Consider the following 57,671-nt stretch of genomic DNA (forward strand, 5'->3'; position numbering starts at 1 on the left):
CTTCCTGATGTGGCAGCAACCGCATCCGATTTTTCTCGCGGAGCTGATTTATCGCGACCGCCCGAGCCCGGTTACGCTGGCGCAGTATCGCGATCTGGTGTTCGAGACTGCCGATCTGCTGGCTGCCTTCGCTCACTATGACCGGAAGACCGACCGATACGTGCTAGGCCCGCCGCTGATCCCGGCGCAGGAAGTCTTTCCGCCGCTGACCACATTCAATCCCACGTTCGAGCTGGAATATTTCCGCTTCGGCCTGGCAACTGCCCAGAGCTGGCGCGAACGACTGAAGCTGCCGCGCAAGCCTGAATGGGATCGGGTGCTGCAGAAACTATCGCCGCTGCCGCAACGGGACGATTTGTACCTGGCCGTCGAGTCGTTTCCCCAGCAATGGGAGCAGGCGCGTAGCCCAAAGTGCGCCAATGGCAACACGGCCGACGAATGTTGGAATCGCGACCATCCTTCGTTGCTGGGTGCGCTGGGCCTGTTGCCGGGGCTGAGTGTCGATCGGGAAACCATGCGTCGCACCTTGCGCGCCGTGGAATCTCATTGGGACTTGCGGCAAACGTGGGGATGGGACTTTCCGCTGCTGGCGATGACTGCAGCCCGCTTGCATGAGCCCGACAAGGCCGTCGACTTCCTGCTTTCGCGCTCCAGGAATTTCCAATTTGGCGTCAGCGGCATGACGCCACGCGTACATTTGAATGAGCATGCGGCGGATCTGATCCCCACAGCCACCAACGGCGCGAACAGCGATGCCGGTTATCGCCGGCTCGCCGAGACCTACTTTCCATCCAACGGCGGGTTGTTACTAGCGGTCGGGCTGATGGCTGCGGGCTGGGACGGCGATCTCACTTACCTGCCGGGCTTCCCAAAGGAAGGCTGGCGGGTGCGCGCGGAAGGTTTGCGACCGCTGCCTTGATATATGATGCCAGCATGCCCAGTCGACGAAAGCCGCAAGCGGACTTGCGACCCGTTCTCGCCTCCTCCGAGGCCGACACCAGTGCCGAGGGCCGCCGTCTGAGCGAGATAGCGTATCGAGCCATTCTCGAAGGGCTGTTCAATCGCAAAGTGCCCACCGGTGCGTTCCTGTCGCAGAGTGACCTGGTGCGCATGCTCGGGGTACCGGTGCAGCCGTTGCGCGATGCCTTGCGCATTCTCGAAGCCGAAGGCGTGTTGACTATTCATCCGCGGGCGGGCATCGAGTTCCTCAAGCCGGATCTGGAGCTGGCGCGCAGCACCTACCAGTTCCGCTCGATCATCGAGCGCTCGGCAGCACGAGCCTATGCGGAGAACGGCGACGCCGTTGATATCGCAAAGCTTGCCGAGGACCATCGGGCATTGATCGACCAGATCAGCGCGAAGGGGTTGCTGCCGGAGCACCTGGCGCCGCTACAATCACTCGAAGATCGCCTGCATGGCGAAATGGTCGCGAGCCTGCGCAATCCGCTGATCGAAACGGCGTCGCGGCGGCTGAAGAATTATCTGGTTCTGATCCAGCTGGATCGGCGCATCACCGCGCCGCTGGCGCTGCGCGCGCTTCGCGAGCACATGGAAATTCTCGAAGCGTGTCACAAGCGCGATGCCGATCAGGCGGAAGCCGCGCTGAGCCGTCATTTCCAGGCGGCGTTACAGCGGATTCTCGGCATGGTTTGAATGCCGGCCGAGCACGGTGCGCTCGGGCGACAGGCGAATCACCAGATCGGCGCGCCCCGGCATCTCGATCAATATGTGACGCGTGAGCCGCTCATAGTGCTGGATGAAGCGCACCAGCGCCGCATCATCCATCACGCCCGACTTGTTCCCCGATTGCGCGCGCAGCTCGTTCTCCTGCTGAGTGCGCCACTTCAAGACGACATCGAACGACGGCGCCGCGAGCAGCACCAGCAGGTCGATCTTCCCGAACAGGCGCTGATATTCGCCGCCGAGCGCATCGTTCACATAGCGGCGCCAGCGGCCATCGACATCTTCATTCGCTTCGAGCTGGTTCACCGGCTGATCCAGCGGGCCGAGCGTTTGCGGCCGCGCGCCCACGCACCAGCCTTCGAAGAACACGAGTTGCGCCGGTCCTTCGATCGAATCCCACTGCGCCTTGGGCCGACGATCGTCGATCGACTTGTCGAAACGAGGCAACGGGACCTGTCCGCCATGCGCGAGAGCATTCAACGTGTGTACGCCCAACTTCGTGTCATGCGTACCCGGTACGCCGCGCGTACGAAGCAGCGGATGGACGTGCCTCGCCAGCGTCACCCGCTCCGCGAGTGGCAAGTACAAATCATCGAGGGAGAGATTCGCGACTTTGAGACCCGCTTCGGTGAAGCGGGCCGTCAGCGTCTTGCAGACGGTGCTCTTGCCGCTGCCCTGACTGCCACATACGCCGACCACGAGCGGGTGCCGCGATCGTGGCGGCAGCCTCGCCTGGATTGCGTGTTGGATGATGTCAGCGGCGGATTGCGATTCAGGCGACACGGTTGGGTGGCGTTCGGCCGGCGAAAAAGCTGTCCAGATTGTCGGCCATTTGCATGCCCATGGCAGTACGCGCTTCCAGCGTCGCGCTGCCGAGATGTGGCAATAGTACTGCGTTATCCAGCTCCCGCAGCGCCGGCGATACCGCCGGCTCGCGCTCATACACATCCAGACCGGCCGCCGCGATCTGCCGTTGCGCGAGGGCATTGGCCAATGCTTCCTCATCGACCACACTGCCACGCGCCGTGTTGATCAGGATCGCAGTCGATTTCATTCGAGCCAACGTGTTCGCATTGATCAAGTGATGCGTGGCCGCGCCGCCCGGACAATGCAACGACACCACATCGGACGCCGCGAGCAGACCTTCCAGCGTCTCATGATGCTCGGCGCCGAGCGCCCTTTCCTCTTCGGCACTGGCCCGGCTGCGCGAGTGATAGGCGATGCGCATGCCCAGTGCCGCGCGAGCACGACGCGCAGCTTCCTTAGCGATGCGGCCGAAGCCGATCAGGCCCAAAGTCTTGCCTTTCACATTCATGCCGAGCAGTTGGGTCGGCGCCCAACCGGTCCACCTGCCGGCACGCACCAGGCGCTCGCCCTCGCCCGCTCGACGACTGGTCATCAGGATCAGAAGAATGGTCAGCTCGGCGGTCGCATCGGTCAGCGCATCGGGCGTGTTGGTGACAATCAGGTTCGCTTGTCTGGCCGCTTCCAGATCGATGTGCTCGAAGCCCGCGCCGAAGTTGGCGATGATCCGCGTCTTCAGCCCGGAGTTGAGCAACAGCGCGGCATCCAACTTGTCGGTGATGGTCGGGGACAGCGCGTCGAAGCTGCGCAGCGCCATCAACAAGGCTTCCCGCCCGAGCGCACGATCGTCGGGATTGACGGTCACTTCATAACTGGCGCGCAGGCGTTCCAGCACCGACGCGGGCAAGCGGCGCGTAATCAACAAACTCGGACGTGACATGCGGACCTTCCTTGCTAAACCAGAATCGAGCGATCGATTTCGCCGACATTGCACACGCTGGTCAGCGCCATCGCCACTCGCATTTCCTTGGCGAAAATGTCCAGCAACTGACTGACACCGGCCCCGCCGTTCGCCGCGAGCGCGAATACCCAGGCTCGGCCCAACATTACACCTTCGGCGCCCAACGCCATCAGGCGCACCACATCGAGGCCGGACCTCACACCGGAATCCGCGAGAATCGTCACTTTGCCTTTCACTGCGTCGGCAATCGCCGGCAACGCGCGCGCGGATGAGAGCACACCGTCGAGCTGACGGCCGCCATGATTCGAAACGACAATGCCGTCGGCGCCGATCTGCGCCGCAGAGATCGCGTCTTCAGGATCGAGAATGCCTTTGAGGATGAGCGGTCCGTCCCAGGCCTGGCGCAACCAATCCAGATCGGCCCAACGAATCGTCGGGTCGAAGTTGGCGCCGAGCCAGCCCATGTAATCGCCCAGGCCGCTCTTCGCCCCCAGCACGGATTTGAGATTGCCCAGCGAATGCGGCCGGCCATGCAGACCCACGTCCCAGGACCAGCTCGGCTTGCCCATGGCCTGCAACACCCGCCGCAGCGGCGCGTTGCGCCCGGACATGCCCGAGTGAGCATCGCGATAACGAGCACCAGGCACCGCCATGTCGACAGTGAACACCAGCGCCTGCGCACCAACCGCCTTCGCACGGGACAACATCTCGCGCATGAAACCGCGGTCCTTGATTACATACAGCTGATACCAGATCGGCGCCGGACAATGCTTCGCGACTTCTTCGATCGAACAGATGGAGACCGTGGAAAGAGTGAATGGCACACCCGCATTGCACGCGGCCAGCGCCGCTTGCGTTTCACCCCGCCGGGCAGTCATCCCTGAGATGCCGATCGGACCGAGCACCACGGGCATGGACAGCTTGCGGCCGAACAGCGTCGTGCTCAGATCGACATTGGAAACGTCGCGCAACACGCGTTGCCGTAGTGCGATCTCGGTCAGATCGCTGACGTTCTTGTGCATGGTGCGCTCGTCATAAGCGCCACCATCGATGTAATCGAACAGAAACCGAGGCAGACGCCGCTTTGCGGCCCGGTGAAAATCTTTGAAGGACGCAAGCGTCATGCGGTCACCGGCTGATAGTCGTACATCAAAGGGCCCGTCCTCCCGCTCCGTTGCGCCCTTCACGGGCAAGAATTCCGGAATTGTACGGGCCTTCGACCACGACACGAATCCCTTCGCGCGCCTGGCTCAAACCGGCATCGGGCCCTGACGGCCCGATGCTCACTTCGTATATCAGGCCTTGAGCATAATATATCAGGCGCTCAGGATCCGGCTGGGACTTAGCGGGGATACTCGAGGCTGGGATACCAGTCGGGCCTGCGGCCTTCCGGGGTCATATCGAGCACGGTCCACAGCGGCATGAGATCGGGTGCGCCGCGCGGATCCTGACCGGGATCGGCCGTGTCGAAGCCCATCTCGCCCGCCCAGAAGTGACGAATGACACCATCGCGCCTGGTGAACACATTGACCGCAGCGGTATCGGCGAACTCTGGCGTATTGGCGCCATAGTCGGCGCTGTACTCGCGACTCGTATCTGAATACAGCTTGAGATTGCGCCAGCCGCGCTCATTCTTGAATGCGACCAGGCGCTCGATCGGCGACTGACCGATGATTGCGAGTGCGACATTCTGCTCGATGTCCTGCGCCTCGCCATCCCATGCGCTGAGCAATGACGTGCACATCGGGCACGGCCGGGCGCGCTCCGGTCCATACATATAACTGTAAACCACCACCGTCTGCTTATCGCCGAACAGGTCGGCGAAGGTCACCGGACCGCGCTCGCTCTGAAACTGATATTTCTTCTTTACCTCGCCGCCCGGCGGCAGTGCGCGACGCATCTCCGCCACTCGTTCGATGTGCCGGCGCAGCTCGATCTCCTCGGCAAGCAGGGCATTGCGCGCCCGACGGTATTCGGCGCTCTCGTTCGGAATGTCGATCTTGTTCCTTGCCGCCAGCTCCGCCGCCGGGATCAAGGGCTGAGTCGAAGTCTTCGTCTGGGCCATAGGGATCTCCTTGGAACGCCACCATGATGCTCCAAGGACGGACCGCAGTCCGCAGCGCCGACAGCGCCGGTCAATAAATATTCCGCACGGTCAGTCGTGCGTCTGACCCCACAGCGGCGTCGCGAGCATGGAGCGGCGCTGGCAGAACTGCTCGAACCAGCGTGTCAGGCGCGCCCGGGGCCTGAATGTCGGCAGTTCGCGAAATTCGAGCCAGCTCAAGGCCGTGGCCAGCGCGACCTGACCGATGTCGAGGGCCCCTTCGGGATCGAACTCGCGCTCCAGCCAGTCATAGCTGGCCAGCAATTTCTCCACATAACCATCGCGCAACGCGGGATAACGCAGCTCCTTCGGCCGGCGCTGGGTTTCCCAACGGATCGCGATACCGGCATCGGCCAACCCCTGCGCCACTGCCTGGACTTGCAGCGCACGCCAGCGTGCCTCGCCTTCGGTCGGAATCAGCTTGCGGCCGCTATGGAGCGTGTCGAGGTAGGCGCAAATCACGTCCGAATCAAACAATGCAGGCAGCCCCGGCCGCAGCAGCACGGGCACTTTTCCGAGGGGATTGGCCGTGAACACTGCTTCATTCCGTCGCAGCGGGCTGGTTTCGTGATGAATGACTTCGATCTGCTCAGCCAGCCCGGCCTCGTGCGCGAACACCAGCGCCTTGCGGGCATAAGGAGAATGGGTCTGATACAGCAACTTCATGAGCGGGTTCACCCCAGTTGTGACGTGGGCTACGATGGTAGAAGCGCAGCCGCGCGCAGCGGCCGCGATTCCAACAGGCTCATTGCAGTTTTTCCGCACCGACATGGATCTGGATCGTTTCGACCGCCAGCTGCTCAGCCTGGTCCAGGCGGACTCCGCACAAACTGCCGAGCAATTGGCGGAGCACGTCGGACTGTCGCCTTCTGCCATTCAGCGACGGCTGAAACGGATGCGCGAGCAAGGCGTCATCGCTCGCGACGTTGCGATCGTCGATCCGCGCGCCGTCGGGCGGCCGACCTTCTTTGTCGTGTCTTTGGAGATCGAACGCGAGCGCCCGGAACTATTGGCGCAGCTGCGTGAATGGCTGGCGCAGCGCGCCGAAGTTCAGCAAGCCTTTTATGTCACGGGCGAGACCGACTTCGTCATCATCGTCACGGCGCGCGACACCGAAGCCTTCGACGCCATGATGTCGCAGCTGGTCCAGGAGAATCCGAACGTGCGGCGCTTCACCACTAATGTCGTGCTCAACCTCCTCAAGCAAGGGCTGACGATTCCCGTGCCGCTGGACGACGAATAGCGGTTCTACCGCACGCACACCGGCGCAATTGCGGCCGATCGCCGCGCAACGCGCTCATACTCACCGCATGCAAGATCTGAAAAAACTCTGGGCACTGCTCTGGCCAGACGCCCAGCCCACGCCGTTGCTCGAATTGCCGCCGCTCACACAGCTGGCTGGCATTGGCCGGGTGTTCGTCAAAGTAGAGAGCGAGCGGCCGCTGGGCAGCTTCAAAGCACTCGGCGGAATGATTGCCGGCATCCGTGCGTTGGCGGCGGCCAGCGGAATCGCCGACCCAAGCGATTTGTTCACTGGCAAGACTGCACGAAAACTGCCTCGACTGATCTGCGCCAGCGAAGGCAACCACGGCCTGGCCGTCGCAGCCGCTGCAGACAAAGCAGGCACCCAAGCTATCGTCTTCCTGCCCAGAGAAGTCAGCCCCAGTCGGGCCAGTCGCATCGAAGCGTTCGATGCCGAGATCGTCCGAATCAACGGCACCTATGATGATGCCGTCGCGGCCGCTGCAACCGCCGCCGCACGCGGCGACGGATTGCTGATTGCCGATACCGCCAGCGATCCGGACTCGCCGGTGGTCAATGACGTCATGGCGGGTTACGGCATGTTGGCGGACGAGCTGATCGATCAATTTCGTGAGCGGCCGCTCGAACGACCGACACATCTGTTCGTGCAAGCCGGCGTCGGCGGTCTCGCCGCTGCGATGGTACAGGGCCTGCAATCACTGCTGCGCCCGCCGCAGCAGTATCTAATCGTCGAGCCGGATGCCGCGCCTTGCGTCGCGCGAGCACTTCAGGTCGGCGAACCTACGCTCATCGAAGGCGATCTGCACACGTCTGCCTCGATGCTCGCCTGCGGCATGGTGTCCGCTCCGGCGCTGAGAATTCTGCAGCGGCACTCGGTTGCTTCGGTGCTGGTTTCAGATGTTCAGCTGCACGTCGCCGCGGCGGAGTTACGAAGCGCCGGTGGACCCGCAACCACCGAATCCGGTGCGACCGGCCTCGCAGGGTTGCTACAAGTGGCCGCGCGGCACGACCTGCGATCGTTACATCAACTCGACAACGACAGCATCGTCCTCCTGATCGCCACCGAGCGCGCCTGAAATACCGGCTTGACATGCAACCTTAGGGTTGCATAATGATCCCATGGATCTGGACGCTGCGTTTCGCGCATTGGCGGACAGCAGCCGGCGCGCGCTGCTCGATCGTCTGCACGAGCAGAACGGCCAGACATTGGCGCAGCTGTGCGAAGGCCTGGATATGAGCCGCCAAGCCGTGACCAAGCATCTGGTGATTCTGGAACAGGCCAATCTCGTCGTCGTGCAATGGCAGGGACGCGAGAAGCTGCACTACCTCAATCCCGTGCCCATTCACGAGATCGCCGAGCGCTGGATCCGCAAGTACGAGCGCGGCCGCCTGCGCGCGCTCGCCGATCTGAAGAAACGCCTGGAAGGAGACGACGATGAGTAGCAAGTTCGTCTATGTCACCTATATCCGCACCACGGCCGAGCAATTGTGGGATGCGCTCACGCAGCCGCAGTTCACTCGTCAGTACTGGGCCGAGACCTGGCAGGACTGCGACTGGACCGAAGGTGCGTCGTGGCAGCTGATGATTCCCGACGGACGCGTCGGCGACAGCGGCAAAGTGCTCGAGATCGACCGCCCGCGCAAGCTCGTGCTCCATTGGCACAATCAATTCGTGCCGGAGATGAAAGCCGAAGGGCCGACGCGCTTGACCTATGAGCTGGAACAGAACGGCGACGAAGTAAAACTCACCGTCATTCACGAAAGCGACGTATCGGACTCCAAGACCATCGACGCCGTCTCGAATGGCTGGCCCGGCCTGCTCGCCAGTGTGAAAAGTCTGCTCGAAACCGGCCGCCCGCTCGACAGCACGACCCGCTGGCCCGAGGGCCACTGAGCCCGAGGAACTTTGGGTTCCACTGCTCTCTTGTTCGGACTCATCGCCGCCGTTTCGAGAGAGCATCATGAGCCCCCCGAAAGAATTTCCCAAGCCGCCGTTTCCCAAACAACAACAGTCCCTGCCCGGCTCGAGCAAAGCCATGCAGCCCGAGCCGGATTATGGCGAGGACAGCTACCGGGGTGCGAATCGTCTGACGGACAAGAAGGCGCTGATTACCGGCGCCGATTCCGGCATTGGCCGTGCCGTCGCGCTCGCATTTGCGCGCGAAGGCGCCGACGTGGTCGTGAGTTATCTCAGCGAACACGAAGATGCGAAAGAGACGCAGCGATTGATCGAGTCCGCGGGTCGCAAGTGCGTGCTGGTACCAGGCGACATCGCGCAAGCCGAACATTGCCGCGCACTGGTGAAGAAGGCCGTCGAAGCGTTCGGACGCATCGATATTCTGGTCAACAACGCCGCGCATCAGATGACTTTCGACTCGTTGGAAAAGATTCCCGACGAGGAATGGGACAAGACCATCGCGACCAACCTCTCGGCGATGTTCTACATCACCAAGGCCGCCATGCCGCACATGCAGGCGGGCGCCAGCATCATCAACACGGCCTCGATCAATGCCGATGTTCCGAATCCGACCCTGCTCGCGTATGCGACCACCAAAGGCGCGATTCAGAACTTCAGCGCAGGACTCGCGCAGCTGCTCGCCGAGAAAGGCATTCGAGCGAACAGTGTCGCGCCCGGCCCGGTCTGGACGCCATTGATCCCGGCGTCGATGGCCGCGGACAAAGTGCAGAACTTTGGATCCCAAGTGCCGATGAAACGACCCGCGCAACCGTGCGAGCTGGCGCCGGTCTATGTGATGCTCGCCAGTGACGAGAGCAGCTACGTATCGGGCGCGACCGTTGCAGTCACGGGTGGCAAGCCACTTCTCTAAATGAGAAATGCGCTGCCTTCGCGCCGGTCGCGGCGGAGTTCATGCTCCGACCGCGGCCAGCACCGCAAGCCTCGTCACGAAGCCATGTTCACGACGACTTTGATGCAGTCGTCTTCCTTGTTGCGGAACATCTCGAACGCGTCCGGCACCTCATCGATGCTGACGCGGTGACTGATGATCATGGTCGGGTCGACCTCACCGTTCTCGATGCGAGCCAGTAGCGGCTTCATATAGCGCTGCACATGAGTCTGGCCGGACTTGATGGTCAGTGCCCTGTTTACGATCGCGCCGAGCGGAATCTTGTCGGCCAGGCCTCCGTACACGCCAGGCACCGAGATCGTGCCACCGTTGCGACAGGCCTGAATACACTCTCGCAGCACGCCAGGCCGCTCGGTTTCCATACGCAGCGCCTGCTTCACTTTGTCATAAGTCCCCTGTACGCCATGCATGTGCGCTTCCATGCCGACTGCATCGATGCATGCGTCGGGCCCGCGGCCGCCGGTCCATTCCTTCAACGTATCCAGCGTATCCATCTCCTCGTAATTGATGGTCTCCGCGCCGGCGCGATGCGCGAGATTCAGGCGCTCGGGAAAGCGATCGATCGCGATCACTCGAGACGCGCCCAACAGCTTGGCGCTCATGATCGCGAACAGGCCGACTGGACCGCAGCCCCACACGGCCACCGTATCGCCTTGCTTGATGTCGCAATTCTCCGCGGCCATGTAGCCGGTGGGCAGGATGTCGCCGAGAAACAGGACTTGCTCGTCGCTGATGGTGTTCGGGATTTTGAGCGGGCCCACGTCCGCGAATGGGACGCGCACATATTCGGCCTGCCCACCTGCATAGCCGCCCAGCAAATGCGAGTAACCGAAGATGCCGCACGGTGAATGGCCCCAGAACTTCTCCGCCAACCGCGCATTCGGATTGGAGTTCTCGCACAGCGAATACATTTCCTGCTCGCAAAAGAAACAATTGCCGCAGGAAATCGGAAACGGCACCACGACCCGATCGCCGGGCGCCAGATTGGTCACCCCGGGGCCGGTCTCCACCACTTCGCCCATGAACTCGTGGCCGAGAATGTCGCCTCTCATCATGCCGGGCACGTAACCATCGTACAGATGAAGGTCCGAGCCGCAGATCGCCGCTTTGCGCACTTTGATCACGGCGTCGCGAGGATTGATCAGGCGAGCGTCAGGCACTTCCTCGATGCCGACCTTGTGCACTCCTTGCCAACACACGGCTCTCATGACTCCACCTTGCCGAATGCACGGCCGATCATGCTGCGTCTGCCGGCGGGCTGGCCTCGGGTCGTCGCGATCTCGCCGGTCTCGATCAATTGTTTCAGACGTCGCAGGTCCGCGCTCATCATGGCTTCCGGCGCCATCGAGACCAGCTCCGCAGCCTTCACTGCCGCGCTACCGCCGGGCATGCCGTAATAAACCTCGACGCGGATCTGTGTCTGTGTCCCGTCGCCATCGGGCGCGGGCTCGAAGCGCACGCTGCCGACATGGTTTACTTCCGAGTCGGCGACGGTGCGCCAGGACAGCAGGCGACCGGGCTGATCCTCGACGATCTCCGATTGCCAGCGCAGCTGCATGCCGCCGGGCATGCGCGCCGACCATTCCGATCTGTGCTGATCGAGCTCCGTGACCGATTCCAGATAGGACATGAAGCGCGGCAGGTTCTCCAGCTTGCGCCAGAATTGATACACCTCTTGCGGGGGACTGTTGATCATCAGGCTGACGTGAACGGGCACGTCCTGCCCGGCCTCAGCCATCGACGATTGCAGATCCACTTTGCTCGCATACAGATCCAGCGCAGTAACGCCGGCTACCGCCGTCGCTGTCGCGGCCACTCGCGTAGGATTTGCATCCGGTGAACGCAGCGATGCGCCCAGCAATGCCAGATCCATCACATCGCCGACAACGCGCGACATCGCAAACGTTGCGGGAGCGCGGCCCGACAGCAATCCCACGCCGCTGACCACTTCACGCACGCCACACATTCGTAACACGGTGCTTTGCTCGCCGACGCCGATCACGCGTCCGAGGGTTTTGGGCGCAAGAATTTCCGCCATTCCCAGCCCGACACTGAACCAGCCTAGAGGGCGATCGAGCGGGGGTTGTTGAGTCAAGGACACAGCCATGGTCTTACCTCACTAACCCTGAATTGGACGTTGCGAACCGCCGTCGGAGCTCGAAGCTCCCTTGCCGTTGGAGCGACGCTCCAACGAAGAGGCGACGGCCTCACGCAGGTTCTCGTATTCGCGCTGGCCCACTTCTTTGGCGCGCGCCACCGTGCGATCGTGCACGGGCCCGACCCACTTGTTCTCGTACTCCGTCATGGGAAGCGCAGCACCGATGATTGCACCGACGGCGAGCGCCAGAGCACCGAGCGCGAGCGGCTGCTCCTGAACCAGACCTGCGAAGTTCGAACCCGCACGGCGAGCGCGCCCCCGCACGTCCTGCAGCGGCTCCGATAACGTATCGGCCACCCTGTTCGTGACGCGACGCGCCCTGCGCCGAGCCTTGTGAGCCGCATTGCTTACACGGCCATGCGCCGACGTGTCCCATGCATCCTCATCGCGGGACCAGTCTGGCTCGCGATTCATGTAACCGTATTCCGACCGCGACCTCGTCACCGACGTCGCCAGCCAGATCAGGCCGGCTGCGGTGAGAATCGTTGGCACGGGATTCCGCCGCACCGTATCCGTCGCCTCGCGCAAGAACTCCGAGCCGGTGTCCCGAATGAATTCCATGGAGCGATCGAGCAACTCTCCGGAAGAAAACTTGCGCTGGATCTGGTCGAGCGTGTCATCCAGATTGGCGCGAATCCGCTCGCCCTGTCGTTCGAGATCCGCCGCGCTGCGCCTGTCAGTTCTAGCGTTCATCATGTCCTCCGCGCGACCACGGTCGCATCTTTATGCAGGGATTCTTGAGTGCGATCGAACTGCTCGCGCAGATGCGACCACTTACGCGTGCCTGCTTTCAGCAGGATGAAGCCGGCGATCAACAGCACGATGCTGACGATCAACGCCGCGAGCCATGGGCGCATGACCTCGGAGAGCGCCAGCACGATCGTTGCGACCAGAGTCAGTGCCCCCGCAAGCGACACGCCAAAGGCAATCGCGAAGGGGACGATGCTCAGTTTTACATCGCGCAACGCCGTGCGAGCTTCGGCTTTGGCCAGCGCAATCTCATTTCTCGCCAGCGCCAGAGCATCATCCATCAATCGGCTCAGCAGCCCTGCTACCGAGGCATCCGTGGGACCGCCGCCGGATATGGGAGAAGAAGCCATGACTCATGACCCTCGCTACGGAGCCCCATAGGTATCCGATGAGGCCGACCCACGATAGAACGAGGGATTTTGTTGCCGGTCAGCCTCGCTCCACGCCTGCGCTTCGAATTCCACCCGCTCGTCGTACTCTTCATAGGGCACGTCCAGGTCCTCGCCGGAGGCCTTCATGAAGCGCGCAATCACGACGCCGACCGCGGCGCTGCCGAGTAGAAACATTCCGGGGTGCCGGACCGCCATCTGACGCACCTGGCGATACAGGTCGCCGATGCTGTCCTCGCGCAAATGAGTCGCGAGTCCTCCGACCCTGTCAGCGAGGCTCGCTGCAAAGTTTGCGAGCGTCGGCTGCGATTCATCGAGGTGCGCACCGGCCTTGTCGATGGCGTCCGCAATATCCGCGATCTGGTCCGCGGCGGCGCGTTTGCCGCTTTCCATTCTTTGCTTGCCGTCCTCTCGCAAGCGCTGTTTCAAGTTGGCAGCACGCTCACGCGCTCCTGAAGTGCTTGTGCTGTCGGTGGATTCGGTCATGGCGGCACTCTCCGGTTGAAATCTCATCAACGGTGCCGAATTTCAATCGCGCGGCCACAAGAAGGTTCCGCCGCGCTCACCGGCACCGAAGCAAACAACAGTGCACGCCATCCGCTGACAGCGTAAATCGCGGCATCTGTCGAGCGGATTGCCCGCCGTACGCATGCGCCAATGGCACGCTATGCACCATTCGCACTGACGGTCACAGGCCTCAGACGGGCGCGCGCGACCATCCGTCGCTCCGCACTACCTCGTAGCCGATTTGTGATTTCCGAGGTTCGCGCGCGCCGGCGGGACGCATTGCGACCGGAATGAAGCCGCTGAACGAGCGCAAGCGACGCATGAAACACCCGCCAAACATCTGTTTTGGCGCACGCCGCGACATTCCTTTTGCATTTTTACCGGCTCAACGCTCAATTCCAGTCGATATGAACCGGTTTAGATGCTTGCCCTACAGGGAATATTTCGGTAAGCAGGCGCACCCACGGATACGTTTGTCGGCAAATATACAAATGCGTGGTGTTTATTTGGTACGATAGCGGCCATCGACGTTCCAAACATGGCCATATCGAACATTTCCATCACATCCCATGACGAAAGTGCTGTGAGCCAGCGCCCGCTAGCTCATACTCCAAGCCCCTCGTCCAGCTGTGACTTTGTATTTTTTTTCTGAAGTTTCATAAGCGGCCGCCGATGTCAAGCCGATGCTGAATGCATCGACTCGATCAATCAGACGAGTTCACGACCGCGGAACTCGTCGCGGCGGCTGCGGATTCAAGCGGCGTTACCCAGAGGACTAACCATGGCAACTAAAGCAAAACGATCCAAGACTCCTGCTAAGAAGAAGAGCTCCAAGGCAGCAACTTCCCGCGTTCGTTGGACGAGTCAGAATGACCGCGAAATGAAGGCCCTGATCAAGGAACAGACCCCGGCCCGCGCCATCGCGACCAAGCTGAAGCGCACCGAGGCGGCCGTCCGCCAGCGCATCCACAAGCTCGGCCTGTCGCTGCGCTCGTCGAAGAAGAAGGCTAAGGCCAAGGCCCGCCGCTAATCCGGATCCGGGTTGAAACATTCGGGGTGTGGCTGCGGGCAGGATGCCCGGCCGCACCTGCCGATGTTTCCTCAGGCTGCCAGCGCAGGCTTGCCTCGCTGGCCGCCTAATGATTACAAGCTCTTAATATTTCTCCGCGCACATTCACCGCCCGCCGCGACCAGCGCCGCCGGTTTGACCGCCCCCGCCTGGCCCGCCTATAGTCGCGGCCCATGATCCGAATCAGCAAACGCAACCAGCAACAAGCGCGCTTCATTGCGGCGGTTGCGCATGCGTGCGTTCGGACATCTGCGGGTCGCCACTAGACCCAAAGCCCCCACCCCACCATCCGCAACCCCGCCATCGGCGGGGCTTCGTCGAGCTTCGCCGGCCACCTAAGCAGGAGCCTGACCATGAAGCATTTCATCAGTGACGAAGCTATCGAGCGCATTGCACTCGGTGTGCTCGACCGGACTTTGCCCAAATCGGAATGGACGCACGCCGCCCACTTCGCCGCAGCGCTCTGGGTGTTGCGACGGCCCGGCATGAACGCCGAGCGCGACATGCCCAGGTTGATTCGCGCTTACAACCTGGCGACGGGCGTGGCGAATACCGATTCGAGTGGATATCACGAGACCATCACGCTGGCCTCGCTGCGGGCCGCACGCGACTGGCTGGCAAAGAGCCCGGAAAAGGCGCTGCACGAAGCGCTCGACGAGTTGCTCGCGAGCCGCTATGGGCGCTCCGACTGGCTGCTGGAATACTGGTCGAAACCCATGCTGTTCTCAGTGATGGCGCGGCGCGCGTGGATCGATCCGGATCGCAAGGCGCTGCCGTTCTAAGCGTTGCGGGTTTCCAGCTCGAGCACGCGGACGAACATTGGCCTCAGCACCAGAATGCTGAGCGAGCCCGCGAGCGCGACCAGCACATGGAGCATCCAGAACATCACGGGGCCAAGCGGCTCGTAGAAGCGCGCCAACCAGCCGCTCGCGATGCCACCGACGAACAGACCCAAATAATAAGAGCCGACCATCATGGCGTTCACGGCAGGCGGCGCCGCACGCGACACCAGCGCGAGTGCAATCGGCGCCACATAGAGATAGGAGGCGGCACAGATGAAATGGAACAGAATGGGCCAGCCCACCGGCACCTGCTCGCGGCCCGCCAGCCATTGTCCAGCGCTCAACAACAGACAGGCGATGGCGAAGAATCCACAGCCGAGCGCGATCTTCGCCAGATCGCCGGGCTCGGCGCCCCGCTGCGCCTGGCGACGCCACACGAACATGACCAGCGGCGCGAACAACAGCACAGTCAAGGAATCCAAGGCCTGGAACCAGGTCACCGGCAACGTCCAGCCAAACGCCAGCGAGCGATCGACCTGGTCGCGCAGCCACACCGGATAGGTGTTCCACACCTGCGTCTGCACCGTCCAGAACAGTGCAGTAATCGCCAGCAACACCAATATCACAATGACTTTGCGCAAGTCGCCGGACTGCATGCGCGGGCGCTCGCGAAGCTTCGCGTCACGCGGTCCCTCGGCGGGCAGATATTTCGCACCGGAAAGATAGATGACGATGCCAATCAACATGCCGATGCCGGCGGCGCCAAATCCATAGTGCCAGCCATAGAACTCACCCAATGTGCCGCATACCAACGGTGCGATGAATGCGCCCACGTTGATAGCAGTGCAGTAGGCGGTATAGGCGCTGTCGCGGCGACGATCGTCCTTGGCATATAGCGCGCCGACCTGCGCGGCAAGATTTCCTTTGAGCAAACCGGAGCCGACGATCAATGCGGCCAGCGCCGGCACGAACGCCGCTTCGAACGCCATCAAGAAGTGTCCGACCGCCATGGCCGCGGCACCGAGCAACACCGCCCGTCGCCTGCCCATGACGTGGTCGCCGAGCAGGCCCCCAAAAATGGGCACGAAATAAACCAGACCGATATACAGCCCGAAGATCTGCGCCGCGAGCGCTTGCGTGGACAACGTGCCGAACACCGCCTCGATGGCGGCGCGCGCAGCGGCGAAGCCGGCCACCTGCTCGACCACTCCGGGATGCAGCAGATAACCCGACATGTACAGCACCAGCAGTGCCTGCATGCCGTAAAAGGAAAATCGCTCCCAGGCCTCGGTAAAGGCGATGTACGCCAGGCCGCGCGGATGACCGAAGAATTCGGCGGTGGCGGCCGGGGTTGCGACGGGCGCTGAGGCCTCGGCGATGGTATTCAACGGCACCCCTTCGCGGTGAAACGGATCCGGAGCGTGCGTCCAGAATTTAACGATGTTGTCAGCGTCGCCCGCCCGGTTAGCAGTGCCAAAGCCAGCCCGCTTGGTGCCGTTTTCGCACCGCTCATGACACAATCAAAATGGTTCAGTACACAATGCCTCATTTTATGAATGCCTGCTGTCGCCGGAGAGCAGGCGGGACCTAAAAACTTCCCCTGCCGTGGGGAAGCCAAGAGCAGTGAAATAGATGAGCGAGGACAAGATCGCGCACCAGCCGGCGGCCACCCTGCCGTCACGCAAGGCGCTGCCCCCTTTCGAAGCACTGCGCGCATTCGATGCCGTCGCGCGCCTCGGCGGTGTCCGCAAAGCCGCTCAATATTTGTGCCGCGACCATGCGGTGGTGAGCCGGCACCTGCGCGCCATCGAAGACTGGACCGGCACCAAGTTGATTCAACGCACGCCCGGCGGCGCGGTGCTGACCGAGGACGGCATTCGATATCACAAGCAGATTGCCACAGCCATCGACTTGATCGCCGGCGCCACCGTCGATCTGATGAAGCGCGGCGACGATCATCGTTTACATATTCGCTGCATGCCCGGCTTCGCGCTGCTGTGGCTGTCGAGCCGACTCGGCGAATTCGAGAAGGCCAATCCCGGCATCGATATCGAAGTGCGGCCGCTCGATCGCCTGCCCGACGTGCTGGCTCATCACACCGATGTCGAGATCCGTCTGGTGGCCCCTTATGCGGACCGCATCGAGCTGGCGGCCGAACTGCGCAGCGCCGAGATCGTGCATACGCCGGTGCTGGCAGTCGCCAGTCGTGAGTATCTCGCCCGCTCGGCGCCGATCAACGAGCCGCGCGATCTGTTGACTCACCAGCTGTTGCACGAGGAAAACTTCAACCGCTGGCGCAACTGGCTCAGCTTCCATGGCATCCACGAGGATGTGGAGCTCAGCGGCACGCGCCTGTGGCAGGGCCATCTCACACTGGATGCGGCGAGGCATGGCCGCGGTATCTCGCTGACCAACTACGTGATCGTGGCGGACGATCTGGCGAGCGGCCGGCTGGTCGATGTCGGCGAGGGCAAGCCGGCGTTCCAGCCGCAGGCAGTGGGTATTTATTACTTCATCGCGCGCGAGAAGCGCTGGGATTCGCCGGTGATTCGCAAGTTCCGGCAGTGGATGATCGCGACCATCAAGAAACAGCACCCGCATCTGCAGGCGGGCACGCCTTAACGGAAAAGCCGGGCGCGGCTGAAACCCCTCCCGCCGCGCCCATAAACAGCGTTACCCGACGCCGAATTTTTTCGCAGTCTCATCCAGCGCCTTGCGCGCCTTCTCAGTCAATTCATCCACCTGCGTCTTGGTGAGGATCAGCGGCGGGCTCAACACCATCGACTGATACACCGCTCGCATGATCAAGCCATTGTTCGCGGCCACATCGCGGCAGAAGTTCGCCGCATCGTCCTGCGCCGTGAAGATTTCGCAAGTCTGCTTGTTCTTCACCAGCTGAATGGCGGCAATCAGGCCGACGCCGCGAATCTCGCCGACGATGGGATGCGACGCCGCCAGCTCCTGCAGGCACTTGCGGAAGTACGGCGCGATCTCCTCGCGTACGCGCTCGACCAGGCCTTCCGAACGCATCAACTGAATGTTAGCGATCGCCACGGCGCACGACGCCGGATGGCCGGAATACGTGTAGCCGTGCGCCAGCGCGCCGCCTTCGTTGATTTCCTTCCAGATGCGATCGTGGATCGCGACACCCGCGATCGGCAAATAGCCCGACGACAAGCCCTTCGCCATCGGCATCAGATCCGGATCGATGCCGTACGTCTGCGAGCCAAACCACTGCCCCGTGCGGCCGAAGCCGCAGATGACTTCATCGGCCACGACCAGCACATCGTACTTGCGACAGATCCGCTGAATCTCCGCCCAGTAACCCGGCGGCGGCTCGTACACGCCGCCCGCGCCCTGCACCGGCTCGCCGACGAAGGCCGCGACATTGTCAGCGCCCAGCTCGAGAATTTTCTCTTCGAGCAGACGCGCCGCCTTGAGCCCGTACTCCTCCACAGTCAGCCCGCCACCCTGCGTGTAGTAGTGCGGATGAGCGATGTGCGCGAACTCGGGCAGCAACTGTCCATCGAGTGCATGCATGTGCGACATGCCACCAAGGCTCACGGCCGCCAGCGTGCTGCCGTGATAGCCCAAGGTGCGAGCGATGAACGTGCGCTTGGTCGGCTTACCCTTGACGCGCCAATAGTGACGCGCGAGGCGAATGACCGTGTCGTTCGCTTCCGAGCCCGAGTTCGTATAGAAGAAGTGCTGCAAACCGGGCGGAGTCACCTCCGCCAGTACCCGGCCCAGTTCGATCTGCGACGGCGTCGACGTTTGGAAGAAACTGTTGTAGTACGGCAGCGTCTGCAGCTGCTGAGTCGCCGCATCCACCAGCTCTTTGCGGCCGTAGCCGACATTGACGCACCACAGGCCCGCCATGCCATCGAGGATCTTGTTGCCGTCGCTGTCCCACACGTACGCGCCTTCGGCACGAGTGATGATCCGCACGCCCTTGCCGGCCAGCGCCTTCTGATCGGTGAAGGGATGGACATGGTGAGCCACGTCCAACGCCCGATAATCCTGAGTGCTTCTGAATGTCTGCGCCATCGCTTTCTCTTTAGAACTGGTAGCCCACTTTCACGCCGATCTCACGCGGCCGCGTGCGGTTGGCATTGGTCCACTCGTGATAGGGATCGATCCACTTGTTCGTGTTCGTGAGGTTGTTCCCGAACAGCTCGAGGCTCGCCTTGCCCAACGTCACGCCCAGGCGCGCGGACAGCAATGAGATGTCATCCGAGTAGAACGGCAAATACTGACCGTAAAACACGCTGCGATCGATATAACTCACCTTGTCGCGATAGCTGTAGTCGACACGGAAGAATGCCGGCATGGTGGCGGTCAGATCGAAGTCGTAGTTCGCCCCCAGCGTGTAGCTGAGCTCCGGCACGTAGTCGACCGGATCGCCGGCCAGATTGGTGGCATCGGTCGCCTTCACCGCCACGACCTCGCTATCCATGTACGCCGCCGTCATGTTCAGCGTCAGCTGTGCGAACGGATGCCACGTCAGACCGAGCTCCGCGCCCTTTACTTCCACCTTGCCGATGTTGGTGGTGTTCTGATCGGTGGTGCCGTCCGGGTTCAGAATCAAGCCACGGCGCAGCATGTCTTTGTAGTCGCTGTAGAACACAGCCACTTCATACGCCACCACGCCGCCGCCGAGCACGCCTTTGCTGCCGAGCTCGTAGCTCCACAGTTGCTCGGGCTGGTAGTTCGGCAAGGCGCCCTGGTTGAAGCCGCCGCTGCGGAAGCCGCTGCCGGCGCTGGCGTAGACGTTGATGTCGTCGGTGACCTTGAACGACGTGTAGAAGCGCGGATCCGTCGAATTGAACGAGTCCGTCTCGGTGAACACGCCATTGAACGTTTCCTGATCGTCCTCGAAGTAGCGCACGCCGGCCCCCACTTCCCAACGATCCGTGAGGCGATAGGAAACATCGCCGAACAACGCATACGACTCGTACCGATCCTTGTCCAGGTACGGCAGGTCGCTGTAATACTCGTCGGGGAAAGCCGGGTTGTTGTAATCGATCAGCGTGTCGTACACGGCCTCGTAGCGGCTGCCGAGGGTGCGATAGAACGCGCCGACCGTGTAGTTGAGCGGGCCGTCGCCGGAGGAAGACAGGCGTAGCTCCTGCGAGAACTGGTGCATGGCCTGCCGCCGTTCGTCAGTGCCCTCGATGATCGCGCCGCCGGGCGCGAACGCCCCATAGTTGGTCTTGTCGGTAGCGATGTACGAGAACGGGAAGTGATGCGAGTAGTCGATGTAAGTGCTGGAGCTGAGCAGCTCGCCGATGCCGACGTCGAGCTTCACGTCAAGGTTGTACAGGTCGTAATCGAACTGCTTGGCCACCAGGCGGCGCGAACGATCCACGGCGACGGTCACCGTGCGATCCGGATTCTCGTACCCCAGGCCGAGCTCGCTCTCATTGCGATGGACCACGACCGTGCCCTGTACCGACAACGCATCGCTGGGCTTCCACAGCGCCTTCATGCGCACGTTGCGCAAATCCTGATTGTTGCCGTTCTTGATACCGGCCTGCGGCTGATCCTGCCAACCACCGCCCTGTTGCGCCGTGGCGGCGATGCGAATACCGAATTTGTCGGTGACGATGGGCGCGTTGAAGACGCCGGTGAGGACTTCGCGCGAATCGCCGCCGCTGATGAACGACTCCTGCGCCCCGATGGAACCCCCGAACGCAGTCAGATCGGGCGATTTGGTGATGTAACGGATCGCGCCCGCGACCGAACCCTGGCCGTACAGCGTGCCCTGCGGTCCCTTCAGCACTTCGACTCGCTCCAGATCGAGCGGACGCGCGTCGAGCTGATCGAAGCCAGTGAGCGTGAGCGGCGCTTCGTCCAGGTAGACGCCGACCAGCGCATCGGTGCCGTACTGGTTGCTCAAACCACGCATGAAGATCTGATAGCTGCCCGGACCGTCTTCGCGCAACGCCATGCCAGGCACCGCGAACGAGATGTCTTGAATGTCTCTCAGGCCCTTCTGCTCGATCTCGCCGCCGCTGATGGCGGTGATCGCCGCTGGCACGTCGACCAGGCGCTGCTCGCGCTTCTGCGCGGTCACGATCACCTCCTCGACCGTCAGCTCCTGCGCCATGGTGCTGACCGACGTGGTTGCACCCACCACCGCCAGTGCCGTTATGTAGTTCAGTCGCGTTGCCATGTTGCCTCCCAAAATCTTGATCCCCAGGGTAAAGCCGTTATGTTTTTTGTGTGTCCGGTCGCTACATCAGCGCTGCCACTGCGCTGTTGAAGAAGTCGTTGTCGGGAATCGCCTCGGCGCCTTTCGGTTTGGAGCGGGCACTCAGAACCGCCACGAGGACCTGCTCGCGCGGATTGATGTAGATGTATTGACCGAAGATGCCGCGAGCGCTGAAAGCGCCATCGGTGAATGAGCCATTGGATCGTGCCACGGGCCACCACATGTAGCCGTAGTCCACGCGCGCACTGCCCACCTGGCGCGGCTGCGTCGCTTCGGCGATCCAGCCTTCCGGCAGCACACGCTCGTTGCCGATGACGCCATCGTTGGCCATGAACAAGCCGAAGCGCGCGTAGTCACGCAGCGTCGCATTGATGCCGCTGCCGGCCACTTCCAGTCCGCCTGGCGCTTCGAGCCACCAGGTGGCGTCGTACTCCATGCCGACCTTGGACCAGATTTTTTGTGACAGGTAGTCCGCGCACCACAGGCCAGTGGCTGCGCGAACCAATGCGCCGACGACATGCGTCTCGCCGGTGCTGTAATTCCAAACGGCGCCCGGCACGGACACCCGCTTCTGGCTGGCCAGAAACTTCATGATCGCGCCCGGCTGCTGAGCGATCTGCAACTCGAGCATGCGACGACGCTCGGAATTCGGATCGGTGTGCGTGTCATCCCAATGCACGCCCGACGTCATCTGCAGCAGATGACGGATCGACACGCCGTCGTAACTCGTGCCACGCAGCTCGGGCAGATAGCGAGTGAGCTGGTCGTCGACACCGCCAATGAGCTTGTCTCGAATCGCGGCACCGATGAGCGTGGTGCTCACCGACTTCGCCATCGACATGGAGATCCAGCGAGTGGTGGCGTCGATGCCCAGATCGTAGTGCTCGAACGCGATGCGCCCGCGCTTCATCAACAGCAGACCAGCGATGCGATTGCGAGAAAGGTAGTCCGCCAGGTCGTACTCCACGCCTCGGGAGTGCACGACCAGATCCTGCAACTGAATGTCGGCACGCGGCAGCTCTTGAACAGGACCGCCTCGGGCGATCGTGCGCGTCGCGAACTCCCACTGCGTGTCACGGAACAAGCGCAGCTGGGCGTCGGGGAGCAGCTTGCCCGCGTATGCATCGCGGGCTTGGCTGGCGGCGACCTGAGGTTCATCCGCACGTCGGCTGCGGACTTCGGCGTCGCGATGCAAGGTGAAAATTCCTAAATAACAGCGGTGCCGCTGTTATATCGCCAGCCCACCGAGCGCACAGTTGCCAATGCTGACGGCGTCGGTGAGCTGCGATCACCAGGGAGCGCGCTCCGTGGTGCGCCTGGATCACTGCGCGAATTTCGCTCCAATCTGCTGCCAGTGACCCGGATTCAGAATCAACTTGCCGTCCACAAAGCGCACGTTGAGCGGATATCGCCCGGGCACCGTAAAGTCCCCCGGCGCGACCGGCAGCAACTCCACCGCCGACTGCTTCTTGATGGCGAACGCGTCGCGAGCACCTATGGCTCGAGCAACGAGCTTGCCGCCTTCATTGGCGACCCGCACGCTGACGATGTCGCTGAACTTGTACTCGCCCGCGTACTTCTCCAGATCGGCAGCGGCAACCTTGACGCGCTTGTTCGGCTGGAAAGCCCTGGGCTGCTCGGGCACCGATGCAAGGATCGCGTCCCACATCACTTCGCCCGCAATGACGCCGAGATCCACGGACGTGAGCACACCCGGCGTCTGCTCATCCACTTCGCCAGTGGAGATGGCGTAGAGCACGTCGCCGTCATACTCGGTCGCGAACGGTTGCAGCCCACGCGCCATCGACGTGTGAACCTGAACTGCAATCCGTTGCAGCAACGCCGGCTCCAGCGTCTGATTCACGATGACGAGACTGACCGTCGTGTTGCGTGCGGCCTCCTTCGGTGGCTGCCAACCCGGCTTGCGGCTGTCGGGCATGCCTGCGAGCAAATCGGTAGGACGCAACGGCTGCGGCCAGTTCGCGCCCGGATTGCACGCGACCACTTTGCCATCGCGATCCGTCACCACGCCAAACGCATTCACGACTGTGAACGCGGCGATCTTCACCGGCCCGACCTGGCGATAGGCACCGCCTTGACCCGAATGCACATTACAACCGAAGAACTGACCGCTGCGCGCCGAGCGTCCGGCACCTTGCGCACCCAGCGGAAACACACCCGGCTGCGCACCACGCAACGCTGCCTGCGCCAGCCGCTTGTCCGGATAGATCTCGTTCAGGCGACGATCGCCGAAGTCATAAATGATCGCGCCTACCGACAACGCAATGTTGTCCCAATTGCCGCTGCGCTCGCCCTCGTCCTTGAGCGCCGTGGCCACCGCGGTCGTTGATTCGAGGCCATACCACGAGCCGCCCGAGAACACGACCGTGTCGACTTCGGGTGCGTTATAGCCGAGACGCAGATAGTCCGTGTTGACCGTGCCAGGACCGCCACCACGAACATCGACCGCACCCAACACGCGACGCCCGAAGCGAAACACGGTGACGCCGGTCGGGCCCTCGGCATATTCGCCGGTGCCGATCTTGACCATGGGCCAATCGAATTCGAGCTTCCTGTCGCCCGCATTGATGACGGGCTGCAACGAGTCCTGCTGGGCCGCATGGCCCGCCCCAGAAGTGACGGAAAGAGCGGCCAACAGCAGGGCCGTCATGGATTGACGCAACGTTCGCATCGGGATGCAGCTCCGGGCACTCAACACTGCCGGCCATTGAAGCACAGGCGCAAAAGCCCGGGGCGTGCCATCCAGGACGCCGTTGGTGCTCTGGGATCACCCCCTCGCCGATCAGGTCGTTGGCTGCAGGTCGCCCAGCACGGTGGGAATCAGCTCGGACACGGTTGGATGAATGGGCATCGCCCACTGCAACTTGGGATACGGCACGTCCGCATTCATCACGTCGATGATGCCGTGAATGGCTTCATCGCCGCCGACGCCGAGGATCGATGCGCCGAGGATGCGCTTGGATTCGGCATCGGCAACGATCTTCATGAAGCCCTGCGTCTCGGCTTTCTCGATGGCTCGGCCCACTTTGGTCATGGGGCGCGTGCCGATCAGCAACTTTTTGCCGCTGGCACGAGCTTGCGCTTCGCTCATGCCGACGCGACCCAATGGCGGATCGATGTAGAGCGCATAGCCGAGAATGCGCTGACTGAGGCGTCGATCTGCACCGTCGAGCATATTCGCCGCGACAATCTCGAAATCGTTATACGACGTGTGCGTGAATGCGCCGCGACCATTGCAATCGCCCAGCGCGAACACGCCGGGAATGTTGGTCTGCAGATGATCGTCCACCTTGATGTATCCGCGCGCATCGACTGCAATTCCAGCGCGGTCGAGGCCGAGATCGTGCGTATTCGGCACGCGACCGACCGCCAGCAACACGTGACTGCCGACGACCGTCGGCGCGCCTTGCTGGCAGCTCACGTGCACTTCAACCCCCTCGGCATGCGGCGCGAGACTGATGCATTCTGCATGCGTGCGCAGGGCGATGCCTTCGTTCTCCATGATGCCAGCAATGGCGAGCGATATATCTTCGTCTTCACGGCCGATCAGCCGCTCGCCTTGTTCGACGATGGTCACTTGCGATCCGAAGCGCCGGAACATCTGTGCGTATTCGAGCCCGATATAACTCCCGCCCACCACGACCAGGTGCTTTGGCGCGACATCGAGCTGCAGCATGGTGGTGTTGGTGAGATACGGGACGGTGTGGACACCCGGCATATTCGGCACGTTCGCACGGCCGCCGACATTGATGAAGATATTCGGCGCGGTGAGCAGCTGTTCGCCGACGCGGATCGTGTTCGCCGATTCGAATGCCGCTTGCCCTTCGATCACCGTGCAGCCAGCCATGGACTTCAGCCAGCTTTCGAGACCGGTACGTGCGTCGAGCGTCACTTTCGCCGCCCGCGCCTGCACGCGTTTCATGTCGATGCCGATCGGCGCGTTCATCACAACGCCGTATTCGGCCGCTCGCCGTGCAAGATGAGCGGCGTACGCGCTGGCGACCAAGGTCTTGGTCGGCATGCAGCCGGTGTTCACACACGTGCCACCGAACAACTTGCGCTCGATCAGTGCAACCTTCCTTCCCGCCTGCGTCAACCGCCCCGCCAGCGACGGCCCTGCCTGGCCCGCGCCGATGATGATGGCGTCGAAGTTCTGTGTCATGACAAGGCCATCGCTAGGAGAATTGCCCCCACAATCGCAACCGCATCCTCGATCAATGCCGCCGGCCGATCCTTGCCGAACGCCGCGGCCATCTTCGCTCTGGCGGCGCTGCCACCGAGTGTTCCAATGATCGCGCCGATGATGCCGACGATTGCCCCAATCCAGAGCGATCCGGCCGCCACGCCGATGGCACCGCCGGTGATGGCGCCCATCAGAATACGCGTGCCGAACTGCACTGGAACTTTGCGACTGGGTGTCGTGGGGAGCTGGTCGGTGACCAATTCACCTATTGCCAGCACGAGAAAAATCCAGGGTGTCCAGCGGTAGCCCAGGAAGGCCAGCCAGGTGCCACTCAGATTCAGCAGCCCGGCGTGAGCTGCAAAGGCGATTGCCGCCGGCGCCGTCATGGCCCGCAGGCCCGCGATGATCCCAATCAGCAGAGCAAGGAAGTACAACATGTCATTCCCTCGTCACGCTTTGTTGTGATTGACGCTATCGTAATCCAACGCTCGCGAAAACGGCGCCTGCTTTCGAGATCGCTACGAGCCCGGCTTGCTCGTGCGCCGTCCGCCGGCACTGCGCATCTTGCCCTTGCTCACCAACTGCTCGTCCCGCCGCTCCATCGCGGTGCGGACCAGGTCCGTGGTTCGTTGCAGATGGAGTTCCGTCAAGCGGCAGGCGCGCAAGGTCTTGCGACCGAGCACGGCTTCGACGATGGCCTGATGCTCGTCATGCATGTCGCGATCGATGCTGACCTCGGAGAGCGCAATCATTCGATAGCGCTCCGAGTGATAGTGCAGCATGCCGCGCAGACGGATCAGCCACGTGGAGTCACACGCCGAGACCAGCGCTTCATGGAAGCGGCGGTCAGCACTTTCCCAGCGCGGCACCGCTGCGACATCGCCTTCCCGCGAAGGGTCCTCGAGCGAGGACAGCTCTTCATAAGCCTGGTGGACCGCGCGCTCCCATTCAGGGCCGCCCTTTTCAATGGCCAGCGACAGCGCCTGTGTTTCGATCAGCAGGCGCGTGTTCATCGTGTCCTGCAACTCGTCCAGCGAGATCTGCGAGACCCAGAAACCGCGCTGGCCCTCGGCGACCGCCAGAGCGTCGCCGGTCAGCTTCACGAGCGCCTCGCGTAGCGGGCTCAGGCCCACGTTGTAGCGTTGGGTCAGCATTTCCATCGCGAGCTTGGTGCCAGGCGGCAGCGCGCCGGAAATGATATCCCGGCGAATATGCTGGTAGGTCTGGTCGGCGATGGTCTTGGCGACCGTGGTGTTGTCGTTGTCCGATTCGCTCTTCATTCGATCCCCGCTGTGACGGACCGTGGCGTCAGACGGTCCGGCTACAAATGATAGCGCTAGCAGCATCATAAGGTGTCGGACCGCATCCGTCACGACTCACGACTGAGGGGCGTTTTCTTCTTGGCGCTATCGCTGCGCCCGAAACTCGATACCCGTCCGCGTATCTTGCGGCCCACGCTGAGCTTGCAACGACAAGTCTCGAGACAACTTGTAGCGCAGCGTTATCACTTCGCCCGGCTCGAACAAGCCAACGCCATAACTCAAATACACGCGCGGGGACAAATACTGCCCGATCGTCAACGCCGCGCCCCCGAGCATGTCACTGTCCGTGATCGCCACCTCATCCGCGCCCAAGCGGCGGCCCAGATTCTTCGCGAGCAATCCACCCGCCGCCGCGCCCAGCGAGCGAGTTGCCGCTTGCACGGCATCGCCCTCGCCCGAACCGGATCCAATGTCCTCGAGCGGCTTGCCCGCGACGATGTATGAAAGTGCATTCGCCTGTCCCATCGGCGGATCGGAGAACACCGTGAGCTCCGGACTCTGCGCGCTGCCTCGAATTCTCAAGCCCGCGACAACTTCATTCACCGTGCGTGTCGCTTCGATGCTCAGGCGCGGATTGTCGAGCGGCGTCGACGCGTACAGCAGCCGACCTTGCTGGATGGTCAGATCCTGGCCATACGCTTTGTAGGTACCGCTGACGTTCACATCACCCGAAGCCACCGTGTCCGTCCCTGGCCGCTCGCGCACATCGAGTTGCCCAGTCACCTGCGCCACCAGGCCGAACCCTGTGAGATTCACCGCTTCCTCTTTGAGTTGTGTCCGCTGCTGCGCCGGGCCGAGCACGACCGTGATGTTCGCGTACAACGGGATCGCCTGCTCCGCCGCTCTATCCAACGCCTCATCATCGACCACGACCACGTCGGGCGACGCCGCCTGCGCCTTGTGGCCGCCTCGCGGCAGCTTCTGCAAATTCACATCTGCCGATGGAATTCGGACCTTGCCCGACAACGTGGTGCGCTCCTCGTTACGCACGACGTCGATATCGGGCGAGATCAGCACCTTCGCGCCGGGGATGTCCGCCGCCAGGAACCGCTCGCCGTTGACTTGCATATTGAGCGCACCGCTCGGCGTCGCCGTGCCCGCGAATTTCACCGAGCCGCCGCCCGAATCGATGCCTCCGGAGATCTGGAATTCGCTCGCCGACTTCGGCCGCACATCCACATGACCGTTCTTCAAATGCAATCCAATCGCCGGAATATCAGCGGCCAGCTCCGCCGCGGTGGCTTGCCCTGTAATCACGGGTTCCTGCACAGTTCCCGTGACGGTGCCTTGTGCATCCAAGCGGCCTTTCACATTCGCCAGCTGGGGCGCGAACACTGCGAACGGCGCAAGATCAGGCAGACTGGCGCTGATGTTCGCATTGATCCGCGCGTTGCCCTGATCGAGCCCGAGCACTTCACCCTGGCCTTGCAGCGTTCCGTTCTCCTGCAGACCGGTGCTGATTGAAGCGCGCGCATCCGATCCCGACAGCGTCGCCTCGATCCGGAAATCTCGATAGGTCAATAGCGTTTCTTCTTCCGCCGGCTCCGACTCATCATCCACCGCCAGCGTGCGCGACATGCTGCCGGACGCCGACTGAATCGTCGCGTTACCGAACAGATTGCCGTCGGCATCGCGGCGAATGTCGCCCTGACCTTCGATCGTGCCTTTGAAGCGCAGCGGCAGGTCGTCGCTGGACAGCGAGTTCGCGAGCGCCAGTGGCACATTGGCCAGGGAGTAGTTGCCGTGCGCGGAGCCATCAGGCTGCATGCCGCCTTGCATGCACAGCTCGATATCACGATCGACGAAGCACGCTTGCGACACATCGACCGCCATCTTCTGATCCTGCGTTTTCATGACGACGTTCGCCGGATCACGCAAGCTCAGCCGCGCCGCATCTTTCACATCGAGCACCAAGCGCTGCACGGCGCCCGACCAGCCATCCTCCGTACGCCCGCCCTGCACGGCGATCGAAAACGCCAGCGGCTGGCCGGTCGTGCTCACTTCAGCATGATGTGCCGCGGAGTTGCCGGAGGCGTTCGCCTGCAAGGTTGCAAATTCGAAACCCGCTGCCGACAACCCTGACATCTGGATCTTCGCCTCGCCTTCCGGATCGAGCGGCTTGTTCACATCGGCATCGAGCGCGATTCCCTGCAGCCGCATCTCGTTCAGGTGCAAATCGTTACCGCGCGCATTGCCGTTGATGGCCACATCGGGCCATTTACCCAGCACGCGAAAGTTCGCGGTCAGCTGGCCGCCGGAATCTGGCACCCAGTCGTTCAACGAAGCCACGCTCGCCGCGATCGTTGCGTCGATCTGTTCGCCCTTGGCTGCCTGCACTCGCACCGTGCTCTGTCCCGAGCTCAACGCGAGCGTGCCTGCGGGCAAATAAGGTGCAGTGAGCGTCAGGTCCGCATCACCGGAGATCGGGCGACCACGCAGCTGACCACGCAACTGCGTCAGCTTCAGCGTTGCATCCGGTCCCTGCTCCGTCATTTTCCCTTGCGTGGCCAGCTGAAAGCGCAGGCTGCCAGGCCATTCGACTGCGAACGCGCCAGGATTGAAGTTCTGTCCCTGCGCATCGATTGTCCACGCCAGCTGCGGTTGCAGAGTGATCTTGCCGGTCGCGGCCAACCGCCCTTTCTGCTGCACGATATCGAACTGCTGCAACTCGACCAGCTCCGGCGTGCCCCGCACCTGCAGGGCAATGTCTGCCTGTTGTTTCTGCGCACCCAACGTGAGTCGTCCGTGCGCGCTGTACAGCTGCGGATTGCCATCGAAGTTCAGCTCGCCATGCGTGAACAGCTCCTGCCCGACCCACGCCGATGGCACGACGACATCTCGCCAACGCGCGTTCGCTTTACTGGTCCACGACTCTTCCGAGAACTGAATATCGGCGTTGGCCATCACTTCGCCAGCCGTCGCGCCGATCTTCAGCACAGTCTCCAGCTGCAACCGTTCCTCGCTGCGAGTGAAGCGCACGGTTTCCAATTCGAGCGGCTCATCGTTGAGCGTTAGACGACCGGCAATAACGCCCTGATCCAACGTGCCCTCGCCATGCAACGACGCCGCGATACTGTGGAAGCTGGACCCCGGCATCAGCTCTTTGCGAGGATCGAAGCGCGGCACCTCCAGCTGCATCTGCCACCTGTGATCGCTTGCCTGCACGACCTTGGCATTCAATTGAGCATCGAGCGGCGAGGTCAGACTGGTGCTCAGGACCGCGTCCGCTTCATTCGCCGACACGACCAGGGTGCCGGCAAATTTCTGCTCGCCCGCCGTCCATTCAAATCGGCCTCGGCCGTCACCGACGAATGCGTTGCCCTGCGCGACGCGGCCATTGAACGACACAAAGCCCTGCGGCGATTGCACGTCCAATGTTTGTACAGCCAGCGCCTCCTGGGTCCAGCGTCCGGCGAATGCGGCACGCGTGACCTCGACAATCGTGGCCTCCGGATTGCGCACCTTCACGTCCCGCGCCAGAAACGAATCGACCGCGATATCGATCGGCGGTTGCAAAGTGAACGGCTTGGAGGGCTCTTGCGGCGGCGGTTCGGTCGGCTCCGTCATCAGCACGTCGATGCCACGCACGTCCAGCCGACCGACATGCACCAGCCTGTGCCACAGATCGCTCAACACCAGATCCAGCTCGAGTTGCGCGATCGATGCATCGATGCCGGCGGCTGGATCTCGATAGTGCAAATTGGTGATGCGCAGCGGCCCCGCGATCGAGCCGTCGATGGCGCCAATGGCGAGCTTGTCGCCCATCAATGCCGTCGCACGGGCAGCGGCGAAGCGCGTGCCGGACTGCGTGCTGATCGCCCAACCGATCGCGCCGACCACGAATAGGACCAGCAGCAGAATGACAGCGCCCGTCCAGGCCAGAGTTTTTTTCAACACGCTGCTCACAGGTCGGGCCCAATGATCAGATGCAGCCGCCAGGAGTCGCCCAGATCGGAGACGACCGGCCGTGCCACGTCGACCCGCACCATCCCGATGGGGGACTTCCAACGCAGGCCCACGCCCGCACCCACATTGAGGTTGAAGCTGGTTTTGAACGCGTCACCGGCATCGACGAACACTGCCGCGCCCCAGTTCGGGAAAAAGTAATGTTCGTATTCGGTGCTGCCGACGACGAGGTATTCACCGCCGATGACGCCGCCGCTGGCATCAGTGTCGCCGATCTCCTGGTAGTCGAAGCCGCGGATGGAACGGTCGCCGCCCGCGAAGAAGCGCAGCTCCGGCGGCAACGCATCGAAGTTATCCACGATCATGGCACCGAGCGAGGAACGCAGAATCACACGACCGTCGCTGCCCACTTTGCGCAACCATTTTGCTTCCGCGCGCACCTGCGAGAAGCTCGTATCCGATAACAGCTGTTCGAAGCCGAAGCGCAAGCCATATAACAAGGAATAGCCGGCGGTCGGAAAGTAGATGTCGTTGCCCTGCTTGCGGGTCAGCAGCCCGTCGAAATACAGCAGGCTGGTGTGCCCGAGTTGATCGGCGATCTCGAAATCGCCATTCAGGTACTGCAAGCCCAGGGTGCGCGTATAACCTCTCCAACGCTCGGCGACCTGATTGGCCGCGAGCCGAGCCATGCGCGAACGGCTGGTATCGGTTGTTTCGTCACGATAGCCGGCGCCGAAGGTGTACTGGCGCGGACGCGGCCCGGGTTGGGGAATCTGATACGCCGTGCTGGCTTCCTTCAGGCGCGACGAATACTCGAGCTGGCCGCCGGCCTTGTGGCCGCGATCGTTGAGCCAGCGGCGTTGCACGCTTAGCTTGGTGCCGGGGCCGGAGTCGGTGCTGAAATAAATGTTCGCCGTGTACAACGTACGCTTGGCGGGAACCAGCATCACATCGATGGGCACTTCGCCGTTCGCGGCGTGCTCCAGATCGGGCGCGACCGCCACCGATGTGAAATAGTCCGCGTCGACCAGCGACTGCTGCAAGGCCAGCAGCTTGTCCGCCGAGTAGTATTCGCCATCCTCCCACAGCTTGAACTTTTGCAGGAACGAATCCGGGAACTGCGCCTGCGAGAAGCGCAGCTCGCCGAGGCGATAGCGGGGACCCACATCCCACGCCAGATCGATATCCGCCGTGTTCGCGCTGCGAACGACTGACACCTTATGGCGCACCAGTTGCGCGCTGAGAAAGCCGTCGTTGGCGAGCGCCTTCGAGATCTGATCCTTGCTGCGCTCGTACACGGCGTGATCCAGTCGCTGGCCGTGCTTGGGCTCGAATCTTTCCACCGCCTGTTTGACCGGAGCCAGCTCGGTGGCCTCAGGCGCGACTTCGATGCTCGAGTGCTGAATGATCACCGGCTCGCCGCGAGTCACATCGAAGATTGCGTGAAATTTACCGGGCTCGGGGCGCTCCAGGCGGCCTTCGACGGTGGGGTTGTAGTAGCCGAAAGGCTCCAGCGACCGTGTGATCTGCTCCTTGCCTCGATCGAACAGCCGGCGCGCCTGGGCTGCCGACACGTCGCGGTCCACATATTGTTGGAGTTCGAGATCGGCGCGTGCCGATTCGAGCATCTGGTCCTCAATTCCTCGGATGGTGACGGTGACCCGGTCAGCCAGCGCAGCACCGGCCCAAAACACGCACAGCGTCGACCAGCCAGCGTCGAGTAAAATCCGCAGATTGGTCATGCGCCGGGCAGCCGGCCGGGGGGTTCTAAGTTCATTCACTAGGGACGTTTCAGTGTCCTGGTTGTTCCACAGGTGGGTGTCGGGAAGTCGCGGGCCGCAGCGCTTGAAAGCCGGCCGCCACCGCCGGACAATCCTTCGCCTCTATCGCCCATCAGCAGGTAATCCGATGACAATCTCAAGAATTCTCGCATCCACCATTCTGCTCGGCGCGCTCAGCGTCTTCGCGCCGCTCAGCTACGCCGCCAAGACCTGTGAACTGGCCATCGAAGGCAACGACGCCATGCAGTACAACAAGAAGTCGCTGGAAGTGCCCGCTGACTGCACCGAAGTGAAGCTGACGCTCACGCACACAGGCAAGCTACCCGCCGCCGCGATGGGCCACAACTGGGTGCTGACGGAAACGTCGGTGTTCCAGGCGGTCGACACCGCCGGCATGTCGGCTGGTCTGCAGAACAATTATGTGCCGAAGGACGATGCTCGTGTGATCGCACACACCAAGGTGGTCGGTGGCGGCGAGAGCACGAGCGTTACGTTCCCAACCTCGAAGCTGAAGAAGGGCGGCGATTATACCTTCTTCTGCTCGTTCCCCGGCCACGCGTCGGTGATGAAGGGCAAGCTGACCTTCGGCTGAACCCTGAGCACGGCGATGCCAGCCAGAAACAGGCTGGCACCGCCGATGACCAGGGCATACACGGGCTCGCCGCCCAGGAACGTCCGCAGCAGAAAGCCGAGCACGCTGGCCGCGAGCAGCTGCGGAATCACAATGAAAAAGTTGAAGATGCCCATGTACACGCCCATCTTCTCGGCGGGCAAGTTATCGGACAGCAGCGCATAGGGCAGCGACAGGATCGACGCCCACGCGAAGCCAATCCCAATCGTTGCGACTAGCAGCCACTGCGGGTCGCGAATCACCACGAACGACACCAGCCCCGCGCCGCCCAGCCACACATTGATCAGGTGGCTCACGCGCAAACCCCAGCGCCGCACCATGAACGGAATCACGATAGCCGCCAGCGCGGCAAATCCGTTGTAGGCCGCGAACAGCACACCGACCCAATTCGCACCTTCGTTGTATGCGGCGGACTGCACGTCGCTGGTGCCGAAATGCATTTGTGTGACAGCGGCGGTCGTGTAGATCCACATCGCAAACAACGCGAACCAGGAAAAGAACTGCACCACCGCGAGCCGGCGCATCGCGTCGGGCATGTCGTGCACGTCCGTCATGATGGAGGTGAACATGTTGCTCGATCGCGAGCTGCTGAGCACGAGCAACGCCGCGCCGTAAACCGTGAGGCCGCCCGCCAGCAGGTACAGCTGCCGATCCCAATGCAACAAATAAATAGCGAGCAGTCCGACTACTCCGGCACCGAGCCAGACCGCGCCGTCGCGTCGTGATCTTGCGACATCGAGTGGCCGCTTGCGCACGACACCAGCGTCATCGAAGTTCTTGAGTTGCTCCGGCGGATACTCACGCGTACTGAACACCGTCCAGCTGACCGCGCCCAGCAGCATCATGCCGCCGAAATAGAAGGAATATTTCACGGTCTCCGGAATTTCGCCCGGCGCGGCGGTGTTCGCGAAACCGAGCTTGGTCAGCATCCAGGGCAGCAAGCTCGCGATGACGGAGCTGACGCCGATGAAAAAGCTCTGCATCGCATAACCGGCAGGCCGCTGCGGCGGCGGCAGCTGGTCGCCCACATACGCGCGAAACGGCTCCATGGAGACATTGATGGAGGCATCGAGGATCCACAGCAAACCGGCAGCGATCCACAGCGTTGGAGAATTGGGCATGAACAGCAGCGCCAGCGACGCAGCGACCGCGCCGAAGAAAAAGTACGGCCGCCGCCGACCGAAGCGCGTCCAGGTGCGATCGGAGTAATAGCCGATGATGGGCTGCACGATCAGCCCGGTCAGCGGCGCGGCCACCCACAGCATGGGAATCTCATCGAGCTGCGCGCCCAGCGTCTGGAAAATGCGGCTCACATTGGCGTTCTGGAGCGCGAAGCCGAACTGGATGCCCAGAAACCCGAAACACATGTTCCAGATCTGCCAGAAAGACAACGCGGGCTTTTGCATGCGGGTCATGTCTCATCCTGCGCCGCGCAGACCATGTAGCTCAAGGGCTCCAGCGTCACACGATAGCTGCCAGGCGCTGTCGGCCGCGGAGCACACGAGCCTTTCAGACTCCTGAATGCGCGCGTGCGGGCATCGACCTCCACATTGACTTCCAGCCGCTGCGTCGAAGTGTTGAACGCAACCAGGATCTCGCGCTCGCTCTGCGGATCGATGCGTGACACGGCAAATAGCCCCGGCTGCTCTGAGTAGTTACGGACGATCTGCTTGCCTCGGCGCAGCGCGGCGTGCTCCTTACGCAGCGCCGACAGTTCGGCGATTGCCACGTACAGCGGATGACTGCGATCGAAATTGCTGACTGCCGTCGTCGCTTTGGTCCCCAGCAAGACGTTGTCGTTGTAGCTGGCGACGCGGCTGGGAAACATGTCCTCGCGCGCGTCCTGATCGGAGCCATCGCCGGCGAAGCCCTGCTCGTCGCCCGCATAGACCACTGGCACGCCGCGTAGTGTGAACATCATTGCGTGTGCCAGCAACGATCGCTGCAAGATGACAGCATCGCTCTCGCCCGGCCGGTTGGCACGAGCGTAGTGACCGAAGCGACCGATGTCATGATTGCTGACGAACGTCGGCAGTTGAAGCGCCGCATCCTCGCCACCTTCGTAAAGCGCATCGCCTTTGAAAAGCGCCGCGAACCGGTCCGTTCCCACACCCTTGGTGAGAGTGTCGAGCACGGTGGCCCGGAACGCGAAGTCCAGCGCACCGGGCAAGCCATCGACACGGGTGCTCAGAGCCAGCGGCGTCACGTCACCGGTCTCGCCAAACACTTCGCCAAAGATGTGAAAATTGGAGATTCCTCGTGCGTGCGCCGTCTTCAACATGGCGGGAACGAACGCCTGCCAGAACTCTGGATTCACATGACGCGCCGTGTCGATGCGAAAGCCGTCGACGCCAAACTCCTCGATCCAATGCCGATAGATCTCGATGAAGCCCTGCAGGACGCGCGGGTTCTCGGTCATGAGATCGTCGAGACCGACGAAGTCGCCCATCATGCTGTTCTCGCCGCGGAAGGTGGTATTGCCGCGGTTGTGATACCAGATGGGATCGTTCAGCCATTCGGGCACTTTCACCTGCACCTCTTCGGGACGAACGAAGGGTGCATAGGCGTAGTCGGAGCGCGTCAGCTTCGCGAAATTCGACTCGGTCTGCACACTGTCGCCCAGGAAGCCTTCGTTGATGGCCGAGCCATCGGTGCCACCGGCCCTGCTGTAGGGATAGTCGGCGCGCGAGCGGTAGACACAATCGCTATCCGGGCATTGCCGATACGAAATCACATCGGCGGTGTGGTTGGTGATGATATCCAGATAGACCTTCATCCCACGCGCATGCGCGGTGTCGATGAGTTCCCTCAAGTCCTGCTGTGTACCGAAGTGCTCGTCGACGCGCGTGAAATCGGTAATCCAATAACCGTGATAGCCCGCGGTTTGCTGACCGGGCGGCCCCTGCACCGGCTTGTTCTTATAAATGGGCCCGAGCCAGATCGCGGTGGCGCCCAGGCCTTGAATGTAATCGAGCCGCTTGATCAGCCCGCGCAGGTCGCCGCCGTGATAGAACCCTTTGTGCGTGGGATCAAAGCCCGTCTTGACCCGGTCGCCTTGCAAACCTCCGCGATCGTTCTTGGGATCGCCATTCTCGAACCGATCCGGCAGCAAAAAATAAATGACCTCATCTTGCGGCAAGCGCGCGCGGAACGCATTCGAGTCGTATGTCTCAGCGGCCAAAGATCCGGACAAACACAAGCAAAGCACAGCAAACCAACGCATCCGTAATTCTCGTTCAATGTTATCGCGTGAAGGATCGGGAACCATTCATCGTCAGAGCCGATAGTTGACGCCGAGCAGATACTGCCGCCCGTACTGCTGGAAGTCCTGCTGCCGGACCTCGGACACCGAGTATGCGATGTACGGCTCATTCGTGACGTTGTTGACCTGCAGGAGAAGGGCCAGGCCTCGCAACGTGCCCTGACCGAACTCGTAGCCCAGCTGGGCATCGGTGATCTGATCGCCCTTCACGTATTTGAAAGCACGATCGTTGGCAAAGTTGGTCACCTCGCCGATGTACTTCGAGCGCGAGCGGGTCGCGACCCGCGCCGAGAAGCCGGAGTTCTCGTAGTACAGCGTCGCATTCCACACGGTCTTCGATAGACCCGGCAGCGGAATTTCGCCCAAACCGTTGCCGCCAGTGAACTGATTGTTCGGCGGATCCTGGATGGTGATGCTGCTCTCGGTTCTGGACACACTCAGGATGGTGCCGAAGCCGCTCAATGCATCGGTGAACAATTCACCCGTGAGCGCCACCGACAACTCCACGCCCTTCAAGTTGCCACCCTCGCCATTCACCGGTCGCGTGAAGCGGCCGGTGGTCGGAATGAACACCGTCGGGTCGTTGAAATAATCATCCGGCAAGGTCGCGCGCAACTCCGAGAAGTCGTAATCGGCGATGGTCTGGCTGTAGATATAAGTCTTCAGGTCCTTATAGAAGCCGGCCAGCGACAAGTAGGCATTCCGCCCGAAATATCTTTCATAAGAAATGTCGTAGGCCACGGCGCGCCATGGATCGAGGCGCGGATTGCCGCCCGAGCCGCCAGGCTGACCGCTGCCCGCGTCGTAGCCGATTTCACTCGACGCCTTCAATTGATCCATGCGAGCCCGTGCGATTTCCTTCGCAACGCCGACGCGAACTGCTTGCTCCGACGGCAGCATGAACGCGAGATTGAGGGCCGGCAGCACGTCTGTGTAGTCCTTGCCGTCGCCAAAGGGAACAGCGACCCCGTTCACCAGACGCAGCGCCTCGGAGCTCTGCTCCGTTTGCACCACCTGCAAGCCCACATTGCCCTTCAAAGTCACGTTCGAGGAGAGCTCGCGATCGAGCTCGCCTTTGAGATAGCCGGTGGTCACTTTCTCCGTGACTTCCCAGTTCTTGCCGACCAGATAGGCAAAGTCCCGCTGATCGGGCGTGCCATAGACGATCGGGTTGTAGTAGGTCCCCAGCACACCCATCACATCCCAGGCGAGCGCTCGCCCGGCATTCGCATAGCTGAGATTGGTCGGCGCGAGCAGGTGCTCATTCACCTGGAAGTAGGCGTTGTCTCGAGTCGAAAGGCCGGCCTCCGGCTGTACTTTGTCCTTGCTGCGATCCGAGTAGTTGGCACCGACGGCGATGTTCGCCAGCCAGCCAGTGTCCAGCTCGCGGATCACGTCGAAGCGCGCCGACTTCAGCTCATCCTCGATGTGCGGGATCTTGCTGTAGCCCGCACCGTAGATGGTCGGACCGACACGAACACTGGCGGGATCCGCATAGTTCATGTTGAACCGCAGCGTCGGCATGTCGTGGCGTGACAGACTGAAGAAACCCGAGTCCGGGATGTTGGACGTGCCGCCGGCGACATACTGACCGTTGGTTTCATACTGCTGTTCGTCTCGCTCCGCCTTGGAGTAGCTCAGATCGGCGATGAAGGTCCACTGGCCGGCGAACCATTTGTTGTTCCAGCCGGTCGCGAAAATCTCGTCCTCGGTTTTGAACAGAAAGTTACGCGCCAGCGGCACGCGATTCAGCAGAGTGCCGCCGACGATCGTGCCGTCCGCAATCACGGGATCTGCGAAGCCCCCTCCCATGGGATAGTTACCGAGATTCACTTCCAGGCTGCGCGCATTGTCGGTCTGCTTGCGCTTGGTGTAGTACAGATCGAGCACCGTCTCATAGGCGTCGCTCGGTCGCCACTGAATTGCAGCCATCGCGCCGTCGCGGCGGTTCTTGCCCATGTCGGCGCGGATCTTCATGCCATCCGTGACATACAAACCGTTCGCCACCTCGGGGTGATAGTTGTCCCTGTTGGGATCGTTGGGATGCCACGGCTCGTAAGAGCCGGCGCCCTGGATGGCCAACGGCGATTCCAGACGCGCGAAGCCGAAGGTGATGCCCAGCGTGTTGTCGAGAAACTGATCGATGTAGGAAAAGCTGGCGCGATAGCCCTTCTCATCCGAGTCGGCGCCCATGTCGTCCTGCGAGTTCATCTCGCCGCGCACGTTCATCACGATGGCGCGATTGTTTACGTCGAGCGGCCGCGTGGTGCGCAGATCGATCGTGCCGGCCAGCCCCTGGCCGACGAGTTGCGAGTCGGGCGTCTTGTATACCAGCACCGAGCTCAGCAACTCTGAAGGGTACTGATCGAACTCGATGCTGCGATTGTGGCCGGTGCTCACCTGCTCGCGGCCATTCAACAGCGCGCTCGTGAAGCCGGGATCCGTGCCACGCAAGCTGATCGCTGAAGCGCGCCCCTCGGCACGCTGCGACGTGAGGCCCGGCAAACGCGACAACGAGTCGGCGATGCTGGTGTCAGGCAGCTTGCCGATGTCTTCGGCCGAAATCGCTTCGACGATGCTGCCCGAATCGCGCTTGAGCCCGATCGATTCCTCGATACTGGCGCGAATGCCGGTGACGATGACCGTCTCCAGTTCGCTGCTGTTCGCTGTGGTCGCCTGCTGGGCATGCGCGGCGGTTGCACAGAGCAACGCCACTCCGATTGCTGTTCCACCGCTCAGACTGCGCGTCACCGCGCGCGCCAGTCGCCGGTTCGAGATCGTAGTCATTCTGCAATCCCCCTGTTTCCGCCGGCGCGCCGGCCTGAATTGGTTTGCTATGGACTGATCATTTTTTGCGATCGTAGGACTGCGCCTGTTGCCGGACAACGCTATGCATACGTATTCATTCGGAAACCCGAGCGAACACGACGCTGTATCCCGGCAATGTCAAATACTCATCGCGCAGCTCGCCCGCCAGGATTCCGAGGCTCTCGATCTGTGCTGTACCCGCCGGCAGCTGCACGACCGTCTGCATCGGCTCAGGCGACAAGTTGAAGGCTGCGAAGATGCGTGAATCGCCGTGCGTTCGGGTGAAAGCGAGCAAGGGTTCCGGCACATCGATGAACCTGATGTCACCCCAGCGCAGAGCCGGATGACGCCGCCGCCATTGCAGGAAGGCGCGTGTTGCATTCAGGACCGAGTGCCGATCGGTCAACTGTGCCGCGACGTTCACGGCCCTGTGCTCTGCCGCCACTGGCAACCAAGGCCTTGCTGTACTGAAACCGGCATACTCGCTGCCGTTCCATGGCATCGGCGTACGACAGCCGTCGCGCCCTGGGAAACTCGGCCAGAACGCAATGCCATACGGATCACGCAACGACTCGAACGGCACGAGTGCTTCGCTCAAGCCGAGCTCTTCGCCTTGATACAGACAAACCGAGCCGCGTAGCGAGCACAACAGCGCGATCAATTGATTGGCGAGATATCCAGAGGGGCGCGCGCCGCCCCAGCGAGTCACGACGCGACGCACGTCGTGATTCGAAAATGCCCAGCACGGCCAGCCGTCGGTCAATCGGGCTTCGAAACCTTCCACCACGGATCGAATGTGTCGCGCCGAATATTCTTCGGACAGCAGCTCGAAGCTGTATCCCATGTGCAGGCGATCGGCGGTGGTGTACTCGGCCGTGGTCGCGATCGAATCCTCCGAGGAAATTTCCGCCAGCGTCGCGGCGTGCGGATACTCATCCAGCAAGGCGCGCAGCTCGGCGAGGAATTGCAGATTCTCGGGCTGCGTGTTGTCGTAGCGGTGATACTGATAGGCGTACGGATTTTCCGGACTGAAGCCGCGCGTGGTGCGCTCGGCCGCGGGCTTCGGAGGATTGTCACGCAGCGCCCGATCGTGGAAACAAAAGTTGATGGCATCCAGTCGCAGGCCATCGACGCCTTTGTCCAGCCAGAAGCGCACGTTGTCCAGCACGGCGCGGCGCAGCTGCGGCTGATGAAAATTCAGATCGGGCTGCGACGACAGAAAGTTGTGCAGGTAATACTGGCGACGGCGCGGCTCCCAATGCCACGCGACGCCCCCGAAGATCGATAGCCAGTTGTTGGGCGGCGTGCCGTCCGGCTTGGGATCGGCCCACACATACCAATCGGCCTTGGGATTGTCCCGGCTCTGACGACTTTCACGAAACCACTCGTGCTCGATCGAGGTGTGACTGAGCACCTGATCGATCATCACCTTCAGGCCCAACTGATGGGCGCGCCCCAGTAACTGATCGAAATCGGCCAGGGTGCCGAACAAGGGATCGACGGCGCGGTAATCGGCCACGTCATAGCCGAAGTCAGCCATGGGCGAGCGAAAGAACGGCGCGATCCAGATCGCATCGACGCCCAGCCCGGCGACATATTCGAGTCGCTGCACGATGCCGGGCAGATCACCGACACCATCGCCATTGCTATCAACGAAGCTGCGCGGATAGATCTCGTAGATCACAGCGCCGCGCCACCATGGTGGTACTGACATCGGCTGACATCCCCACTGTTCCCGGTCGCGCAAAGATTACCTGCAGCGCCCTGCCGATCTCGACGGTCTGCATACGTATTCATAAGCCGCGGAACTCACCCTCACACAATCCGTTCCTTTCCATCGCCCGCCCGTCGGCCGCTCGAGGATCCGACATGACTGATGAATCCCCTTGGAACGTCGATCGACGCACCGTCCTGAAAACCGGCGTCGCTGTCGGCGTCATGGCCAATCTCCCCTCGATGACGAACGCGGCAAACGCAGCTAACCAGGCCCCGCTGCCCGTCAATATGACGGTGACCCTGCGCATCAACAATCAAAGCCATGCGCTCACGCTCGACACGCGCACGTCACTGCTCGATGCCATGCGCGAGCAGCTGGGCATGACCGGTACAAAAAAAGGTTGCGATCATGGCCAGTGCGGTGCCTGCACCGTTCTGGTGAATGGCCGGCGTATCAACTCGTGCCTGACGCTCGCCGTCATGCATGACGGCGATGAGATCACGACCATCGAAGGCCTCGGCACGCCAGACCATCTGCATCCTTTGCAGTCCGCGTTCATCGAGCACGACGGCTATCAATGCGGCTACTGCACGGCCGGGCAGATCTGCTCCGCCGTCGGCATGCTCAAAGAGGCGGCCGATGGTTGGCCCAGCCACGTGAGCGCCAATCTCACGGCCGCTCGCGTGCAACTGACCGATGCCGAAGTTCGCGAACGAATGAGCGGCAACATCTGCCGATGCGCGGCCTATCCCAACATCGTTACCGCCATTCAATCGGTCCGCGGAGTCAACGCATGATGCCCTTTACTTACGAAAGAGCGGCCGACGCGAACAATGCCGCGAAAGCAGCGGCACAACCCGGCGCCAAATTCATTGCCGGCGGCACCAATCTGCTCGACTTGATGAAGCTCGAAATCGAGCAACCCGCGCACCTCATCGACATCACTCGATTGCCACTGCGACAGGTCGAAGCCACGAACGGCGGAGTGCGCATCGGCTCGCAGGTGCCCAACAGCGACCTGGCCGCTCATCCGTTGATTCGCGAGCGTTATCCGGTGCTATCAAAGGCGCTGCTCGCCGGCGCATCGGGGCAGTTGCGCAACAAGGCGTCGACGGGTGGCAACCTGCTGCAGCGGACGCGTTGTTACTACTTCTATGACACCTCGAAGGCCTGCAACAAACGAGAGCCCGGCTCGGGCTGCGCGGCGCTGCAAGGATTCAATCGCATCCACGCCATTCTCGGCGCCAGCGATTCGTGTATCGCCGTGCATCCGTCCGATATGGCCGTGGCATTGACAGCGCTCGATGCCGTCATCGAAACAGTGTTGCCTGACGGCTCCAAGCGCACGGTGCCGATTGGCGAACTCTATCGATTGCCTGGTGACACCCCGCACATCGAAACGACGTTGCGACCTGGCGAGCTGATCACTGCGGTCGTGCTGCCCTCACCCCCGGCCGGCAAGCAAACGTATCGCAAAGTTCGAGACCGCGCTTCGTATGCATTCGCGCTGGTCTCGGTTGCAGCGATTGCAGTTCGCCGAAGTGGGCGTCGATATCGACACGGGTGAGATTCGAGTGCGCCGCATGCTTGGCCTGTTCGGCAGCGGCCGTATCCTGAATGCAAAGACGGCGCGCTCGCAGCTGATCGGCGGCATGATCATGGGCATCGGCGCAGGCCTCACCGAGGAGTCGGTCGTCGATCTGCGTGATGGCTCGTACGTGAATCATGATCTCGCGGAGTATCACGTGCCGGTGCACGCCGATACGCCGCAGATCGAGGCGATTTGCCTGGACGAAAAGGAGCCGTACGCGAATCCGCTCGGCATCAAAGGACTCGGTGAAGTCGGGATCGTCGGCGTCGCCGCTGCACTGGCCAATGCGGTTTACAACGCGACCGGTCTCCGGGTTCGCGAGTTCCCGATCACCCTCGACAAGCTGCTCGGCGGCTTGCCCGATACGATCGCAACCTGATCCCAAAATAAAACGAGCGACCCACCAGTACAGGGGGTCGCTCGCACTTACTGACGATTCTTCAATCAATCGCCAGTCATCTCACCTTCAGACTCTTACACTGCTTCTGACCTTTCGGTCGCAAACCCGAATGGGAGCAAACTATTCCCAGTAGCGGGGTGAACGGTAGTAGTCGAAGGCTCGATCCCGATAAGCCTGGCCGTCGTCCCTGGTCAATTCCGACAGCGAATCCGCCGGCGCCGATTGCAGCTGCTCCTTGGTGATGTTCACCACATAGCCGCCTTCGCCCTCTTCGTACTTCAGCATGCTCCACGGAATGGGATGGTACTTCTCATTCATGCCGAGCAAGCCGCCGAAGCTGACAGCCGCAAACATGATGTTGTTGGACGTCTTGTCCAGCACCACATCCTCGATCTCGCCGATCCGCTTACCCGATGGATCCTTCACCGCCGTTCCGATCACCTTCTTGGCGCGAATCGCTTTGGTGTGTCCGCTTGCGGTAGGCATGGCAGTGCTCCTCTGGTTGGGTCAGTGATCCGTCACGAATGACGGCGCCTTTGCTTGTTCAATGATTGATGCCGTGCGGAGTTCCTGAGTAGTATCTGCCCCGCCGTCAGTCGCGAGCCGACGGATAAGTTACATACCGGCACGGTTTCGGGCGCCGGCCCAACCGCCATGTTCCGTCCGTTACGGCGCCTTCGGGTCCGGTATGATGCGGCCCAGGGAGTATGGCAATATTGCACCGATGAAGTTTGCGAGCCGGATGTTTTATTGATGCTGGCCGAAGTGCCAACCGACTGGCCTGCTGCGGTCGACGTTCTCAACGAAAGCGGTCGTTCGCGATTCGTGCTCATCTGCGAGCACGCTTCCAATCACATTCCGGCGGAATACCGCAAGCTCGGGCTGGACGATAGGGACCTGACGCGTCACATCGCCTGGGATATCGGCGCCGCCAACGTCACGCGCGCCTTGTCGGGGCGCCTCGACGCGTCGGCGTTCCTGGGCGGCTATTCCCGATTGCTGATCGACCTGAACCGTCCGCTGCACGTGGCCGACAGCATTCCGCTGCGCTCGGAAGCAACCGACATTCCCGGCAACCTTTCCCTGGATGCTGCGGAGAGGGAGCGACGCCGCCGCCTGATGTTTCACCCCTTTCAGGATCGTCTTCGCGCGCATCTGCAGCAGCGCACGGCCGAGGGCCGACGCAACGTGCTGGTCGCGGTTCATAGTTTCACACCGGTTTATCTGGGGCAGCAGCGCTCGTGGCATGCCGGCGTGTTGTTCGACAAGGCACAGCTGCTGGGTCAAGCCTTGATCGCGCAGCTACGCCGGGATCCGCTGCTGAACGTCGACGCGAACGTACCCTATGGCGTAAGCGCTGATGCCGACTACGCGCTGGTCGTGCACGGCGATCTGCTGAACAACCCGGCCGTGCTCATCGAAATCCGCAATGACTTGATTGCGGATCCGGAGGGTGTGGACGTCTGGGCACGCAAGCTGGAAGACGCATTGCGTGCCATTGAGGCGCTGAGCTAACGCGCTACGAACATGTCGCGCCCACCGACAACAGTGCGCACGACCTTCACCTTGGGGATCTCCGTCGGCACCACTGCAAACAGGTCTTGCGACAGCACGGCGAAATCCGCGAGCGCCCCCTGCTTCAACACGCCGACCTTTCCTTCCTGAAATCCCGCCCACGCGTTCTCGGCGGTGTACGAGCGCAGCGCTTCGGCAACTGTGATCTTCTCCTGCGGTAGCCAGCCGTTCGGATTTGCGCCGTCGAGTGTGCGGCGGGTGACGGCGGCATAAATGCCGGTCAGCGGATCGAGCGGTGCCACCGGCCAGTCGGATCCGAATGTGAGATGCGCGCCGGAGTCGATCAAAGAACGGAATGCGTAGGTGCCCTTGAGCCGTTGCGCACCGATGCGCTTCTCCGCCCAGCCACCATCATCGATCGCGTGCGCCGGCTGCATCGATGCAATCACGCCCAGCGGCCCGAACCGCTTGATCGCAGCAGGTGTCAGATGCTGGGCATGCTCGATGCGAAAGCGCCAATCCTTCTTTGCCCCCGACTGCTCCACCTGATCGAACGCATCGAGCAGCCAATCATTCGCGCGATCGCCGATCGCATGCACGGCGACATGCAGATCCGCCTGGTTCGCGGCGGTGATCCCCGCGAGCAACTGCGCAGGATCCACCATCGTCAGGCCAGTGGTGTTCGGCGCGTCTTCATACGGTTTGTGAAACCAGGCAGTAGTCGAGCCAAGCGAGCCGTCGACGAACCCTTTCATGCCACCCCATCGCAACCACGCATTGCCTGTGCCGTTGCGCTGCTTGTACTCGGCCGCCTTTTGCCAATCGGCGAGCGGCGCAAAGGAGTAGATGCGCAGGCGCAGCTTGCCGCTGGCCTCGGTGCGTCGATACAGCTCGATGACTCGCCAGCTCTCCAACCCACCCATATCGTGCACCTGGGTCACGCCACGCGAGACGGCATGTTCCATCGCGCGCTCCAGTCCTTGCTCCAGTTCCCTATCGGAGGGCGGTGGAATGACCTTGGCGACCAGATCCATGGCGCCATCCTTCAGGATGCCCGTGGGCTGGCCCTTCTCGTCACGCACGATGCTGCCGCCCGCGGGATCGGGCGTCTTTGCATCGATGCCCGCCAGCTTCAGTACCAGTGAATTCGCCAACGCCATGTGGCCGTCGAGACGGGAGATGAACACCGGCGTGTTCGGCGTGTCCGGGTCGATCCAAGCGCGTGTCGGCAGCTCGCCACCCCATCGCTCGTGATCCCAATTGCCATCCTTGATCCACTGACCTTGCGGCGCCTTGGCTGCCGCCGCTGCGATTCGCTTCGTGAACTCCGCGCGAGTCGTCGCGTCGCGCAGATCGACTTCCGCCAGCGCAAGCCCGCCGTTGATTAAATGTACGTGGTTGTCGATGAAGCCCGGCACCACGAAAGCGCCTTTGAGATCGACGGCGCGAGTCTTTGCATCGGCGAGACCGCGAACCTCGGCGCTGCTGCCGACGGCAACGATGCTGCCACTATCGATTGCGATGGCTTCAGCCTTGGGCCGCTGCGGGTCGCCCGTCCAGACGTTTGCATTGAAATAAATGGCATCGGGCGCGGCTGACGCCACACCACTCCAAACGATCGCCGCCAAGGCGGCGTGGACGGATTTGCTCAGCATCCCATGCTCCCAATGATACGGCTGTCAACCCCACAGCGCCGGCGACGGCCACGACATCACGCCGGTGCGATCGTACTGAATTGGATTCGGCCAATCTTCGGCCTGCAACAACGGGCCATCGAGATCCACGACCTCACACAGCTGCGCGAGCACCATGCCCGGTGCCATGCCCACAGAACCGGTGACCATGCAGCCCACCATCAATCGCATGCCTTCGGCGCGGGCTGCTCGTGCAAGCTCCAACGCGGCGGTCAACCCACCCGTCTTGTCGAGCTTGATGTTCACGAACTCATAGCGGCTCTTCAGGCGCGGCAGATCGTCGATGGTATCGATGGCTTCATCGGCACACACGGGAATCGGCGACTGGCCGACGACCAGATCGTCATCACCGCCGACCTTCACGGGTTGCTCCAACAAATCCACACGCAACTCCGCAAGCTTGGGACCGAGCGAATACAGTGTTGGCACATCCCACGCCTGGTTGGCATCGACGATCAGTCGCGAGTTCGGCGCGCCACGACGGACAGCTGCGACGCAAGCCAGCGGATCCTCGGCAGACACTTTGATCTTGATCCAGCGATAGTGCGCCAGACCGCGAGCGGCCTGCTCGTAGCCGTCGATGGAACGAATGCCGATGGTTATGGCGCTCGCGATCTCACGAGTGTTGCCGACACCGGCCAGATCCCATGCGCGGCGGCCCGTGCGCTTCGCTTCCAGATCCCACAGCGCCGCATCGAGCGCATTTCGGGCGCCGCCGATGGGCAGCAGTTGCAACAACTCGGCGCGCGTGAGACCGGCTTCGATCTTGCCGCGCACTGCCTCCACCTGCGCCAACATCGAGTCCGGTGTCTCGCCGTGATAATCGACGCCCGCCGCCTCGCCGCGGCCGACGAACTGACCATCCTGCAATTCGACGATGATGACATCGCTGGTCGTGTACGTGCCGCGCGCAATGATGAATGGCTCGCGCAACGGCCAGTTTTTCTTTCTTATGGTGAGCTTCACACGGACTCCTGATTTGCAGTCGGCAACTTACATCAGCGAAAGCGGCGGTCGGCGACGAACGGATTGGTGTGGCGCTCCTGCCCGAACGTGGACAGCGGCCCATGGCCAGGGACGAAGCGCACCTCATCGCCGAGCGGGAACAGATTCTCACGAATGGATTTGACCAGCGTGTCGTGATCGCCGCGTGGCAGATCGGAGCGGCCGATCGAGCCGGCGAAAATCACATCGCCGACCCAGGCAAACTTCTGCTTGGGATGAAAGAACACCACGTGGCCCGGCGTGTGGCCCGGACAATGGCGCACCTCGAGCGTCTCCTCTCCCACCATCACCCGATCGCCCTGCTCCAGCCAACGATCCGGCGTGAACGCCGCCGCCGGCGGAAAACCGAAACGCTGCGTCGATTCAGGCAGCTGCTCGATCAGGAACTGATCGTCCCGATGCGGCCCTTCGATCGGCAAGCCGCGCAGCTTCGCCAGCTCGGCGGTCGCCGCCGCATGATCCAGATGCCCATGCGTCAGCAGGATCTTCTCCAGCTGCAACCCTTCCCGATCCACTTCCGCCAGCACCCGATCCAGATCGCCACCGGGATCGACCACCGCCGCGCGCTTGCTGCGCTCGTCCCAGATGACGGAACAGTTCTGCTGGAACGGCGTGACGGGGATGATCAGGGCTTTCATGGTCCGGCATGGTACCCCATCGGGTAGAATCCCGGCCCATGCCGATTCAAACCCTGTTCCCCACCTACATTTACAGCGCACCGCTGCAGCGCGCCGACTGGCGCAAATTCAACAAGCAGCTGCTGCGTGAGTGCCTGCAGTTGCAAGTGGACGATGAGGCGGGACAGAAGTGGTCGCAGAAGAACTACCCGGGCGGCTACACGTCGTATCACTCGGCGCATCGGATGCAGCAGATATCACCGACGTTCGCGCAGCTCGAGAAATATTTGCGGCGACACGTGCGCTCGTTCGTGAAGACGCTCGAGCTCGACATGACGGGTCGCGAGCTGGCGATGACGGACTGTTGGGTGAACATCATGCCGCAGCAGGTCGCGCACAGCATGCACTTGCATCCGCTATCGACGCTCAGCGGCACCTACTACGTGCAGACCCCCAAAGGTTGCGCCGGCCTGAAGTTCGAAGATCCCCGACTGGAAAAATTCATGGCCGCGCCGCCGCGCAGGGCGGACGCGAGCCCGGCGAATCGAGCCTGGTCGGTGGTGCCCGCCGAAGCGGGCAAGGTCGTGTTGTTCGAAAGCTGGCTCAGGCACGAGGTGTCGGCGAATCCGGTGGCCGCCGAGCGCATCAGCATCAGCTTCAACTACAACTGGTTCTAGTCGACTGGCTCTAGCCGAACGCCGTTGGCAGCTCTCTGAGCACCCGATGCACGAACTGCACGCAGATCGAGCCTTCGCCGACGCCTGAAGCAACGCGCTTCACGCTGCCCGCACGCACATCGCCAACTGCAAACACGCCGGGCAGGCTGGTTTCCATGATGTAGGGCGAACGCGGCAGCGGCCAGCGCGCACTCGTCAGCTCATCTTTGCTCAAGTCGGCGCCGGTGCGCACGAAGCCGTTCGCGTCGAGATTCACGCAGTTCTTCAACCATTCGGTGTTCGGCGCCGCTCCCGTCATCAGAAACACATGCTTGATGGGCCGCCGCTCCCGCTCACCGGTGCGTGCATCGGTCCACGTCACCTGCTCCAGCTCATCCTCGCCGTCCAGTGCGGTAATCTGCGTGCGAGTGTGCAGAGTGATATTGGGCGATTCCTGGATGCGTCGAATGAGATAGTGAGACATGCTCTCGGCCAGTCCTTCCGAACGCACCATGATGTGCACGTGTCGACAGCCACCGGCGAGAAACACCGCCGCCTGGCCCGCCGAGTTGCCGCCGCCGACCACGATGATCTCTTCGTTCTGACAGAGCCTGCCTTCCAGATGCGTGGCCGCGTAGTACAGACCCACGCCGGCATACTTGTCCAGGTTCGGCAAATCGGGCTTTCGATACTGCGCCCCCGTTGCGATGAGCACAGTGCGAGCGCGCACGGCGCGGCCGTCGGCCATCTCGACGCGATACGGCCAACTATCACAATGCAGCGCCACCGCATCGCATGCGACATGGAATCTGGCGCCGAACTTCTGTGACTGCACCAACGCGCGACCCGCCAGCGCCTGACCGGAAATCCCGGTAGGAAAGCCCAGATAGTTTTCGATGCGCGAACTGGTGCCCGCCTGACCGCCGGGGGCAAAGCTGTCGATCACTCGCACATCCAACCCTTCCGAGGCCGCGTACACGGCGCCAGCCAGACCTGCGGGGCCGGCGCCCACGACCAGCATGTCGTGAATTGCCTCGGGATCGATCTCCGGGTTGATTTCGAGAAACTCCGCCAGCTGCCGCAAGCTTGCCTTGCGCAAGGCGCGGCCGCGACCGATGACGGCGGGAACGTCGGCCACCGTGAGCCCGGCACGTTGTAACAACCCGGCCGCATCGTGGTCCGCTTCGGCGTCGAGATAAATATGTGGGTGCGCATTCCGGGCAAGGAACTCGCGCAACAACAGCGTGTGACCGCAATATCGCGAGCCGATCAACGTCATCTCGCTGTTCGGCGACGCAATCAATCCCATGCGACGCAGGATGAAAGCGCGCATGAAGATCTCGCTGAGCTCTGCGTCCGTTTGCACGACGACGCGCAGGTCGCTGTCAGCGATCACGAGCACCTCGCCCGCTTCACGAACGGCCACCCGAGCGAAGCCCGGCGTGCCTCGCAGCGTGCTCATCTCGCCCGCGAAATCCCCGGGCATGAGCGGCTTGATGAACTGCTCATCGAAGCCAGGGATCGTGACTTCCAGGCTGCCGGCCAGGACGACGATCATCTTGCGCTCATGATCGCCGGGCTCGATCAATACCTGCCCTGCGGTCGTCGTCAGATGGGTGCCATGTGGCTCGAGGCGCGCGATCTGCACCTTCGTGAGCTTTGGAAACATCTGGTCCGAGCGCTTTTCATACAGTTCGTTTGGCATGAGAGCACCGTATTACCTGCCCACCAGCGCTGCCACTTTATCGAACAGCGATTGCATGCCCGCGGACACATCGTGAATCTCGCCATTCACGAAGATACCGGGCGTGCCCCGCACACCGCTGCGGCGACCGCTGTCGATGTGCTCACGAATGCGCTGCCGATAAATCTCATCGTCCATCTCGGAGGTGTAGCGCGCCATGTCGAGCTGCAGCTGCTCGGCGTAACTGTGTAGTTGATTGGACTTCAGATGCAGCTGGTGCGCGAACAGCAGATCATGCATCTGCCAGAACTTGCCTTGCGCCGCCGCTACTTCGGACGCCTCGGCGGCACATAGCGCGTGCGGATGTACTTCTTCGAGCGGGAAATGACGGAACACGATCCGCACCTGCTCCGGGAAGCGACTCAACAGCAGCTTCAGCGAAGGCGCCGCCTGCTTGCACGTCGGACATTCGAAATCGCCGTACTCGACGATGGTGACGGGCGCGTGCGAGGGGCCGAGCGAGTGATCGATGGCGGTGACTGGCATCACCAGGTCATGGTGCTGATTCATGCATCCTCCTGCGCCGGCCGGACGCCGGTACCCAGCTGCCGATACTAACCCCGTTCGCGGGCACCGGCGCTTGGATGTCGGTGCTTTTCGGCTCCGCTGCCCCATACCAGCAAGCGGGCCTGCACATATCGGTAATTTCTGGGCGAGCTGGCCGGAAATGCGCCGCTTTTGCGTAGCTCGGGATGCTTACATTGCGACACCACGGTTACCGCCACGAAGCATGGACGCTGCACACAAATCAGGAACTCGCCGGATGACCGCGCGGCTCATTGTCGAGTCTGCGCTCGTGGTCGGAGCGCTGTCCGCACCTGCAATGGCGCCAGCAGCCCCGCCGCCGCTGCTGCTCGCCAATGATTACGACGCTGCAGAGGTAGACGTCTTGCGCTACTGGGTAAGCGAGAAGTACGACGGCATGCGCGCGTATTGGGACGGCAAAAATCTGGTCACCCGCGCTGGCAATACGATCCATGCTCCAGATTGGTTCACGCGCGACTGGCCCACCGAGCCCCTCGACGGCGAGCTCTGGGCCGGCCGCGGGCGCTTCGAGCAGGTCACCGCGACCGTTCGCGACCTCGAACCCGATGAGGACGCCTGGCGGAACATCCGCTTCATGGTCTTCGATGTACCTGCGCAGGTTGGAACGTTCAGCGCACGGTTGGAGAAACTGCGATCTCTACTGGCGCCGCTCCGCATCGATTGGCTGCGCGAAGTAACACAGTCACGCGTCACAGATGAGGTCGAGCTCCACCACCTATTGGAGTCCGTTGCCGCCGCGGGCGGCGAGGGCCTGATGCTGCATAGGGAAGATTCGTTGTATCGCGCCGAGCGCAGCGACGACCTGCTGAAGCTCAAGCCCTCTCAAGACGCCGAAGCTCGCGTCATCGCCCACCTGCCCGGCCAGGGAAAATATCTCGGCATGCTCGGCGCACTGCTCGTTCGCACCGCCAACGGCACCGAGTTCCGCATCGGCACCGGCTTCACCGACGAACAACGCCGCTACCCGCCGCCCATCGGCAGCTGGGTCACGTACAGCTACCACAACGTCACCGCCCGCGGCATCCCGCGATTCGCTCGCTTCCTGCGGGCGCGACCGCCGGATTAGCGGACGAGGGCCAGGTTGATTATGTGTACAGATCGATGTACATTCGGTGAATGGTGCAAAGCTATCCCATCGCCGAGGCTCGAGCCAATCTGCCCACCCTCATCGACGAGGTGGAGGCGGGCAAGACCGTGGAATTAACTCGCAGAGGAAAGGCAGTCGCAGTCATGATCTCAGTCACCGAATATCAACGCTTGCTCAGCAAGCGCCCGACGTTTCAGGATGCCTATCAGAAGCTCCTGAAGAAACATTCGCTCACCGCAGTGGGCCTGGAGCCTGACTTTGCCCGCAAGCTCCGCGATCGGAGCGCCGGGCGCAAAGTCGATTTGTGAGTCGGTGCCATGCTGCGCTATCTGCTGGATACCAACGTGGTGTCGCAGCCCATGATGAAAACACCCTCCGCCAGCGTGATGCGGAGACTCGCCTCGGCCGCGGATGAGTGCGCGATCGCTGCGCCGGTCTGGCACGAGCTGCAGTTTGGCTGTAAACGCATGCCCGCCGGCAGGCGTCGCGATGCTCTGCAGGACTACATTGCGGATGTGGTCAGCACCTTCCTGATCCTGCCGTACGATGACCTCGCCGCGAAGTTGCACGCGATCGACCGTGCACGCCTCGAAGAGGCGGGCACGACAGTGCCCTTTGTCGACGGTCAGATCGCCGCCATCGCCCAGATCAACGAGCTGATACTGGTCACTGCCAACGTACGCGACTTCGCGCCTTTCAAGGCACTTACCGTGCAGAACTGGGCTTAGCCTCACCCCGGGTTAGAATCGACGCATCTTCCGCAGCAGGATGGCGCCGTTGCAGCTCTCACACGTCGACTCGGCGATTATTGGCGTCTGGCGCTGGCAGGCGGCGATCGCGACGCTGCTCATCGCGGTTCCCGCATTCGCACTCAGCCCTGCCATCCCTTTTCTGTCGCCGCTCGCGCCGGTAGTGGTCATCATCGGCGGCATTCTGCTCGCCTGGTGGTGGCCGTCGATTTCGTATCGGCATCTGCGTTTCGGCGTCGATGAAACTGGCATCGCGATCGAGAGCGGCGTCATCTGGCGGTCGCGCATCGCGCTTCCGCGCGTTCGAATACAACACACGGATGTCTCGCAGGGGCCGCTCGAGCGTCGTTACGGCGTTGGTACGTTGAAGATGTACACCGCGGGCAGCCGCCACACGAAGATCGAGCTGCCGGGATTGCGGCATGAAGACGCCATCGCTCTGCGCGATGCGCTGCTCGCTGAAGGTGCTGGCAGTGGCGTCTGACGGCAGCTTTCAGCCGACGCTGCGATTGCACGCGCTGTCGTGGCTGTTCGGCCTGAGTGGCGCAATCAAACAAATGGTCCTGCCGCTGATCGCCCTGTTCTTCTTCAACGTGCGCAATGACATGCCGGGCCCGCTCGGCCCCTGGATCGTGCCGATCGTCGTGGCGCTCGTGGCGCTGCGTGCCGTGTGGATCCAGCTCACCTTCCGTTATGGCTTCAGTCCAAGCGGCCTGGTCATTCGCGAAGGACTGATCTTCCGCAACACGCGCCACATCGAATACGCGCGCATCGAGAACATCGACACGGAGCGAAGCGTGTTACATCGCCTGCTTGGCGTCGCTGAAGTTCGCGTGCAGACGTCCACCGGCGGCAAGCCGGAAGCGCTGATCAGCGTGCTCGACCTGGAAGCCGTGCAGGAGATGCGTGATCGAATCTTCTCGCAGACCAAGCCCATCGAGCAGACCGTCGCAGCACCCGCCGAGCAGACGCTGCTCCACCTGGACATGGGTGAGCTCGTGCGTCACGGCCTGATCGACAATCGCGGCATGATTCTGGTCGCGGCCGCCTTCGGCGTATTGCACGAGGCCGGCGTGTTCGTCATCAACCAGCAACTGGTCGACCAGGTGCTGCACTCGCCGTCAGCGACCGGGCTCGCAGCGCTTGGACTGATGATGCAGATCGGGCTCGGCGTGCTCACGATACTGGGCGTCATCCTCGCCGTGCGCGCTCTGTCGGTAATCCAAGCGATCATCACTTTCTACGATTTCAGATTGACGCGCGTGGCCGGCGATCTGCGCGCCCGCTATGGGCTCTTCACCCGCGTCGCCCTGACATTGCGCACGCGGCGAATCCAAGCAGTCCACCAAAACGAGTCATTGCTGCATCGCTGGTTCAATCGAGTCTCGCTGAGTGTCGATCTCGCCGGCGACGGCGGCGGTGGCGAGGGCAACGGCGATAACTCGCGCAGCAAGACCCGCTGGCTCGCCCCAGTTTGCCCGGCAAGTACCGCACCCAAACTCATCGCCACCGCGTTACCCGCGCTCGACCTGAATACCGAGCCCGACTGGCAACCGCTCGCATCCGGCGCGCGCGGCCGCATCTTTCGCAAGACCTTGCTGTGGTCGATTGTGGTTTTGACGGCACCCGCCGTCTGGTATCTGCAGGAAGGCGCAGTCGTCATCCTGTCGAGCTGCATCCCGTTGGCGTGGATGCACGCTCACTTGTATGTAAAGAACACGCGCTGGGCACTCGCTCCAGACGCAGTGTTGTTTCGGCGTGGCTGGCTGAACCGCCAGCTGACCATCGTGCCGCGCGATCGAGTGCAGACCTCGAGCATCGAAGCGTCGCCGTTCGATCGACGCAACCGCATGGCGAGCATCTACGTCGATACCGCCGGTGCCAGCCCGATGTCGGCAGGAATCAGGATTCGTTATTTGGCCGCCGACGTGGCGGAAAGACTGGCGGCAGCGTTGTATCGAACGGCCGCGTGACGACGTAACGACTCAGTCGCGTGCGAGCGATAACATCCGCGAGAACGGCGAATCGTTCTTGCGCCACAGCCGGCGACGCAGTGACGCCATCGCGATGATCATGCCGGGCAGGATGCCACTGAGGGCGCTGTACAAGTAGTTGCGGTCGTTGACGTGATCCGCCTGCATCAGCAACGCCAGGCCTAGCAGGGTGCCGAAGACAGCACCTATAAACGCCACCTCCAATCTGAATCTTCCGGCAGCAATCCGCCAGCGCCGCGTCACATAGTCCATGCTGCTGGCCCAGACCGAGCCGCACAACATCATCACCAGGCCATTGCTCAGGCCAGTCAATTTCTGCGCGACGACCAGCACCAACCCGATCCACATCACGGTCGCGACGAATGCCGCGATCACATGGCTGCGATAACGCGAGCGGAAAAACGTCTCGCAGAACTCCACCATCAATGCCGTGCCGATGCCGACTGCAATGCCGGAGGGATACATCCATTCGTGGATGCGCCCGATGCTCAAACTGTCGAAGTAGGCGAACAGCGCGCCGGCAATCGTGCCCAACGCAATCGAGCGACCGAAGGCATTGAAGATGGCGCCCGGGACATCGTCCTCGCGACGGGCAACGATGCGACTCTGCAGCTCACGCAGCGAGTCGAATCGAGCATCGGGCCGCGGCGACATGGCTCGCATGATGGCGCGAGCGATCTGACGAGGAATGTCACGACGGACTTTTTCGATCGGCTGCACGGCGCCCATGGGCACGCGGCCAGTGAACAATTCATACATGAGCACGCCGAACGCATATTGATCGGCGCGCCAGTCGACTTCCTTCGCATCGGCGTGCTGTTCGGGCGCCATGTAATAGGCCGTGCCCAGGTTCATGCCGGTGCGGGTCAGCTCGTTGTACTGATAGGCCCGCGCGATGCCGAAGTCCATCAGCTTCACTACACCGCTGCTGTCGATCCAGACGTTCTCGGGCTTCAGATCCCGGTGCACGATGAAACGATGCGCGTGGCGCAGCGCTTCGAGCAGCTGTTCGCCGATGGCCGTCGCCTCTTCGATGGGGAACGGGTTGCCAGTCGCCAGCTGCTCCTGCATGCGCCGGCGCAGGTTCACGCCGCGCAGACGCTCCATCGTGAAGAAATATCGACCGCTGGCCACGCCAACGTCGAACACGCGCACGATGTTTGGGTGCGCGAGCTTGCAGGAAACCTTGGCTTCGGAGAGGAAACGAGTGCGGGCCGCATTGCTCGACAACAGCTCGTTGCGCAGGACCTTGATCGCGACCTCTTCGTCCTTCAGACGATCGCGAGCCGCGAACACGCGACCCATGCCGCCATCGCCGAGCACCGCTTGAATCTCATAACGTCCCTGGAGCACGACGCCCGGGCCGATGACCACATTCGAGCCCTGGTGAACCTGCGGCTCGGCCTCGGCGACGTCATCCATGCGCATCATGGTGACGGCTTCGCGATTGACCTGACGGGTCGCGGGCTCAGTGGCGCTGCGCGCCGTCTGATAGGCCGCGACCAGACGCGCCAGATCCTGCTGGGCCGCTTCCTGGCTGGCCGGAGTTTCCGCGTTGATGAGCTTGTGCTGAAGAACCGCCAGACGATCCGTATAGTTTTGCCATAACGTGGCAGGATCGTCGGCTGACTCCAGCCCGAGCAGCATCAGCGCATTCTCCAGACGGCTGGACATAGTGGTAGCAATTACTTCCGTGCAAAGACCAAAGACAGCGATTCGTCCCGGAGTTTTTTTAATCCCGCATATCGATTCCGGGGGGACAACATTGCACTAGGGCTGACTGCTTGAAAAGTGCCTCCACGAACCGACACTGTCCATGCCGGGGGAAACCTGATAGTGATTCGCTCAACGCCGCGCTGGCGGAGACTTTTCAACCAGTTATCGGTCTCGAACGGCCGGTCGTCGGCCGCTGACCCGGCACCAACCCTACCGCACTCCCCCCGTTCGCGCGCGCTGTCGCCGATTGCCCACTGGACTTGCGCAAAATCAGCCGCGCCGCGCGCACCGTTACGACATAACTTCGGAGGATGAACGAGGCTCGAGCCGTCTGTTTTCTATTGGCCCGGCGCTATTGGCTCTGGCGCCGATGCTTACAACGCATGGCCCATTGGTGGCGCGCATGCAGACGCTCCGCTTCGCTGTCGGCTTCGGGCGGGAGCTTGCGAATCGCCTGCAAGGCGACCGAGTGCGCGATGGCCACTTCGGGGTCGGTTTGTAACAGCGCGCGATAGCGCTCCAGAAAGGCCTGCTCGACCGGCGCGCCGACACCCGACAGCAACGCGGCCGCATGCGCGCCGATCGCCGCGATTTCGGAAACGGGCAGGTCACCCTCGTGAATGGCGTGATCGACGTCGGCGATCAGCTGATACAGCGGTCGCAGCCAGGCCCATTCGGGATCGTCCACGATCTGGCGCAGCAGGGCCAAGGGCGATTGCTGACTGCCGAAGCGGCGCTCCACCGCGATCACCACCCCCAACAACCCGCGCAGGGCCCGGCTCGCTTCTTCGAGCGCGTGCAGGTCGGGCGAATCGGATCGAGTCATGGGCGGCTCCCGTAAGCGAGGCGTTATCCTGCGCCCATCCACCATTTTTTTCACGTTTGCGGCACGCTTGCGCACGTGCAGGGGCTCACCCAACCGCCGCGACGATCTTTTGACTTGGAGAGACCCTCGCTCGCACGGATGAAGCCTATGTACCGGCGAGAGTTTGCAGGTCACCGTGCCTCGGTATACATCGAGCGCGGCAGTTCCTCCTCCGGCGCGACGGGGCCGGGCGAGGGTCCTCTCTTTACTCTCTCGACTCAGACTCAGGCTCTGGCACGTCGACGCTTTGGCGCCGCCGCTGTGGCCCTGCCCGGCTCGCTGACCCGCACGCGAACTGCGTGAGTCGACT

52 protein-coding genes and 2 pseudogenes (2 of these 54 cut by a window edge) are annotated in these 57,671 nt (G+C 62.2%); 21 read left to right on the forward strand and 33 right to left on the reverse strand.

Features of this window, described 5'->3' with window-relative positions:
* Together D0550_RS35390 and D0550_RS01850 are read left to right on the forward strand one after the other, a co-directional pair.
* Window positions 1-919, forward strand: the end of a protein-coding gene (locus tag D0550_RS35390; RefSeq protein WP_206606042.1) for a glycoside hydrolase family 43 protein. The gene continues 2,828 nt to the left of window position 1, outside the view; 919 of the gene's 3,747 nt are visible here — the last part of the coding sequence; its start codon lies off the left edge, out of view; it ends in the stop codon at window positions 917-919.
* A 14-nt stretch (window positions 920-933) separates the two neighbouring features.
* A complete protein-coding gene (locus tag D0550_RS01850) occupies window positions 934-1,653 on the forward strand; it encodes a GntR family transcriptional regulator (RefSeq protein WP_116807489.1) in 720 nt (239 codons plus the stop codon).
* On the opposite strand, the gene D0550_RS01855 is transcribed toward D0550_RS01850, so the two are convergent.
* From D0550_RS01855 to D0550_RS01875, 5 genes are all read right to left on the reverse strand, one after another.
* Window positions 1,627-2,436, reverse strand: a complete 810-nt coding sequence (locus D0550_RS01855; protein WP_161965594.1) for a kinase — start codon at window positions 2,434-2,436, stop codon at window positions 1,627-1,629. The genes D0550_RS01850 and D0550_RS01855 overlap by 27 nt on opposite strands.
* 19 nt (window positions 2,437-2,455) lie before the next feature.
* Window positions 2,456-3,427: a 2-hydroxyacid dehydrogenase gene (locus D0550_RS01860; RefSeq protein ID WP_116807394.1), complete on the reverse strand. Its 972-nt coding sequence runs from the start codon at window positions 3,425-3,427 to the stop codon at window positions 2,456-2,458.
* Between the two features lie 14 nt (window positions 3,428-3,441).
* Window positions 3,442-4,572 (reverse strand): FMN-dependent L-lactate dehydrogenase LldD, encoded by a 1,131-nt coding sequence (gene lldD / locus D0550_RS01865; RefSeq protein WP_116807395.1) that lies wholly within the window; start codon window positions 4,570-4,572, stop codon window positions 3,442-3,444.
* A 218-nt stretch (window positions 4,573-4,790) separates the two neighbouring features.
* A complete protein-coding gene (locus D0550_RS01870; protein WP_116807396.1) occupies window positions 4,791-5,513 on the reverse strand; it encodes a DUF899 family protein in 723 nt (240 codons plus the stop codon).
* Window positions 5,514-5,603: 90 nt separating this feature from the next.
* Window positions 5,604-6,218, reverse strand: a complete 615-nt coding sequence (locus tag D0550_RS01875) for a glutathione S-transferase (protein ID WP_116807397.1) — start codon at window positions 6,216-6,218, stop codon at window positions 5,604-5,606.
* Here D0550_RS01875 and D0550_RS01880 point away from each other — a divergent pair.
* The 5 genes from D0550_RS01880 (at window position 6,217) to D0550_RS01900 (ending at window position 9,643) form a co-directional block, all read left to right on the forward strand.
* On the forward strand, window positions 6,217-6,795 hold the full coding sequence (locus tag D0550_RS01880) for an Lrp/AsnC family transcriptional regulator (RefSeq protein ID WP_206606044.1): 579 nt from the start codon (window positions 6,217-6,219) through the stop codon (window positions 6,793-6,795). The genes D0550_RS01875 and D0550_RS01880 overlap by 2 nt on opposite strands.
* Window positions 6,796-6,862: 67 nt before the next feature.
* The gene (locus tag D0550_RS01885; RefSeq protein WP_116807398.1) at window positions 6,863-7,891 is read left to right on the forward strand and encodes a pyridoxal-phosphate dependent enzyme; all 1,029 of its coding nucleotides are present in this window, start codon (window positions 6,863-6,865) and stop codon (window positions 7,889-7,891) included.
* 43 nt (window positions 7,892-7,934) lie between these two features.
* Window positions 7,935-8,258 (forward strand): ArsR/SmtB family transcription factor, encoded by a 324-nt coding sequence (locus tag D0550_RS01890; protein WP_116807399.1) that lies wholly within the window; start codon window positions 7,935-7,937, stop codon window positions 8,256-8,258.
* Entirely contained in the window at window positions 8,251-8,709 is a 459-nt protein-coding gene (locus D0550_RS01895; RefSeq protein ID WP_116807400.1) for an SRPBCC family protein, read from the forward strand. Before D0550_RS01890 ends, D0550_RS01895 begins: the two co-directional genes overlap by 8 nt.
* Before the next feature lie 67 nt (window positions 8,710-8,776).
* Entirely contained in the window at window positions 8,777-9,643 is an 867-nt protein-coding gene (locus D0550_RS01900; protein WP_116807401.1) for a glucose 1-dehydrogenase, read from the forward strand.
* Window positions 9,644-9,717: 74 nt separating this feature from the next.
* Here D0550_RS01900 and D0550_RS01905 read toward each other — a convergent pair whose 3' ends face one another.
* From D0550_RS01905 to D0550_RS01925, 5 genes are read right to left on the reverse strand one after another with little or no spacing between them, the layout of a single operon-like run.
* Window positions 9,718-10,890, reverse strand: a complete 1,173-nt coding sequence (locus D0550_RS01905; RefSeq protein WP_116807402.1) for a zinc-dependent alcohol dehydrogenase — start codon at window positions 10,888-10,890, stop codon at window positions 9,718-9,720.
* Window positions 10,887-11,789 (reverse strand): SRPBCC family protein, encoded by a 903-nt coding sequence (locus D0550_RS01910; protein ID WP_116807403.1) that lies wholly within the window; start codon window positions 11,787-11,789, stop codon window positions 10,887-10,889. The genes D0550_RS01905 and D0550_RS01910 overlap by 4 nt, the downstream gene beginning before the upstream one ends.
* 12 nt (window positions 11,790-11,801) lie before the next feature.
* A complete protein-coding gene (locus D0550_RS01915) occupies window positions 11,802-12,533 on the reverse strand; it encodes a DUF3618 domain-containing protein (protein ID WP_161965582.1) in 732 nt (243 codons plus the stop codon).
* Window positions 12,533-12,940 (reverse strand): phage holin family protein, encoded by a 408-nt coding sequence (locus D0550_RS01920; RefSeq protein ID WP_116807405.1) that lies wholly within the window; start codon window positions 12,938-12,940, stop codon window positions 12,533-12,535. The genes D0550_RS01915 and D0550_RS01920 overlap by 1 nt, the downstream gene beginning before the upstream one ends.
* A gap of 15 nt (window positions 12,941-12,955) precedes the next feature.
* Complete coding sequence (locus tag D0550_RS01925) at window positions 12,956-13,465, reverse strand: hypothetical protein (protein ID WP_153067000.1); 510 nt, start codon at window positions 13,463-13,465, stop codon at window positions 12,956-12,958.
* A gap of 901 nt (window positions 13,466-14,366) precedes the next feature.
* Here D0550_RS01925 and D0550_RS34805 point away from each other — a divergent pair.
* On the forward strand, window positions 14,367-14,516 hold the full coding sequence (locus D0550_RS34805; protein WP_161965583.1) for a hypothetical protein: 150 nt from the start codon (window positions 14,367-14,369) through the stop codon (window positions 14,514-14,516).
* Window positions 14,517-14,908: 392 nt separating this feature from the next.
* On the forward strand, window positions 14,909-15,337 hold the full coding sequence (locus D0550_RS01930; RefSeq protein ID WP_174842464.1) for a hypothetical protein: 429 nt from the start codon (window positions 14,909-14,911) through the stop codon (window positions 15,335-15,337).
* Here the strand turns inward: D0550_RS01930 and D0550_RS01935 are convergent.
* Window positions 15,334-16,725, reverse strand: a complete 1,392-nt coding sequence (locus tag D0550_RS01935) for a peptide MFS transporter (RefSeq protein WP_170134663.1) — start codon at window positions 16,723-16,725, stop codon at window positions 15,334-15,336. The genes D0550_RS01930 and D0550_RS01935 overlap by 4 nt on opposite strands.
* Window positions 16,726-16,969: 244 nt before the next feature.
* On the opposite strand from D0550_RS01935, the gene D0550_RS01940 reads away from it, so the two are divergent.
* Window positions 16,970-17,959: a LysR substrate-binding domain-containing protein gene (locus D0550_RS01940; RefSeq protein ID WP_116807407.1), complete on the forward strand. Its 990-nt coding sequence runs from the start codon at window positions 16,970-16,972 to the stop codon at window positions 17,957-17,959.
* Window positions 17,960-18,010: 51 nt separating this feature from the next.
* On the opposite strand, the gene D0550_RS01945 is transcribed toward D0550_RS01940, so the two are convergent.
* From D0550_RS01945 to D0550_RS01985, 9 genes are all read right to left on the reverse strand, one after another.
* Window positions 18,011-19,384 carry an aspartate aminotransferase family protein gene (locus D0550_RS01945; RefSeq protein WP_116807408.1) on the reverse strand — a complete coding sequence of 458 codons (1,374 nt, stop codon included), beginning with the start codon at window positions 19,382-19,384 and terminating at the stop codon, window positions 18,011-18,013.
* Between the two features lie 10 nt (window positions 19,385-19,394).
* Window positions 19,395-21,512: a TonB-dependent receptor gene (locus D0550_RS01950; protein WP_116807409.1), complete on the reverse strand. Its 2,118-nt coding sequence runs from the start codon at window positions 21,510-21,512 to the stop codon at window positions 19,395-19,397.
* Window positions 21,513-21,573: 61 nt separating this feature from the next.
* Window positions 21,574-22,746, reverse strand: a complete 1,173-nt coding sequence (locus tag D0550_RS01955) for a serine hydrolase domain-containing protein (protein WP_116807410.1) — start codon at window positions 22,744-22,746, stop codon at window positions 21,574-21,576.
* A 126-nt stretch (window positions 22,747-22,872) separates the two neighbouring features.
* On the reverse strand, window positions 22,873-24,243 hold the full coding sequence (locus D0550_RS01960; protein WP_116807411.1) for a P1 family peptidase: 1,371 nt from the start codon (window positions 24,241-24,243) through the stop codon (window positions 22,873-22,875).
* Window positions 24,244-24,354: 111 nt separating this feature from the next.
* Complete coding sequence (locus tag D0550_RS01965; RefSeq protein WP_116807412.1) at window positions 24,355-25,734, reverse strand: FAD-containing oxidoreductase; 1,380 nt, start codon at window positions 25,732-25,734, stop codon at window positions 24,355-24,357.
* Window positions 25,731-26,192 carry a DUF4126 domain-containing protein gene (locus D0550_RS01970; RefSeq protein WP_116807413.1) on the reverse strand — a complete coding sequence of 154 codons (462 nt, stop codon included), beginning with the start codon at window positions 26,190-26,192 and terminating at the stop codon, window positions 25,731-25,733. Before D0550_RS01970 ends, D0550_RS01965 begins: the two co-directional genes overlap by 4 nt.
* Window positions 26,193-26,273: 81 nt before the next feature.
* The gene (locus tag D0550_RS01975; protein ID WP_161965584.1) at window positions 26,274-27,035 is read right to left on the reverse strand and encodes a GntR family transcriptional regulator; all 762 of its coding nucleotides are present in this window, start codon (window positions 27,033-27,035) and stop codon (window positions 26,274-26,276) included.
* Between the two features lie 126 nt (window positions 27,036-27,161).
* Window positions 27,162-30,974, reverse strand: coding sequence for a translocation/assembly module TamB domain-containing protein (locus D0550_RS01980; RefSeq protein ID WP_153067001.1), 3,813 nt, complete (start codon window positions 30,972-30,974; stop codon window positions 27,162-27,164).
* Window positions 30,975-30,979: 5 nt separating this feature from the next.
* Window positions 30,980-32,725, reverse strand: a complete 1,746-nt coding sequence (locus D0550_RS01985) for an autotransporter assembly complex protein TamA (RefSeq protein ID WP_116807416.1) — start codon at window positions 32,723-32,725, stop codon at window positions 30,980-30,982.
* Between the two features lie 166 nt (window positions 32,726-32,891).
* On the opposite strand from D0550_RS01985, the gene azu reads away from it, so the two are divergent.
* Window positions 32,892-33,356, forward strand: a complete 465-nt coding sequence (gene azu / locus D0550_RS01990) for an azurin (protein WP_116807417.1) — start codon at window positions 32,892-32,894, stop codon at window positions 33,354-33,356.
* Here the strand turns inward: azu and D0550_RS01995 are convergent.
* The 4 genes from D0550_RS01995 to D0550_RS02010 all read right to left on the reverse strand — a co-directional run bounded on the left by D0550_RS01995 (window position 33,290) and on the right by D0550_RS02010 (window position 41,179).
* Complete coding sequence (locus D0550_RS01995) at window positions 33,290-34,810, reverse strand: MFS transporter (RefSeq protein ID WP_116807418.1); 1,521 nt, start codon at window positions 34,808-34,810, stop codon at window positions 33,290-33,292. The two genes, azu and D0550_RS01995, sit on opposite strands and share 67 nt — an antisense overlap.
* Window positions 34,807-36,618 carry an alpha-amylase family glycosyl hydrolase gene (locus D0550_RS02000; protein ID WP_116807419.1) on the reverse strand — a complete coding sequence of 604 codons (1,812 nt, stop codon included), beginning with the start codon at window positions 36,616-36,618 and terminating at the stop codon, window positions 34,807-34,809. The genes D0550_RS01995 and D0550_RS02000 overlap by 4 nt, the downstream gene beginning before the upstream one ends.
* Before the next feature lie 51 nt (window positions 36,619-36,669).
* Window positions 36,670-39,444 carry a TonB-dependent receptor gene (locus D0550_RS02005; protein WP_116807420.1) on the reverse strand — a complete coding sequence of 925 codons (2,775 nt, stop codon included), beginning with the start codon at window positions 39,442-39,444 and terminating at the stop codon, window positions 36,670-36,672.
* 115 nt (window positions 39,445-39,559) lie between these two features.
* The gene (locus D0550_RS02010; protein ID WP_116807421.1) at window positions 39,560-41,179 is read right to left on the reverse strand and encodes an alpha-glucosidase; all 1,620 of its coding nucleotides are present in this window, start codon (window positions 41,177-41,179) and stop codon (window positions 39,560-39,562) included.
* Between the two features lie 155 nt (window positions 41,180-41,334).
* Here D0550_RS02010 and paoA point away from each other — a divergent pair, with 155 nt between their 5' ends.
* From paoA to D0550_RS02025, 3 genes and pseudogenes are all read left to right on the forward strand, one after another.
* Window positions 41,335-41,979: an aldehyde dehydrogenase iron-sulfur subunit PaoA gene (gene paoA / locus D0550_RS02015; protein WP_116807422.1), complete on the forward strand. Its 645-nt coding sequence runs from the start codon at window positions 41,335-41,337 to the stop codon at window positions 41,977-41,979.
* A pseudogene (locus tag D0550_RS02020) lies at window positions 41,976-42,710 on the forward strand (FAD binding domain-containing protein); the annotation flags it as partial. The gene paoA and the pseudogene D0550_RS02020, both read left to right, overlap by 4 nt.
* Before the next feature lie 4 nt (window positions 42,711-42,714).
* Window positions 42,715-43,152: pseudogene (locus tag D0550_RS02025) on the forward strand (molybdopterin cofactor-binding domain-containing protein); the annotation flags it as partial.
* Between the two features lie 141 nt (window positions 43,153-43,293).
* On the opposite strand, the gene D0550_RS02030 reads toward D0550_RS02025, so the two are convergent.
* Entirely contained in the window at window positions 43,294-43,659 is a 366-nt protein-coding gene (locus D0550_RS02030) for a PRC-barrel domain-containing protein (protein WP_116807425.1), read from the reverse strand.
* 267 nt (window positions 43,660-43,926) lie between these two features.
* Here D0550_RS02030 and D0550_RS02035 point away from each other — a divergent pair, with 267 nt between their 5' ends.
* Entirely contained in the window at window positions 43,927-44,688 is a 762-nt protein-coding gene (locus D0550_RS02035; RefSeq protein ID WP_116807426.1) for an N-formylglutamate amidohydrolase, read from the forward strand.
* On the opposite strand, the gene D0550_RS02040 is transcribed toward D0550_RS02035, so the two are convergent.
* Genes D0550_RS02040 through D0550_RS02050 form a run of 3 tightly spaced genes read right to left on the reverse strand, consistent with a single transcriptional unit; the run spans window position 44,685 to window position 48,025 of the window.
* Window positions 44,685-46,343, reverse strand: coding sequence for an amidohydrolase (locus tag D0550_RS02040; RefSeq protein WP_116807427.1), 1,659 nt, complete (start codon window positions 46,341-46,343; stop codon window positions 44,685-44,687). The two genes, D0550_RS02035 and D0550_RS02040, sit on opposite strands and share 4 nt — an antisense overlap.
* A gap of 24 nt (window positions 46,344-46,367) precedes the next feature.
* Window positions 46,368-47,348, reverse strand: coding sequence for an N-acetyl-D-Glu racemase DgcA (gene dgcA, locus D0550_RS02045; RefSeq protein WP_116807428.1), 981 nt, complete (start codon window positions 47,346-47,348; stop codon window positions 46,368-46,370).
* A gap of 32 nt (window positions 47,349-47,380) precedes the next feature.
* Window positions 47,381-48,025 (reverse strand): MBL fold metallo-hydrolase, encoded by a 645-nt coding sequence (locus D0550_RS02050; RefSeq protein WP_116807429.1) that lies wholly within the window; start codon window positions 48,023-48,025, stop codon window positions 47,381-47,383.
* A gap of 38 nt (window positions 48,026-48,063) precedes the next feature.
* On the opposite strand from D0550_RS02050, the gene D0550_RS02055 reads away from it, so the two are divergent.
* Window positions 48,064-48,681 carry a TIGR02466 family protein gene (locus D0550_RS02055; RefSeq protein ID WP_116807430.1) on the forward strand — a complete coding sequence of 206 codons (618 nt, stop codon included), beginning with the start codon at window positions 48,064-48,066 and terminating at the stop codon, window positions 48,679-48,681.
* A 10-nt stretch (window positions 48,682-48,691) separates the two neighbouring features.
* Here the strand turns inward: D0550_RS02055 and D0550_RS02060 are convergent, their stop codons facing one another.
* Both D0550_RS02060 and D0550_RS02065 read right to left on the reverse strand, forming a co-directional pair.
* Window positions 48,692-50,365, reverse strand: a complete 1,674-nt coding sequence (locus D0550_RS02060) for an FAD-dependent oxidoreductase (RefSeq protein WP_116807431.1) — start codon at window positions 50,363-50,365, stop codon at window positions 48,692-48,694.
* Window positions 50,366-50,377: 12 nt separating this feature from the next.
* Window positions 50,378-50,914 carry a DsbA family protein gene (locus tag D0550_RS02065; RefSeq protein ID WP_116807432.1) on the reverse strand — a complete coding sequence of 179 codons (537 nt, stop codon included), beginning with the start codon at window positions 50,912-50,914 and terminating at the stop codon, window positions 50,378-50,380.
* Between the two features lie 253 nt (window positions 50,915-51,167).
* Between D0550_RS02065 and D0550_RS02070 the strand changes: the two genes are divergently transcribed.
* The 5 genes from D0550_RS02070 to D0550_RS02090 are packed head-to-tail and all read left to right on the forward strand — an operon-like array spanning window position 51,168 to window position 54,759.
* A complete protein-coding gene (locus tag D0550_RS02070) occupies window positions 51,168-52,016 on the forward strand; it encodes a DNA ligase (RefSeq protein ID WP_116807433.1) in 849 nt (282 codons plus the stop codon).
* 50 nt (window positions 52,017-52,066) lie between these two features.
* Window positions 52,067-52,345, forward strand: a complete 279-nt coding sequence (locus D0550_RS02075; RefSeq protein WP_116807434.1) for a type II toxin-antitoxin system Phd/YefM family antitoxin — start codon at window positions 52,067-52,069, stop codon at window positions 52,343-52,345.
* A 9-nt stretch (window positions 52,346-52,354) separates the two neighbouring features.
* Window positions 52,355-52,765 (forward strand): type II toxin-antitoxin system VapC family toxin, encoded by a 411-nt coding sequence (locus D0550_RS02080; RefSeq protein ID WP_116807435.1) that lies wholly within the window; start codon window positions 52,355-52,357, stop codon window positions 52,763-52,765.
* Between the two features lie 49 nt (window positions 52,766-52,814).
* Entirely contained in the window at window positions 52,815-53,270 is a 456-nt protein-coding gene (locus tag D0550_RS02085) for a PH domain-containing protein (RefSeq protein WP_161965585.1), read from the forward strand.
* Window positions 53,209-54,759, forward strand: a complete 1,551-nt coding sequence (locus D0550_RS02090; protein ID WP_116807437.1) for a PH domain-containing protein — start codon at window positions 53,209-53,211, stop codon at window positions 54,757-54,759. The genes D0550_RS02085 and D0550_RS02090 overlap by 62 nt, the downstream gene beginning before the upstream one ends.
* A 12-nt stretch (window positions 54,760-54,771) precedes the next feature.
* On the opposite strand, the gene D0550_RS02095 is transcribed toward D0550_RS02090, so the two are convergent.
* From D0550_RS02095 to D0550_RS02105, 3 genes are all read right to left on the reverse strand, one after another.
* Window positions 54,772-56,454, reverse strand: coding sequence for a serine/threonine-protein kinase (locus D0550_RS02095; protein ID WP_116807438.1), 1,683 nt, complete (start codon window positions 56,452-56,454; stop codon window positions 54,772-54,774).
* Between the two features lie 394 nt (window positions 56,455-56,848).
* Window positions 56,849-57,397, reverse strand: coding sequence for a hypothetical protein (locus D0550_RS02100; RefSeq protein ID WP_161965586.1), 549 nt, complete (start codon window positions 57,395-57,397; stop codon window positions 56,849-56,851).
* Window positions 57,398-57,585: 188 nt separating this feature from the next.
* Window positions 57,586-57,671 carry the end of an Lrp/AsnC ligand binding domain-containing protein gene (locus tag D0550_RS02105; protein WP_116807440.1) on the reverse strand. Its footprint extends 454 nt past the window's final position, so 86 of the gene's 540 nt are visible here — the last part of the coding sequence; the start codon falls outside the window, past its right edge; it ends in the stop codon at window positions 57,586-57,588.

The organism is Steroidobacter cummioxidans (assembly GCF_003104955.1).

Coding starts and splice junctions, on each gene's coding strand:
- D0550_RS02055 (WP_116807430.1), top strand. CDS start 48,064: ATGCCGATTCAAACCCTGTTCCCCACCTACATTTACAGCGCACCGCTG.
- D0550_RS01965 (WP_116807412.1), bottom strand. CDS start 25,734: ATGACACAGAACTTCGACGCCATCATCATCGGCGCGGGCCAGGCAGGG.
- D0550_RS02010 (WP_116807421.1), bottom strand. CDS start 41,179: ATGTCAGTACCACCATGGTGGCGCGGCGCTGTGATCTACGAGATCTAT.
- D0550_RS01960 (WP_116807411.1), bottom strand. CDS start 24,243: ATGCGAACGTTGCGTCAATCCATGACGGCCCTGCTGTTGGCCGCTCTT.
- D0550_RS01995 (WP_116807418.1), bottom strand. CDS start 34,810: ATGACCCGCATGCAAAAGCCCGCGTTGTCTTTCTGGCAGATCTGGAAC.
- D0550_RS01860 (WP_116807394.1), bottom strand. CDS start 3,427: ATGTCACGTCCGAGTTTGTTGATTACGCGCCGCTTGCCCGCGTCGGTG.
- D0550_RS02050 (WP_116807429.1), bottom strand. CDS start 48,025: ATGAAAGCCCTGATCATCCCCGTCACGCCGTTCCAGCAGAACTGTTCC.
- D0550_RS01890 (WP_116807399.1), top strand. CDS start 7,935: ATGGATCTGGACGCTGCGTTTCGCGCATTGGCGGACAGCAGCCGGCGC.
- D0550_RS01850 (WP_116807489.1), top strand. CDS start 934: ATGCCCAGTCGACGAAAGCCGCAAGCGGACTTGCGACCCGTTCTCGCC.
- D0550_RS01925 (WP_153067000.1), bottom strand. CDS start 13,465: ATGACCGAATCCACCGACAGCACAAGCACTTCAGGAGCGCGTGAGCGT.
- D0550_RS01870 (WP_116807396.1), bottom strand. CDS start 5,513: ATGGCCCAGACGAAGACTTCGACTCAGCCCTTGATCCCGGCGGCGGAG.
- D0550_RS02075 (WP_116807434.1), top strand. CDS start 52,067: ATGGTGCAAAGCTATCCCATCGCCGAGGCTCGAGCCAATCTGCCCACC.
- D0550_RS01920 (WP_116807405.1), bottom strand. CDS start 12,940: ATGGCTTCTTCTCCCATATCCGGCGGCGGTCCCACGGATGCCTCGGTA.
- D0550_RS01915 (WP_161965582.1), bottom strand. CDS start 12,533: ATGAACGCTAGAACTGACAGGCGCAGCGCGGCGGATCTCGAACGACAG.
- D0550_RS02060 (WP_116807431.1), bottom strand. CDS start 50,365: ATGCCAAACGAACTGTATGAAAAGCGCTCGGACCAGATGTTTCCAAAG.
- D0550_RS01895 (WP_116807400.1), top strand. CDS start 8,251: ATGAGTAGCAAGTTCGTCTATGTCACCTATATCCGCACCACGGCCGAG.
- lldD (WP_116807395.1), bottom strand. CDS start 4,572: ATGACGCTTGCGTCCTTCAAAGATTTTCACCGGGCCGCAAAGCGGCGT.
- D0550_RS01880 (WP_206606044.1), top strand. CDS start 6,217: ATGAGCGGGTTCACCCCAGTTGTGACGTGGGCTACGATGGTAGAAGCG.
- D0550_RS02030 (WP_116807425.1), bottom strand. CDS start 43,659: ATGCCTACCGCAAGCGGACACACCAAAGCGATTCGCGCCAAGAAGGTG.
- D0550_RS02040 (WP_116807427.1), bottom strand. CDS start 46,343: ATGCTGAGCAAATCCGTCCACGCCGCCTTGGCGGCGATCGTTTGGAGT.
- paoA (WP_116807422.1), top strand. CDS start 41,335: ATGACTGATGAATCCCCTTGGAACGTCGATCGACGCACCGTCCTGAAA.
- D0550_RS01945 (WP_116807408.1), bottom strand. CDS start 19,384: ATGGCGCAGACATTCAGAAGCACTCAGGATTATCGGGCGTTGGACGTG.
- D0550_RS01885 (WP_116807398.1), top strand. CDS start 6,863: ATGCAAGATCTGAAAAAACTCTGGGCACTGCTCTGGCCAGACGCCCAG.
- D0550_RS02065 (WP_116807432.1), bottom strand. CDS start 50,914: ATGAATCAGCACCATGACCTGGTGATGCCAGTCACCGCCATCGATCAC.
- D0550_RS02095 (WP_116807438.1), bottom strand. CDS start 56,454: ATGTCCAGCCGTCTGGAGAATGCGCTGATGCTGCTCGGGCTGGAGTCA.
- D0550_RS01905 (WP_116807402.1), bottom strand. CDS start 10,890: ATGAGAGCCGTGTGTTGGCAAGGAGTGCACAAGGTCGGCATCGAGGAA.
- D0550_RS34805 (WP_161965583.1), top strand. CDS start 14,367: ATGAAGGCCCTGATCAAGGAACAGACCCCGGCCCGCGCCATCGCGACC.
- D0550_RS02080 (WP_116807435.1), top strand. CDS start 52,355: ATGCTGCGCTATCTGCTGGATACCAACGTGGTGTCGCAGCCCATGATG.
- D0550_RS01900 (WP_116807401.1), top strand. CDS start 8,777: ATGAGCCCCCCGAAAGAATTTCCCAAGCCGCCGTTTCCCAAACAACAA.
- D0550_RS01940 (WP_116807407.1), top strand. CDS start 16,970: ATGAGCGAGGACAAGATCGCGCACCAGCCGGCGGCCACCCTGCCGTCA.
- D0550_RS02035 (WP_116807426.1), top strand. CDS start 43,927: ATGCTGGCCGAAGTGCCAACCGACTGGCCTGCTGCGGTCGACGTTCTC.
- D0550_RS01930 (WP_174842464.1), top strand. CDS start 14,909: ATGAAGCATTTCATCAGTGACGAAGCTATCGAGCGCATTGCACTCGGT.
- D0550_RS01875 (WP_116807397.1), bottom strand. CDS start 6,218: ATGAAGTTGCTGTATCAGACCCATTCTCCTTATGCCCGCAAGGCGCTG.
- D0550_RS01970 (WP_116807413.1), bottom strand. CDS start 26,192: ATGTTGTACTTCCTTGCTCTGCTGATTGGGATCATCGCGGGCCTGCGG.
- D0550_RS01910 (WP_116807403.1), bottom strand. CDS start 11,789: ATGGCTGTGTCCTTGACTCAACAACCCCCGCTCGATCGCCCTCTAGGC.
- D0550_RS01975 (WP_161965584.1), bottom strand. CDS start 27,035: ATGAAGAGCGAATCGGACAACGACAACACCACGGTCGCCAAGACCATC.
- D0550_RS02000 (WP_116807419.1), bottom strand. CDS start 36,618: ATGCGTTGGTTTGCTGTGCTTTGCTTGTGTTTGTCCGGATCTTTGGCC.
- D0550_RS02005 (WP_116807420.1), bottom strand. CDS start 39,444: ATGACTACGATCTCGAACCGGCGACTGGCGCGCGCGGTGACGCGCAGT.
- D0550_RS01985 (WP_116807416.1), bottom strand. CDS start 32,725: ATGACCAATCTGCGGATTTTACTCGACGCTGGCTGGTCGACGCTGTGC.
- D0550_RS01950 (WP_116807409.1), bottom strand. CDS start 21,512: ATGGCAACGCGACTGAACTACATAACGGCACTGGCGGTGGTGGGTGCA.
- azu (WP_116807417.1), top strand. CDS start 32,892: ATGACAATCTCAAGAATTCTCGCATCCACCATTCTGCTCGGCGCGCTC.
- D0550_RS02090 (WP_116807437.1), top strand. CDS start 53,209: ATGAAGACGCCATCGCTCTGCGCGATGCGCTGCTCGCTGAAGGTGCTG.
- D0550_RS02070 (WP_116807433.1), top strand. CDS start 51,168: ATGACCGCGCGGCTCATTGTCGAGTCTGCGCTCGTGGTCGGAGCGCTG.